Source organism: Pseudobutyrivibrio sp. C4 (genome assembly GCF_900111635.1).
Lineage (GTDB): Bacteria > Bacillota > Clostridia > Lachnospirales > Lachnospiraceae > Pseudobutyrivibrio > Pseudobutyrivibrio ruminis.
Window position 1 is genome coordinate 634387 of sequence record NZ_FOHF01000001.1, and the last position, 57671, is coordinate 692057.

Genomic DNA, 57671 nt, shown 5'->3' on the forward strand with positions numbered 1-57671 from the left:
TATTTTGATGGCTCAACATATGAAATGTTCTCCTGCTTGATATCAGCAAGTGCTTCAACATCAATTTCCGCAAATACGATAGCAGCCTTCTTATCAATTTTCTTTGAAACAAGTGGATGAGCAACACCCATCTCACCAATTACTACATCATCAAGAACTAAGCTGTAAAGGTTCTTTGGATGCTCATATGAATGAGTAGCCTCAAGCTTCTTGTATGTAAGAGACTTATGTCTAACATCAGCAATTGTCTCAGCAATCATATCGCGAAGCTCAAAGTAAAGTGTCTCAAGTGACTTTGTCTTTGAGAATAATGTGATGCAAAGCTTCTTGTGTTCATCGCAAAGGCCATCCTCTTTTAAGCCTTCAACTACACGACCAACCTCGAAAATGCCAAAGTCAGTAGCATAACCAGTGTTGTAGTTTACCTGGCAAAGCTGTGTAGGAATGATTGAGCGACGAAGTGTTTCGATATTAGGGTTTGTAGAGTTAGCAAGCTTAATGTTCTCCTCTACTTCCATACCAAGCTTCTTGTACTCATCAGCATACTGCCATACATATGAATGAACCTCGTGAAGCTGGAATCTCTTAACAAGGATATCCTTAATTCTATCTTCTACATTTTTGTCCTCTGCCATGCGTACTGGGTAAAGAGGTGCATTTGTTGTAGAAAGTTCAAAGTTATCATATCCGTAGATACGTGTGATTTCTTCGATAATATCTGCCTTAAGGCTAATGTCCTTTGTTGCACGATATGAAGGAACCTCAACATGGAAGTTTGCACCATTCTGTGTAATACCAAATCCAAGAGATGTAAGTGTATCCACAATATGCTCATCACTAATCTCAATTCCTGTGTACTTATCCACAAAATCCTTGTCAAAATCAAGGGAAACCTGTGGATAATGGAATGCATATTCGTCTGTAAGTGCAGATACAACCTTTACGCCATCATCAATATCAGAAAGAAGCTTCATGAAACGAGCAATAGCTACTGTAGTCATCTCTGGATCAAGGCTCTTTTCATAACGAGCTGAAGCATCTGTTCTGTGAGAAAGACGAACTGCACTCTTTCTAATAGAAGCTGCATTGAATGTAGCTGATTCAAGAGTAAGTGTAGTTGTATCTTCAACAATTTCAGAATCAAGACCACCCATGATACCAGCAATAGCAACAGGTGTGTTGTCGTTGCAAATCATAAGAGTGTTCTCGTCGATATTTCTTTCAATGCCATCAAGAGTTGTGAAAGTGAAAGGCTTATCAAATCTCTTGATACGAATCTTTTCAACCTTACGTGAATCAAATGCATGCATAGGCTGTCCCATTTCAAGCATGATGTAGTTTGTAAGGTCTGCAAGAAGGTTGATTGCTCTCATGCCACAGTAGAAAAGTCTGATTCGCATGTTAACAGGAGCAACATTTGTATTAATATTCTCTACCTTTAATGATGAATATCTCTGGCAGAGCTCATCTTCGATTTTTAAATCAATCTTTTCAAGATTGTCATATTTGCTAAGGTCAAGTGTAGGAAGCTCCTTGAGAGGACGCTTTGCAATTGTAGCAAACTCTCTTGCAATTCCGTAGTGACCCCAAAGGTCAGGACGGTTTGTAAGTGACTTGTTATCAACCTCAAAAATAATATCATCGATTTCATATAAATCCTTGATATCTGTTCCGTTTGGAGCATCATCAAGAATATCCATGATACCGTCATTGTTATCAGAAATGCCAATTTCCTTTTCAGAACAGCACATTCCGAATGAATCATAACCAGCAAGTGGTCTTGGAGCGATTGTGATGTCGCCAATCTGTGCTCCCACCTTAGCAAAAGCTGTCTTCATACCAACGCGTACATTAGGTGCACCGCAGACAACATCTGTAAGCTTGCCATCTCCAGCATCTACCTTAAGAAGGTGAAGCTTCTTAGACTCTGGATGCTCCTCTACTGATTTGATTTCAGCAACAACAACTCCAGATAAATCCTCGCCTTTATGGAAAATATCATTTTCAACCTCTGCTGTTGCAAGAGAGAACTTTGAAATAAGCTCCATCTTGTCGAGACCTTCAAGGTCAACGAAATCAGAGATCCAATTCATTGAAATAAACATGGTTATAGTCCTCCCTTACTGCTCATCATCAGTGAACTGAGCTAAGCTTGAAAGATTTCCGCTGTTCAGATCACGAATGTCTTTAATTCCGTATTTCATCATTGCAAGTCTTGTAAGACCAAGTCCAAAGGCAAAGCCAGTGTACTTGTCAGGATCGATACCCCCCTCTTCAAGAACCTTTGGATGAACCATACCACATGGGCAAAGCTCAAGCCATCCAGAGTGCTTACATGATGGGCAGCCCTTACCGCCACAGTTAAGGCAGTTGATATCAAGCTCGAAACCAGGCTCCACAAATGGGAAGAATCCTGGACGAAGACGAACCTTTATATCACGTCTAAATACTTCTGAAAGCATTGTCTTCATGAAGTAAATAAGGTTTGAAATAGAGATATCCTTTCCAACCATAACACCTTCCATCTGGAAGAATGTGTTTTCATGGCAAGCATCTGTAGCCTCGTTTCTAAAGCAACGTCCTGGGAAGATAGCCTTGATAGGTGTGCCATCCTCGATAAGCTGCTTACGATACTTTTTATAGATAGCGTTCTGTGCAGCTGTTGTCTGAGACTTAAGAAGCTGTCCATTTTCAAGATAATATGTATCTTGCATATCACGAGCTGGGTGATACTTTGGAATATTTACAGATTCGAAACACTCATAATCAGTAACTACCTCGCTATAATCCTCAACAGTAAAGCCCATAGACTTAAAGATAGTTTCGCACTGACGCTGTACAAGTGTGATTGGATGATAACTTCCCTGTTCAAAATGCTCTGGAAGTGAAATATCAAACTCAGGAACCTTGTCAATTTCCTTTTGAAGTTCAAGTGCTGCGATTTCTTCTTTCTTTTCAGCAATCTTGTCAGCAACAGTATTTTTTAATACGTTAATCTTCTGGCCAAACTCTTTCTTTTCTTCAACAGAAAGCTTGCCCATTTCCTTCATTGCAGCTGTAACACTACCTTTTTTACCTAAGTATGAAACACGTATATTTTCAAGTTCTTCAGAATTTTTGATGTTCTGAAGCTCTTCTTCAAACTTTGTGCTCAATTCAGATATGATATCTATCATGGCTTCCTCCGTAAACTAAATTTTGGCCTGTGGCCAATACTACTAAATCAAAATTTTAGCTTTTATTTCTCTTGAATTCAAGGAAAATGCGCTTAATTATTTAGATAAATCTGTAATTAACATCGCATCTCCAAAAGAGAAAAATCTGTATTTTTCCTGAACTGCTTCTTCGTATGCTTTAAGCACATGCTCTCTGCCTGCTAAAGCCGAAACAAGCATGATAAGTGTCGACTGTGGAAGATGGAAATTAGTGATAAGTCCATCTATTACCTTAAACTCGTATCCAGGATAAATGAAAATCTGAGTCCAACCGCTCTTTGGTGTAAGAGGCTTTCCTGCCTCAGCTGCAGACTCAAGGGTACGTGTACTTGTTGTTCCAACAGAAATAATTCTGCCTCCGTTAGCCTTTGTTTCATTAATAATATCGCAGGCTTCCTGATTGAGCTCATAGTACTCAGAATGCATATGATGCTCAAGAACTTCCTCCTCTTTTACAGGACGGAATGTACCGAGACCTACATGAAGAGTAACCTCAGCAATCTTAACCCCCATAGCTCTCACTTCATCAAGAAGCTCTGGTGTAAAATGAAGGCCTGCTGTAGGAGCAGCTGCCGAGCCATCGTACTTAGCATAGACAGTCTGATATCTGTCTCTATCCTGAAGCTTGTGAGTAATGTATGGTGGAAGTGGCATCTCTCCTAATTTGTCGAGAATCTCCTCAAATATTCCCTCATATGAAAACTCAATAATACGATTACCCTCATCAACGATATCGATAATCTTACCCATCAAAAGGCCATCGCCAAATGAAATTTCCATTCCTGGACGAGCCTTTTTGCCTGGCTTTACAAGACACTCCCACTGATTGTCGCTAATGCGCTTCAAAAGGAGAATCTCAACTTTTCCGCCAGAACCAACTCTGGCACCATATAATCTTGCTGGGATAACTTTTGTGTTATTGATAACCAGGCAATCACCTGGCTTTAAATAATCTTTGATGTCATAGAAATGACGATGAAATGTTTCTCCAGTATTTTTATCCAAGACCATAAGCCTTGAATTACTTCTTTTTTCAAGTGGATCCTGAGCGATAAGCTCCTCAGGAAGATCGTAATCAAAATCCTTAACTTTCATGATAAATCCTTAAAACTAAATCTTATTTTTCCAATAGATAATAGCATAAATACACCTTATAAGCAAAAATCTATTATAAAAAAATTCTATTACAAAAAGCGTTATGTTTTGCACAATATAATTTATTTCTATTTTGTTTTGTGCTATAATTCCGAATTGTTTACTGTTTTTAGGAGGAATATAAAATGAAAAAGTCAACAAAAAGGTTTTCCTTTGTTCATTCAATGGTTTTTAAAATGGTTCTAACTATTATCACTGCTCTTACGGTTATTTTGAGCGTGATTGGAATCCTCACTCTTAACAACTCAAGGTCTACTCTAACAAATACCTACGATAACTACACACAAAACCTTGCAGAGGTGGCAGCCATTGCAATTAACACTACAATGGAAACTACAGCTCACAACACTACTATTGAAGGTTATAGCGATTTAAATGGTATCGTAGTTGAAAAATATCTTATTTCTCAGCTAAAATCTTACCCTACTGAAAAGAAGCAATCTATGTTCGATACTCTTGATGTGGCATTAGGCACAGTCAACATCACCGGCGTAGATGGTTCCTATGCCTACTATGTATCAAACGAAGGAACAATGCTCTATCACCCAACCTTAGATAAGATTGGTAACCCAGTAGATAACACAGCAATCGATAATTTAGTAGCGCGAATTCAGGCTGGTGAGACTCCAGAAGAAATTGGAAGTGGTTCTCTCAAATATAATTATGAAGGAACTAAGCATTATGCAGGCTACGCTTTTACTGCCGCAGGAAATATTGTTGTTGTAACTGGTGACTATGATTTAATTATGGCTCCAGTTAACAAGCTTATTTCTGCTATGTCATTACTACTTATTATTGTAATTATCGCGTCTGCAGTATTGTTCTTTATCCTTATCAGAACAATGCTTAGCCCACTTGCAACTATTACTGACATTATCGACCATACAGCCCATCTTGATTTCAGAAAGACAGGTAATGCCGATGCGCTTATGAAACGAAAGGACGAAATAGGTGAAATCACTCGTTCAGTTAGCCTTATGCGCAATTCCCTTAGAGATATGGTTGTAAACATCACTGATACAGAAAGTCGTATTAACGATAATGTAGACGGACTCACATCAACAGCCAATAATGTTAACACAATGTGCTCCGACAACTCTGCTACTACACAAGAAATCGCAGCATCTATGGAAGAAACTTCTGCTGCTACAGATGAAATTAATCAGAATGTAATTACTATTAAAGATGAAGCTGCAAGCATTGATTCTATGGCTCAGTACGGCGCTAACCTTTCACAGGATATTATGTCTAGAGCCCAGCAGTTACAAGCTTCCACAATTCAAGCTTCAAACAAGACAAAAGAAACTTACAACAATGTTAGACAGCAAACTAACACAGCTATGGAAAATGCAAAGGCTGTAGAAAAGATAAACGAGCTTACAAGCACAATCATGCAGATTTCGTCTCAGACTTCTCTTCTAGCACTTAACGCTTCCATTGAAGCTGCCCGTGCCGGTGATGCAGGACGCGGTTTTTCTGTTGTAGCTACAGAAATCGGAAATCTTGCAAATCAAACCAGCGATGCCGTATCAAACATCGATAACATTGTATCCGCAGTAAATAATGCTGTAGCAGACATGTCAAACTGCCTCGAAGAAACTACTACTTTCCTTGAGGAAAACGTATTGGTTGATTACGAAGGATTCAGTAAGGTATCCGAACAGTACTACGCTGACGCAGAAGTATTCCACTCTAGCATGAGCTCAATCAGTGAAGGCGTTGAACAGCTTACAGGCTCTATTGCTCACATATCAGAAACAATCGAGCACATCAATGCTACTGTAAACGAATCTGCAAACGGCGTATACGATATTGCAGAGAAAACAACTAATATTGTAAATGGTACAGTGGATGTAAACGACAAGGTCGGCGACACAAAGCAGGCTATCGACGCTTTAACAAACATTGTAAATCAATTCCAAATGGACGAATAAAAAGAAAGGGACAGTGATTAATCACTGTCCTTCTTTTATAAAGATCCTTCTTTTATTTTTCTTTTAAAATTATCCCACGCCAGTCCAAATGCTTCTTTAAAAAATACATTTGCTTCCGCCGCCATCAGCATGAAATACATACAAAAATACAGCCAAAACATAAACATCATCATAGTTGCAAAGGCGCCATACATAGAGAAGTTATTAAATATCTTAACCCATATAGCAAGCAACATACTGAATACATACCAACTAGCGGCACAAATGATACCTCCTGGCAGCTGACTAAAGAATGTAAGGTTTTTATTTGGTAACACAGTAAATAAAAACGTAAATACGATAACCAAAAAGATAAATACAAATATCCCTCTGAATAACGGACGAATACCAACTACATATGCAAGGAAACCATAATAGTTTTTAGCATAGTACTGAAGCTTTTGTGTAAATACAAGCATAAGCATGATTACAACAATAACAAACAACAAAACAAGAGTATAAAAAATAGCTCTTAATCTTCTTCCGAACCAATTTCTAGTCTCTTCTATTTTGTTCACCTGATTAAGGCCTACCATAAGATTCTGAAAGGCTTTTCCTGATGACCAGATTGCCATCACCGCAGAAATAGAAATAGCACCAACTGACGCCTGTGTAACAAGCCTGATAACCCTTTCCATATATGGCAGAAATGTTTCTGGAAGCACATCAAAAATAAGCTCATTCATGTACTCATTTATCGAAGGCACATAACCTGCAATCCATACCAAAAGCATCATAAAAGGAATAGCCGACATAATCATAAAATACGCCGTCTGCGCCGCATACGCCCCAATATTATCCCTTCCGCATTTATCTAAATATGTTTTTCCATAACCTAAAAATGTCCACATATAAATCTCCTCTTAATCCATGATTTTACTATAACCGTAAGGCATTTTAAAGAGGTTAGATTTTTTATTGCAAATTACAAAATATAAAAACACCTTGTAGCTATCAAGCTCTGTACTTACTCAAGCGAAACATGTGTTGAGCGGAGTAAATACATGCTTGTAAGCGTAACAAGGTGTACATAGTCTTTATAAAATTTGCAAAAAAAATCTAACCCAAAATGCCGGGCCTATCAATTGACTCCTAGCTCTAGCTAGGTGGATCGCCGCAACTAATCTTTTGTCTTCCTCTGCGCAATGAAGGCCTGACAGCCAATTAGAAATATAGGCATTCCGTTTAAAGTAAATGTAGGTTCAAAAAGGATAAGTTAAATCGTACATCCCAGGTTAGAAATAAAGTCGGTATATTTACTACCTGCAATTATATTACAACAGATTTGTGATAAAATAAAGAACTGATTTTTCACAAAAACAGGTCCAGAGTGTTTTTTAACTCTGGACCTTTGTTTGTTAAATATAGATTATATTCTATAACTGTGGACCTGCAGAAACAAGTGCCTTACCAGCTTCGTTTGTCTCATACTTCTTGAAGTTCTTCTGGAAACGTGCAGCTAAGTCCTTAGCCTTCTCTTCCCACTCAGAAGCATTTGCATATGTATCTCTAGGATCAAGGATTGCTGGATCAACTCCTGGAAGCTCTGTTGGTACCTCGAAATCGAAGAATGGAATCTTCTTTGTAGGTGCCTTAAGAACATCGCCAGAAAGGATTGCATCGATGATACCTCTTGTATCCTTGATAGAGATTCTCTTGCCTGTTCCGTTCCAACCTGTGTTAACAAGGTAAGCCTTTGCACCAGACTTCTCCATCTTCTTAACAAGCTCCTCAGCGTACTTTGTAGGATGTAACTCAAGGAATGCCTGTCCGAAGCAAGCTGAGAATGTAGGTGTTGGCTCTGTGATACCACGCTCTGTACCAGCAAGCTTAGCTGTAAATCCTGAAAGGAAGTAATACTTAGTCTGCTCTGGTGTAAGAATAGATACTGGAGGAAGTACTCCGAATGCATCTGCTGAAAGGAAGATAACATTGTCAGCATCTGGACCAGAAGAAACCTTGTTTACCTTCTGTGCAATCTTGTCGATGAACTCGATTGGGTAAGATACACGAGTGTTTTCTGTAACGCTCTTGTCTTCAAAATCAATCTTGCCATCATCAGCAACTGTAACGTTCTCAAGAAGAGCATTTCTCTTGATTGCGTTGTAGATATCTGGCTCAGACTCTTTGTCAAGTCCGATAACCTTTGCATAGCATCCACCCTCAAGGTTGAATACACCGTTGTCATCCCAACCGTGCTCATCATCACCAATAAGGAGACGCTTTGGATCTGTAGAAAGTGTAGTCTTACCTGTACCAGAAAGACCAAAGAAAATAGCTGTGTGCTTTCCATCCATATCTGTGTTAGCTGAGCAGTGCATTGAAGCCATACCCTTAAGTGGAAGGAAGTAGTTCTGCATAGAGAAGAGACCCTTCTTCATCTCTCCACCATACCATGTATTAAGAATAACCTGCTCTTTGCTTGTTACGTTGAAAAGAACTGCTGTCTCAGAGTTAAGTCCAAGCTCCTTGAAGTTCTCAACCTTAGCCTTTGATGCATTGTAAACGATGAAATCTGGCTCAAAGTTTGCAAGCTCTTCCTCTGTAGGACGGATGAACATGTTCTTTACAAAGTGTGCCTGCCAAGCAACTTCCATAATAAATCTAACTGCAAGACGTGTGTCCTTGTTAGCTCCGCAGAAACCATCTACAACGTAGAGTTTCTTGTTAGAAAGTTCCTTAACTGCAAGTTCCTTACATGCCTTCCAAGCTTCCTCTGAAGCTGGGTGGTTGTCGTTAGGATATTCTGGAGTTGTCCACCATACTGTATCCTTTGATGTCTCATCCATTACGATAAATTTGTCTTTAGGTGAACGACCTGTATAAATACCTGTCATAACATTTACAGCGCCAAGCTCTGTAACCTTACCTACTTCATAGCCTGTAAGATCTGATTTTGTCTCGTCTTCAAACAACTGCTCGTATGAAGGGTTATAAACAACTTCCGTTGCCCCTGTGATACCATACTTTGTCAAATCAACATTAGCCATCTGTCTTACCTCACTTTTCTAATTTATTTAATTAGCCTCCCTTTATTGGGATAAAAACTAATTTTCGCTGATTATCATTTTAAATTTTCGTTAAAATAAAGTCAATCTTTTTGAGCAAAAATTGTTTTCAAATCTATACAATTTTCTGAGATAATTTTTAGCAGATTGCCATGTATTAATTTTTTCTTAAATATGCCCATATTTTCTTGAAATCTTGTTGAAAAAAATGTCACAATAAACCTTGAGTTATAAAAGACAGTTTAGTAAACTAAAGTGTGAAACTGAACCCGATAAAAACAAGGAGGAAAATGTTTATGGCAATTGATAATTTCAGCGAGATTACTCCAGAGCTTGAAAAGCTTGCGGAGCTTTCAAAAAAATCCTCATATATAGATCCTGATTTATATACGACCTACGATGTCAAAAGAGGTCTTCGTGATCTTAATGGTAAAGGTGTACTTGTAGGTATTACAGAAATATCTGAGGTTAACTCAAAGAAATTTGTAGACGGAAAAGAAGTTCCTTGTGATGGTCAGCTTTTTTATAGAGGCTACAATGTTCAAGATTTAGTTAAAAATCTTCCATTAGAGCAGCACTTCGGATTCGAAGAGTGCACATACTTATTATTGTTTGGCACTCTCCCTACCAAAGAACAATTAGAAGAATTCAAAGCTCTTCTTGCAAGCTATCGCTCTCTTCCACCAAACTTCGTTAGAGATATGATTATGAAGAGTCCATCCAAAGACATGATGAACTCACTTGCAAGATCAGTACTTGCTTTATATTCAAATGATGAGAAGGCAGACGATACATCTGAACCAAACGTTCTTAGACAATGTTTGCAGTTGATTGCCAGCTTCCCATTGTTATCAGTATACAGCTATGCTGCCTACGACTATTACTACAACGACGCATCATTAATCATTCATCAGCCAAAGCCAGAATACTCTACAGCAGAGAATATTCTTCATTGTCTGAGACCTGATAGCAAGTTTACTCCACTTGAGGCAAAACTTCTTGATGTTGCTCTTATTCTTCATATGGAGCACGGTGGTGGTAACAACTCTACATTCACCACTCACTTGGTATCATCATCTGGTACAGACACATACGCTGCTATTGCAGCTGCATTAGGTTCTCTTAAGGGACCAAAGCATGGTGGTGCCAACATCAAAGTTGTCCGCATGTTTGAAGATATGAAAGCTCATCTTAATAATTGGGAAGACGAAGAAGAAGTTAGCACATACTTGCGTGCCTTACTTCACGGTGAAGCCTTTGACAACGCCGGTCTTATCTATGGTATGGGTCATGCTATTTACTCAGTATCTGATCCTCGTGCCATCACCTTCCACTCTTTCGTAGAAAAGCTTGCCGTTGAAAAAGGCATGGAAAAGGAATACAACCTCTACGAAACAGTCGCTCGTCTTGCTCCAAAGATAATCGCCGAGGAGCGCAAGATTTACAAAGGTGTTTCACCAAACGTGGATTTCTACTCAGGCTTCGTTTATCAGATGCTTGGCATTCCAGGAGAGCTCTTCACTCCTATTTTCGCCATTGCTCGTATCGCTGGTTGGAGTGCTCACCGCATGGAAGAAGTTTGCCACAAGGGCAAAATCATGCGTCCTGCATACATGACAGTATGCCCACACAAAAAATACATTCCAATCGAAGACCGTAAAGTAGATTAATCAATCCATTCTATAGACATTAAATAAGCCAACTAGTAGGCTTTTAGCCGTAACTAGTTGGCTTTTATTATTCTTCCACGAATGGATTGATTATTATGAGGTTATAAAGGTTTAGCAACATGTTTATTTTGCTAAATTTTTATATGGTGCTCTATACGTAAAGCTATCTCCAGTATAAAGAGAGGATAATATCGATAGATATCTATTTCTATCAGACTCTGTTACTCGACCAACAACATGTCCATGTATATATTGCGGACCATATCCATGCATGTTTACAAATCCCAATTCGCTTATGTCTTGTCCGACTAGAATTTTAAATTCACCGTCATTCATTTGTTCATACTCATCAGCATTATCTCTATCATATATTGTCATTACTATATCTGGCTCGGACATCTCCTTCAACACTTGCTTATGAGCCGAAGACTTCATATATTCATCTTTTGATATAGAATTTAAATATTCCAAATACTGCTTTTCATACTCATCCTCAGTGAATTCAAAACCAAATATTTGTCCATTCATTTCAATAAAGAAGTCCGCATCCTCATCATATTCATCCTCTTCGTTGTCGCCATATTTGAATTCAATTTTCATATCCTTCGAATGATCCACATCGTCAGAGATGTGAGTGCACACTGATGCATTACCATTAGGGTCTTGTATAACATTTAGTGGCTCAAACTCTAAATGGAAATACTTTGCCAAAAGAAGCTTCTCATCATCATTAATTCCATTCAATGCAAAGGAACTTTGAACATTAGCTTCAGTTAGGAAGTATCCAAGTAAACTGTCCTCTGAGGATAAATCAAGCTCAATTAGAGGACCTGCCAGCTTCATTTCAAAACATGGTATATCATAACCTTTATGCTTCTCTAACTGCTTACCTACAGCCACAAAACTAGTAGTAACATTTGGATCTGCAACATTAATAAACTCACAAAGTGTTAAATCTACGCCAAGATTAAAACCAAGAGTGACACTTGTATTATCAACATCCGCATCAATACAATCTGTATTAGCTAGTTTGCATTTAACAGCATTTTCGTTGCAGGATTTTGCTGTTCCAGATGGGTCACTGTGAGACGAAATGCACACTGGCTGTTCTGCGCCAAATCCAAGTGATACGCCTAAATCAGCTGATATAGCAATTTGGGGATCAATATCTGCGGATAACACGCCAATGCCCAATGGTATATTAGGCAAATCAATTTCAGCTTCAGCTTCTATTCCATCTATCATTACGGCTGGTTCAAAGGATATTTCAAAGGAAACATCCTCATCATCTTTAACGTAAGCGTAAATCTGAAGATTCTTCAATGTAATCTCAAAGTTTCCTCCTGCAGAAACCTCTTTACTTATTTCAGATTCCTTCTTTTCATCTTTATCTTCTTTTTTATTGTCATCTACTTCTTTTGAATCTTCATTATCTTGAGATTCACCTTCTTCATCTTCTTCGGCGTCCTCTTCTTCCTCGTCATCGTCGGCTTCATATATAGAAACGCCACCTAAAGTGACAGAATCCACACTAATACCATCAGTGCCGCCTGAACCGCTGATAACCATATCAGTAGTTGTTGATTCCTGGGAACCTTCACCTGTGGCACACATGCTTATTGTAGGATTAAATGCCGATTCGTTACTACTCATAGCAGTAACTATAGACCAATCCACATAGCCTGACACAGTATAGGTATCCACTAAATCCTCTTGTGTCTCTACCGGCTTAGTCAAAATATCATACTTATTTCCATCTCGAGATTCCACAGAAATTACCTGTCCGCCATGCATAATTCCATACTGGTCCAAATAAACAATCCTATCATCAACCTGAGGCTCATAATTCCCAGTAGATGCTATCACTTCATCTTTTTGCTCTATTGTGGTGGATGGATTTTCCTCATCTGTTGATTCTACTTCTTCCTCAATATGCTTGTAGTAATCTACCTGCCATTCTTTTCCATCAATTACTCCATCTGCCAATACTACATCATTCTTTTCAACGTGATAATCCTCGGAAACTTGCAAGGCCTTTAGATTATTTATTAAAGCTTTGGCCTGTTCCTCGCCAATATACGATGTAAGGTAATCCTCTTCTATAAGCTTCTTTTCCTTGGCTATAGCATCAGTTGTTTCTGAGCTGCATTCATTGCCATCAAGGTAATAATCAAGGCAGGCTCCACCTAACTTTTTCATGCCAGAAAATACAGCCTCACTACCTGTTATCTTTTCGTCGCTGTACTCAGTATAATCTGTATATTGAAGAGCTTCATTCAAAAGGGCCATCCATTCCTTTTCAGATAAGGCTTCATCCTCAGAAACAGGTACAAACATTATCTCTTCTACCTCTGGCTTAGTTTCTTTTTCTTCAATAACTTCATTATCATTCTTATGTTGTTTATAAAATCTATATCCGAAAAATCCGCCAACGCCTACTGCTACAGTAACAGCAATAGCTATTATTATCTTTACGTACTTTTTCATACTAGCTTTTCTCCTGAAAACTGATATTTATATCCAAAAAAGCTGCACAAAACCGCTTTGTCATTGATTTTGCACAGCTTAATACAATCTAGCTATTCTATAAATCTAAAATTGTCATTTCAGTATAGAGACTGAAATCATAGTCACTACTCCTAAGATATTTCCATGTAGTAAAAACTTCTTTAATTTCATTTATATCTTCAAAAAAGCCAGCAACACATTCCATCTTTGAACCTTTTTCAAGTGGATTAGTAATATAGTAATCCCCCTTATAGTATGCGTTTCCTTTTAAACAAACTACACAATAATTTGGAATCACATTATGACTTTTAAATTCAACTTCGGATGGATTAGAATTATTATTTTTGTATATCATATAAATTCTTAATTTATTATATTTATCATAGTTATAGCCAATATTAGTTAAACTATAATCACTAGAATTAACGCCTTCATAGTAACTTAAAAATTTGTCTTTTTTAGAATCCGCTTTTGATTTTAAATCATCAAGTAATTCATCAGTAACTTCATCATAGCTTTCAACAATAGATGGCGCACCTTCAACTGTATATGTGAATGTACGATCAAATTCAGGAAGGTTATTTTCTGTTCTAAATGCTTCAAATTCTGACTCAGACTTTCCAATCTGAATTGTAACAACATCTCCGTTTTTCAAGCCTTCCTTCTGACTATATTTGAACTTAGGCCAATTTTTTAAAGTATTTTTTTCTGCCTTAATTTCAATATTAGGTGAATATCCTTCAGTCTTAAAACTTACATAATCCTTAATATCAAAATCTGCAGGATCTTTTAATCCTTTTACTTTTGTATTTATGCTATTACACTTTATTTTTATACCGGTATTAGACTCAAATTTTTCTGCTGTAGATTCAGAAATTTCACTAGATATCTTAATTTTATCCCCGTTTGATAAATTTGAAGACTCTTCTATTGATGCATTTTCAAGCGCCTCTTCCAACAAAATCACACTAGCCTCTTTTACAGCAGTTTCGTCAGAAACATCAATTTTTGCATTTTTTCCAGCTAATTTAACCACGCTCTTGTAAAAATCATCACTGTTTATCCCGTCAACTTTTACTTCACCATATCCATCGTAGCCTTCATATTTTAAAGTCACATATTCATTCACGTTTAACTGTTCTTTGCCACAGCCTGTGAGACCTAGCAAAATGCCTGTTGAAATTAGCATTAATAGTCCAAATTTCTTTTTCATATTCTTTTCCTCTCAACTACCTAAATATACTCTCTGCAAATTTTTTTAATAATGCGCTAATAATTATATATATATATATATTTAGTCAATAGGCGATTTTTATAACATTTATACATACAAAAAAACCCTAGGAACCGAAATTCCTAGGGATGATATAAATCAAAATGATTTTTGATTTAAGTTATATTTTAGTATGCAATACCCTGTGCCATCATTGCCTCAGCAACCTTTTCGAAGCCTGCGATGTTTGCGCCTGCAACGAAGTTGCCTTCCATACCGTACTTCTTAGAAGCATCATCACATGCATGGAAGATTCCTTCCATGATTCCCTTAAGCTTAGAATCAACTTCTTCGAATGTCCAGTGAAGTCTCTCAGAGTTCTGTGACATCTCAAGAGCTGATGTAGCAACACCACCTGCATTTGCAGCCTTAGCTGGTCCAAAGAGAACGCCAGCTGCCTGGAATGCTGCAACAGCTTCTGGAGTTGAAGGCATGTTAGCACCCTCTGCTACTGCTGTAACGCCGTTAGCGATAAGCATCTTTGCATCTTCTTCGTTAAGCTCGTTCTGTGTAGCACATGGAAGAGCGATGTCTACCTTGTACTGCCATACACCGTGCTCGCCGTTCTTCTTCTCGTGGTACTCAGCTGATGGTCTAGCAGCAGCGTACTCAGAAAGACGTGCTCTCTTAACTTCCTTGATTTCCTTAAGAAGGTCAAGGTCGATTCCCTCTGGATCATAAATCCAACCTGTAGAATCTGAACATGTAACTGGCTTAGCGCCAAGCTGATATGCCTTTTCGATAGCGTAGATAGCAACGTTACCAGCACCTGAAACTGCTACTGTCTTGCCCTCAAATGACTCGCCCTTTGTAGACTTAAGCATTTCCTGTGTGAAGTAGCATACGCCGTAACCTGTTGCCTGTGTACGAGCAAGTGATCCGCCGTAAGAAAGGCCCTTACCTGTAAGAACGCCTGTGAACTCGTTACGAAGTCTCTTGTACTGACCATACATATAACCGATTTCACGAGCACCTACACCGATATCACCAGCTGGAACGTCTGTATCAGCACCGATGTGCTTTGCAAGCTCTGTCATGAATGACTGACAGAATCTCATGATTTCCATATCTGACTTGCCCTTAGGATTGAAGTCAGAACCACCTTTACCACCACCGATTGGAAGTGTTGTAAGTGAATTCTTGAAAATCTGCTCGAAGCCTAAGAACTTAATAACTGATAAGTTTACTGAAGGGTGAAGTCTAAGACCTCCCTTGTATGGTCCGATGGCTGAATTAAACTGAACTCTGTATCCACGGTTTACCTGAACCTTGCCCTGATCATCAACCCAAGATACTCTGAACTGGATAATACGCTCTGGCTCAACGATACGCTCAATAACGCCAAGCTCCTCAAGCTTTGGATTTGCAGCTACAACTGGCTCTAAAGACTCTAACACCTCGCTAACTGCCTGAAGGAATTCCTTCTGCTCTGCGTTTCTAGACTCAAGTCCGTCATAGACACGCTGTAAATAACTACTCTTAAAATTCATTACAAAATCTCCTTTCAGAATATGTCGTTCAGAAAATGCCGACTCTTGCCACCCGACACAATCTAGAAAAGATTTTACTGCATTCAGCACTTTAATGCAATAAAGTTTTTTATAAATTTCTACTTAAATGGAGTCTTTTTCTTTGTCAGCTAAAAACCGGTCAAATTCTAGTTTTAAAAGAGCTGCTACAGGTACTGCAACAAGCATTCCAACAAATCCTCCCAAAGCACTTCCACCTATTAATGCAGCAACCACAAGCAGTGGATGGATTTTAATATTTGAGCTAAGAAGACGTGGATTAATTACATTTCCATCAATAATCATAATTACAACAAGTGCTATTATTCCAGAGATAAGTTCCGTAAATGCCTGTTGTGGCAAACATATCAATAAAAGAGATGCATAGCCTACAATTGGTCCCACATAAGGAATGAGATTTCCTATGCCTACCAGTAATGCAATTAATAAAGCATCAGGGATGCCTAGAATTAAAAATACAACTCCAGTGATTACTGAAACCAACAATGCATCAATAAACTGGCCTCGCAGATATCCTGAAAAGATTCTATCTGCATCACTCCAAAATCTTTCAAATCGCTCTTCTTCTTTTTTGCTTGTGATAATTCTAAATGCTCTCTTCCAATATCTATTGATTCTAGCTCCATCAATCATGAAATAAACAGAAAAAATGCATCCAAAGAACAAGGTTGTAATTACATTTTTCACGCCACTTAAAAAGCCTGTCACATATCCACCAAGCTGATTCATGGAAATGCCTATATTTTTAAGCTGCTCCTCTATGGTTGATATCAAGCTTTGCACATCACTCTGAACTAAATCTGCAATAGATAAAAGAGATTCAAAGTTAATAGCTGAAATGTTCTTGTAAATAGTCAGAATAAGAATCACCAAAATAAACGCAATAACAGCAAGTACAATAATAAAGCTTAGTAAAATAGCCAGCGGTCTATCCCACTTGTGGCTTTTTCTTCTGCTAAATAATCCTTCGATTCTATCCACAATTGGTGAAAGCAGAAAGCTTATTATTCCACCCACAACCAACGGTTTTAATACTGCAGTAAATATAGTCCATAGTCTTGACCAAAAACCTGTGGTCCAGTACAAAAGACATACCACTATCAGCGTTACTATTACAGTTACACTTGCATATAAACATATCTTTGCATACTTCTTATCCAGTGATGACCAGAACCTCTTCAGCATACCCATCCTCCTTATGTAAACTATAACTTTTAAAATCAGTATACAAAAAATGGTTTCCAGAATCATCTGAAAACCATTTTCTTTACATAATTTTAATAATTATAATCTGTTGTTTATTCATCGTCTGTTGTAGTATCCTCATCTGTCTCTTCCACTTCCTTGCCCTTATTTAAAATAGAGCTTGTGATTTCCTCACGAAGTGAAGACATTGATGTTCTGCTGCAAAGACCAACAGTCTTGCCATCCACAGCAACCACACATGAGTCGCCATCATACTGATAAAGAACCACATTGACCACAGTAGCATCTTCATCGTTAAGAGTGATAGCAAATGCCAGCTCTTCTGTTCCCTTGCTGTAATCATCTCCAACTTCCGTCAAAGATAAACTGTCGATAAGTGATGTTGCGGTAACAAAATCTACTGTCTCATCATCAACTGTATAAGTATTTCCATCCTTCTCGTCATACTCAACATTTACAATGTAGGCTTCATCATCAATATCTACTGAGAGCTGTGCTACATTTGTCCAATCGATAGAAACAACTTCTGATGGACGAAGTGTTGAATAGCTAACATCGGCTATATCATCATAATCATCTGCTGTTATTGCATATACGATAGTAGAGCCTTCAAAGTAAAGATATGCTGTATCAGCATCATCTGCCTTGGCAAAATAAATCGTCTGAGTCTGTGACTCTACTGCTGCATCATCAGAATCTTCCTCAGAATCATCTGCAGGAATCTCCCCAGTGATTGTTACTGTAAGTGTTGGATTATCTAATCCATATTCTGCCAAGTCATCCTCAGTTGCCTTATAAGTTTCATACTCTGTTAAATCCATAGATGAAAGCTTCTCTACAAATGATGTAACCTTTGACTCTGATACAGGGCTATAGTCATCTCCATCAACATAATAGAAATCATAATCATCTGTATATGTGTATTCACCATCAGGGTCATATACAACATTTGCTTCCCCATCACCTGATACAACAACTGATGTTATCTGTGAGTAGTCGTTGATTTCATCTCTATCAAGGAAATCGTCCTGACTAGCAGATACATATTGAAGGATATCATCATCTATCAGATATACGCTCTTTTTATCAACGCAGATATATCTCTTTTCATCGATTGTAGAGAAATCACCGAATGTGATAACGCTATCTCCATCTGCTGTAGTAAATGTGATAGTAGCCTCAGGACTATCAAGTCCATACTGAGCGTAATTCTCTACGTCATCGATAATAAAGCTTGCGTGTACCGATTCAAAATAAGAAAGCATATCAGCTACGTAATCCTGATCTACAGGAAAATCGGTATCATCTGAAATCTGCCACTGAGAATCATTTTGAACAAGTGTCACACTATCATCGTTATACTCTATCGCTACCTGTGTCAGATCATCCTCATTAATTGTAAATACTTCTTCATCTATCGTATTTACGGTGTCGATATGTTGCTTTACTGCCTTTTCCACTACAATGGCCACAATTGCAATAACAAGAATGGCGCATAGAATCAGCAGTGTTTTTCCTCTTTTCATTTGATAATCCTCCCTATTCCAGGCTAACCTTTCTTCGTCTTACAACTTCATCGATTCCATATAGTAAGTATCCTACTGGAAGCACACCAATCATAATTACCTTAAGAAGTGTAGCTGCTGACGCACTGATTGTCAGATAGTTGTAATCCAGTGACTTTGATCTGATAGAAAGTGATTCTGTATCAGTCATCTTCCATGACATAGCGTTCATGAAGAAGTCCTCATTTGCACCTGATGAATAAGAATTGTACTGGTCCTCTAACAAGTAGTCAGAAGCAATCCATACAAGTGAACCATCGTTGCTGTTCTCTGCTGCAATTGCAAGCGAGAATGGTCCATCAACATCCCCATCTTCTTTCTCATATGTGCTGATATCGTAGCCTGCAGCCTTTGAGTATGCCGAAGAAGATGTATCAAGAAGTGATGTTACTGTATACGAACCTGCTGTATTCTCAATAGTTAATCCTGCAGAAATTGGCATAATAACTTTGCTGTTCTCATCAATAAGAGCATCTGTAATATCAGAAGACTCAATTGTTGGAAGAAGGAAATATGGATAATCAAATGCATAGTTATCTCTATTTGTATCTATTACAATACCGTCAGTCATAGATACACCTACATAAGCTAACAAAGCTTCAAAGTTTGTAAGCTCACCCTCCTGCTGTGTACCAGAAAGTACTACAATATGACCACCATTATCAATATATTCCTCAAGGATTGTTACCTCTTCTTCAGATAAATCGCTTGAAGGAGAGTTGATTAAGATTACATCAGCATCCTCTGGTATTTCATCCTCATTAAGCAATGAGAACTCTGTCGTCTCCATGTTGCCACTTTCAAGAGCAGATTCCATAGTTGTAGACATATCTGCCTCGCCGTGTCCTGTAAGGACATATACCTGTGGAAGCTCATCAGATACAACATAATCAATTGCTGTTGTAATCAAGCTTTCACCATCAAATGACTGTGACACAGAACCTGTTGTGTAGTAAGAGCTACTGTCTACCTCATACATTGATTCATAGCTTATATATCTACTCTTATCTCCTGAAACTACAATCAAAGAGTTATTTGTAACAGTTTCTGATGTATAGTTAGACGCAAATGTTGGATAAGTATCTGGGTCTTTCTTTTCTACTGTAAGTTTATCTGAAAGGGAATCGTAAACATCCAAAAGCTTTTCTATAACTGTCGACTCCTGGCCAGACTGACATATCCAGTAGATAGTAACGTCGTCCTCCAAGTTACCAACTACCGCCTTACTTGAAGATGTAAGGGAATATAGCTGTGCGGCTGATATATCAAACTGAGTAACTGTGGCTGGAAGTAATGACATAAACACATTTATAGCAATTACAATAGCAAGAACTATAACGGAAATAACAAAACTGTAACCACCGATTTTGGCAGACTTAGTATTTAATTGCTGTTTATTTTTATCTATAAACTTTTTAAAATCAGGTTTCTTAATCTTCATTATCCGTTATACCTCCTCTTCTCTAATGATTGCACACATAAGAACAAGAAGAAGGCTATGATACTTATGTAATAAACTATTGCAGTCAAATCGAACACGCCATTGTAAAACATTGTAAATCTTTCAAATAATGAGATTTGATTCATTACCTTAGGAAGTAAATCTTCAAGTATCTCTGGCTTTGCAAAGAAAAGAATGATTGCAACTAAGCATGTAATAAATGAGAAACCATATCCCATCACATCAGACTTTGTCATGTATCTGATTATTAGTCCGAGGATTATCATTATTACTACTATCGTAAATACGGAACCAACTGCAGATGATGATACTGCGTCAGCAAGCGTTGTACAGTAATAGTTAAATAGCATTACAACAACGCAGATACCTGCTGCCATTCCCTGGGACTCTGTCAAAGATGATATAAACATTCCTATGCTGATAAGGGAAAGGCCTAAAAATATAAAAGCAAATATTGTGCCGTAGCTTGTTGGCAAATATACCTCTCCATACATAGAAAAAATTAATGGATAGGCGCAGATAAAAATCATAGGCACTACAAAAACTACAAGAAGTGCCATAAACTTACCTACCACAATTTCTGTTGTGCTAATAGGTAATGAATATAGAAGCTGGTCTGTTTTCTGCTTCTTCTCATCTGCTATTATCCTCATAGTAAGTATTGGAACAATGATAATAAATACTATTTGGATAAAGCTTAATACGTACTCAAAATTCGCCACCGATGCATTGATGTTATATATAAGTGCTCCTATTCCTGTAAAGGCAAGTAGGAAGGCACCAAAAACATAGCCTGTAAGGCTGTGATAATACAATGACAATTCGTGCTTTAATACTGCCACCATCTTACTCTTCCTCCTCTTCTTCATATTCTTCGTATTCCGAATCCAACTCTTCTAACTCACTCTCCTGTTCAGAAGAAGTCAGTTCAATAAAGATGTCCTCAAGTGATGTCTGAACTGGATTGAGCTTTACAAGAGGAACTGAATTGGCAACAAAAGCTCTAAATACAAGCTCACATACCTCGTATGGATTCTCCATTGCTGTAGAAAGTTTGTAACAATGATACTTTTCAAAATCCTCAACATGCTCAAAGCTAGAGATAGCATCAATGTGATTAATCACCTCTGATACCTTTTCTTCTGTAGCTTCTGTCATAATCTCAATCTCGTTTTCTGATGACAATGACTTACCGAGATTTGTTATGTCATCGTATACAACAAGCTTTCCCTTGTAGATAATAAGTACCTTTTCACATATTGCCTGTATCTCAGAAAGAATATGTGAACTTAGAATAACTGTATGCTTCTTTCCTAGCTCTGATATAAGGTCCCTTATCTCGATAATCTGCATTGGATCAAGGCCCACAGTTGGCTCATCTAGAATAATTACAGAAGGATTTCCAAGGAGTGCCTGGGCTATACCTACTCTTTGTCTATATCCTTTAGATAGATGCTTTATAAGTCTGTTTTGCATCTCTTCGATATGGGTTTCTTGTATTACTCTGTCTATTTCTGACTCCAGCTCTGCTTTTGCTATCCCCTTTGCTTCTGCAACAAATTTAAGATATTCTCTTGGAGTCTGTTCTACATAAAGAGGTGGAATTTCAGGAAGGTAGCCGATAAGCTTTTTTGCCTCTTTCTCCTCCTCATAAATATCATGTCCATCAATTTTTATATCACCACTAGTTGCAGCGAGACAGCCAGTTATAATATTTAGTGTAGTAGATTTACCTGCACCGTTTGGTCCAAGGAAACCATAAATATGACCATCTTCGATGGTAAATGACAAATCATCTACGGCAAGTACATCACCATAGCGTTTCGATAGATGTTCTACAGTTATCATTTCGCATATTCTCCTTTATTTTTAGTCTATAGTACTGTAGAACATGAATATTACGTCTATCTGACATCTATGTGAAATGTAAGTGAAAAAAAGAGCCCACATTTCTGTGAGCTCTAATAATTATATCGTTTATACGTTAATCTCAGCTTTTACACCAAGTACTTCTTTGTTTGCCTCAAGAATAGGATTGATAACATCACGAAGGTAAACCTCAACCTGACGTGGGCCACGTCCAACGTATCTTGCAGGCTCCATAGTAGCCTCAAGTTCCTCAAGTCCCATTGGGAATTCATCATCAGCAGCAATAAGTTCAAGAAGGTTATTGTCCTTACCCTCTACCTTAACGTTCTTGCCTGCCTCCATAGAAAGTGTACGAATCTTCTCGTGAAGCTCCTGTCTATTTCCACCAAGCTTAACAGCATCCATCATAATGTTTTCTGTAGCCATGAATGGAAGCTCAGACATAAGGCGCTTTGTAATAACCTTGTCATATACTACAAGACCATCTACAACATTTAAGCAAAGGTCAAGGACACCGTCTGTTGCAAGGAATCCCTCAGCAATAGAAAGACGCTTGTTTGCTGAATCATCAAGTGTACGCTCAAACCACTGAGTAGCTGATGTAATCGCTGGGTTAAGTGCATCAATCATAACATAACGAGAAAGTGATGCAATACGCTCTGAACGCATTGGGTTGCGCTTGTAAGCCATAGCTGATGAACCAATCTGGCTCTTCTCAAATGGCTCCTCTACTTCCTTAAGATGCTGAAGTAAACGAATATCGTTTGACATCTTATGAGCAGATGCTGCTATACCTGCAAGGATATTGCAAACTCTAGTATCTACCTTTCTAGAATATGTCTGGCCTGATACTGGGTAGCATGCCTTAAATCCCATCTTCTCAGCTATCATTGGATCAATCTTGTCAATTGTTTCATTGTCGCCGTTGAAGAGCTCAAGGAAGCTGGCCTGTGTACCAGTTGTACCCTTTGAGCCAAGAAGCTTAAGAGTAGAAAGTACATAATCAAGATCCTCAAGATCCATTACAAACTCATTAAGCCAAAGTGTTGCACGCTTACCAACTGTTGTTGGCTGTGCAGGCTGAAAATGTGTAAATGCAAGTGTAGGCTGTGCCTTGTACTTGTCAGCGAATGCTGCAAGCTCAGCAATAACATTCACAAGCTTTGTACGAATAAGCTGTAAAGCATCTCTCATAATGATGATATCAGTGTTGTCACCAACATAGCAGCTTGTAGCGCCAAGGTGAATAATACCTGCTGCCTTTGGGCACTGCTGTCCGTATGCATATACATGACTCATTACATCATGTCTAACTTCTTTCTCACGAGCCTTTGCAACATCATAATTGATATCCTCAATGTGCTGCTTCATCTCATCAATCATATCCTGAGTAATAACTGGCTTTCCATCCTGTGAAAGACCTAATTCCATCTCAGTTTCTGCAAGGGCAATCCAAAGTCTTCTCCAGGTTGAAAACTTCTTATCCTGTGAAAAGATGTACTGCATCTCCTTGCTTGCATATCTCTCGCTAAGTGGGCTTGTATATCTATCTGTACTCATATTCTCTCCTTATATCGTGTAATCTATCCGAATATCAATCGGGAAGTTACTTTTCATAATCCCCACGGATATCTTCAGTTGGTGGCTCCATAGGGTAGTTACCATCAAAGCAACCATGACATATCTCAAGGCCATCTACCATCTGTGGAAGTCTCTCAAAGTTGAGATATGCCAAAGAATCAGCACCAATGATTGCGCAAATCTCGTCTACAGAATGCTTGTAGGCGATAAGCTGCTCGCGACATGGCACATCAGTACCAAAGTAGCAAGGCCACAAAAATGGTGGTGATGAAATACGAACATGTACTTCTGTAGCCCCGGCATCACGAAGCATCTTTACAATACGATCTGATGTAGTGCCTCGTACAATTGAATCATCAATCATGATAATTCGTTTACCCTTAACTACTTCTTTAAGAGCATTAAGTTTTACCTGTACTGAGGACTGTCTGCTTGCCTGCTTAGGCTTGATGAAAGTACGTCCTACATAGCTGTTCTTGATAAATGCTGTTCCGTATGGAATACCTGATTCTAATGAATATCCCTGTGCAGCTGCATTTCCAGATTCTGGAACACCAACTACAAGGTCAGCTTCAACTGGTGAATCCTGTGCCAAGAATCGACCAGCTCTGATACGAGCATCATATACAGACTGCCCATCAATAATACTATCTGGTCTGGCAAAATAGATATATTCGAAAATGCATCTACCATGATTGCTCTTATCAATACATCTGCTCTTATCAGATTTGATACCAAACTCAGGTGAAATAGTTACGATTTCTCCTGGCTCTACATCTCTGATGTATTCAGCACCGATTGTATCAAGAGCACATGTCTCTGATGCAATTACATATGCATTATCACGTTTTCCAATGCAAAGTGGTCGGAATCCCTGAGGATCACGGGCAGCAATAAGCTTTCTAGGTGACATAACAACAAGTGAGTATGCTCCTTTGATTTTGTCACAAGCTCTCGCAACTGCTTCCTCAACTGTTGCACTTTTTAAACGCTCTCTTGCAATAAGATATGCGATTGTTTCTGAATCGATTGTTGTTTGGAAAATGGCACCTGTCATAGAAAGCTCATCTCTAAGTTCCTCTGCATTGATTAGGTTACCATTGTGGGCCATTCCAAGAATACCCTTTATATAAGATAAAACAAGTGGCTGTGCGTTCTCTCTTGTAGAAGAGCCTGCTGTAGAATAACGAGTATGTCCTACACCAATATCTCCGTGCATGCCCTCAAGTATTTCCTGATTGAATACTTCGTTTACTAATCCCATATCTTTGTGAAGGGCAAAATTGCGTTTTGGACCATTAGTGTCAGATACTGCAATACCACAACTCTCCTGTCCTCTGTGCTGTAACGCAAAAAGGCCATAATAAATCGAGGAGGCAACATCTCCACCGTCAAAATCGTACATGGCAAAGACGCCGCACTCCTCGTGCAAATCGTCCCATGGCATGTCCTTTACTTTCAAATCTGTCATAAAATCTCCTAATACATAATCTACGCTATAAGGTATTTTACACTTCAAGTGCTTTGCCAGTTAATAGCTTGTAAGCTTCAAGATATTTGTCGATTGTCTTATCGATAACATCCTGTGGAAGAAGGTAATCTGAATCTGGATTAGCCTTAAGCCAATCACGTACGAACTGCTTATCAAATGATGGCTGTCCATGTCCTGCTTCATAACCCTCAAGTGGCCAGAAACGTGAGCTATCTGGAGTAAGCATCTCATCTGCTAAAACAATGTTACCATCCTCATCAAGACCGAACTCAAACTTTGTATCAGCAATAATAATGCCCTTAGTAAGTGCATAATCTGCACACTTCTTATAAAGAGCGATTGTGTTATCACGAAGTGCAGTTGCGTATTCTAAGCCATGACCAGGGAATTCCTTTTCAAGAACTTCTATGGAACGCTCGAAAGAGATATTTTCATCATGATCACCAATTTCAGCTTTAGTAGAAGGAGTATAGATAGGTTCAGGAAGTTTATCTGATTCCTTTAACCCTTCTGGAAGTTTAATGCCACAAACAGTACCGTTCTCTTTGTAGCTGGCCCATCCAGAGCCTGTGATGTAACCACGTACGATGCACTCGATTGGAAGCATTGTAAGCTTCTTGCACATCATTGACTTGCCCTTGTACTCATCGTTCTGGAAGAACTCTGGCATGTCTTTTACATCAGTTGAAAGCATGTGATTTGGAACAATGTCCTTTGTAAGTTCAAACCAGAACTTAGACATCTGTGTAAGCACTGCACCCTTGTTGACAATTTTGTTTTTGAGAATTACATCGAATGCAGATATACGATCTGTTGCTACCATAATAATGCTATCGCCATTATCGTATACTTCTCTTACTTTTCCTTCTTTAATTGGTTTCATAATCAAATCCTCTCTCTTTTTATTCTATTTTATTTATAATCATGTCGCCCCCCCCTAAGGGGGCTAATGACTACTTTCTAACTAAAAGTGACTTTCCAGTCATCTCCTTTGGCTGCTCAAGACCCATGATCTCGATAAGTGTAGGAGCGATATCACAAAGAGCACCGCCCTCGCGGAGTGTATAGTCACTATCGTAGTTAACTAAGATAAATGGAACAGGATTTGTTGTGTGAGCTGTGTGTGGCTCTCCTGTCTCATAATCAATCATCTTTTCTGCATTACCGTGGTCAGCACAGATGAATAATGCTCCATCCATCTCCTTAACTGCCTCTACGGCTTCACCTACAAGTGAGTCAACACGCTCTACAGCTGCAACAGCTGCCTCTATGACGCCAGTATGACCAACCATGTCTGGGTTAGCAAAGTTGATAACAATAACATCGTACTTGTTAGACTTAATAGCATCTACAAGCTTTGCTCCAACCTCTGGTGCCGACATTTCAGGCTTAAGGTCATATGTAGCTACATCCTTTGGAGAGTTTACAAGGATTCTTTCCTCGTCCTTGTTAGGCTCCTCAACACCACCGTTGAAGAAGAATGTAACGTGTGCGTATTTTTCTGTCTCAGCAAGTCTAAGCTGCTTTAAACCATTGTTAGCTAAGAACTCACCGAATGTATTAGAAATGCTCTCCTTTTCGAAAGCAATGTGCTTGTTAGGGATTGTCTCATCGTAATCCTTGAAGCAAGCATAATAGAGATTTAAGAACTCTCTATCGAAGCCTGTGAACTTGTCATCACAGAATGCTCTAGTAATTTCACGAGCACGGTCTGGACGGAAGTTAAAGAATACAACTGAATCGCCATTCTTAACAACTGAAAGAGGCTTTCCATCAGCATCTGTGATAACTGTAGGAAGAACGAACTCATCAGTTACACCATCATCGTAAGATGCCTGCATAGCATCAGGTACTGAAGTAGCCTGAACGCCTTCACCCTTAACAAGTGAATTGTAAGCCTTCTCAACACGATCCCAGTTGTTATCACGGTCCATTGCGTAGTAACGACCAGAAAGTGATGCAATCTTACCAACTCCGATTTCGTCCATCTTTGACTGAAGTGCTGCTAAGAAATCCTTACCAGAAGCAGGTGGAGTATCACGTCCATCAAGGAATGCGTGAACGAATACATTTGTAAGGCCGTTCTTCTTGCACATCTCAAGCATACCGTAAAGGTGCTCGATGTGGCTATGTACACCACCGTCTGAAAGAAGACCCCAAAGATGAATGTCTCCGCCAGTCTTTTTAGCATTGTCGATAGCTTCAAGTAAAACCTTGTTCTCGAAGAACTCGCCATCATTGATAGCTTTTGTAATACGTGTTAAATCCTGGTAAATAATGCGGCCTGCGCCGATGTTCATATGTCCAACTTCTGAGTTACCCATCTGTCCGTCTGGAAGTCCAACAAACATTCCAGATGCTTGACCTGCTACGAATGGACATTCAGCCATAAGTTTGTCCATAACAGGTGTCTTTGCCATTGCAATGGCATTTCCCTTTGGATTGTCATTAAGACCATATCCGTCGAGAACCATAAGTACTACAGGTTTCTTACTCATAGTAAATCCTCCTTATATCTGGCAAACGCCAGAAAAAAATATTTATTTTTTACTAATACGTCCGTCCTTATCAATCTTTGCTGATGATGATAAGGAATTCAGACCATCTATGATATTGCTGTAAGCCATATCTTCTGAACCAAGCAGGCTTGTAACTCCTGCGTTAAAATTACATGGAATAAAGTATGAATCTACGCTTCCATCTTGTTTTATACGAATCTGTGCTAATCCTGTATCGTATGATGTTGGCATGTTGCTGGTTGTAGAGAACCAATAGTTGCCCAAGCTGTAGTAGATAGGCACATCATCCATATACTCAATTGTTTGAAGGCAATGTGTATGCCCTCCTATTATTACATCTGCACCAGCCTCAACAAATGCTCGAGCAAGTGCCATCTGATCACCGCCATAATTGGCAGTGCCTTCTGTACCCCAATGAGGAAAAACAATAACAAAATCTGCATTTGCTTTTGCCTCTGATATAGTTTCACAAAAAGCTTCCGGGTGCAAGCATTTCATAACACCTGGCGTAACGCCTGTAGCTTCCTTTGTGTAATTAAGAGTTCTTTCTATTTGAGTAGCTGCCACAATGGCTATCTTTCTGCCACCGACAATAAAGTATATCGGCTTTTTAGCTTCCTCAAGATTGACTCCTGCCCCTACATAAGGAATGCCTTGTAAATTTAGGGTATTTAATGTATCTAAAAATCCAATTTCATCATAGTCATAGACATGATTGTTGGCCACACTAACTGCGTCAACTCCAAGCTCTTCGAGCAAAGCAACTCGACTTGGATCTGCTTTAAATGTATATGCCTTTCCAGCAAGAGGATTCCCTCTGTTTGTATAGGCAAACTCATTATTAACAAGAAGAATATCAGCTTCTCGCATTTCTTCTAACAAATCTGCCGAAAAGCAATCTTCTATTCCATTAATTTGGCTGTCCATAAACTCTGTTGTGGCTATTCCTTCTGCAAATGACAAATCGCCGGTAAAATCAAGAACTATGTCTCCATAGACTGGCTTATCTATTACGTATGTTTTGTCATAGGAATAACTCTGCAAGCCTGTATCCATACAGTACTCGTACCAAAGTACATGAATACTCTTGCCAGTAAGTTGATACCAAATTTCTGGCGTTTGGAAATTTGCATAACTTGCAATTTCCTCTATTACATCCTCACCATATTCAGATGTAATCATCGCGAGAAAAGACTCGTCTATAGGATGACCTCCTATAAACTCAATTGTACTATTGTTTAAAATCGTATCCCACGCGTCCGTTAAATCCGCAATTTCAATGATTTCCGGCTCGCTAGCTTCAAGATTTACGGTATCAACCTCAATTGTTTTGTGTCCGCATCCTGTTAGTAAAGAGATAACAACCGTAACTATCGCTATGCAAAAGTTACATTTCTTCATTAATCTGTGCCTTTACTCGGACAACAGCCTCCATAGCGCCTTCATAACCCGAATCAGCCGCCATTTCATAATACGACAAAGCTGTTTCCAAATTCCTCTCAACCCCGTACCCGTTTTCATAAAGAAAACCTAAATTAACCTGAGCAATTGCATAACCCTGCAATGCTGCAAGCTTTTGGTAATAAACTGCCGATGCAAAATCTACATCTACACCAAATCCATTGTAATACATGTAACCAATCTGGTTAAGTGCTGGTGCGTAGTCTGCATCTGCTGCGATAAGATAATACTCCATCGCTTTTTCATAATCTCTATCTACATCTAAGCCATTTTCATAAATCTGGCCTAGGTAATAGCTAGCCTTAGCGTAGCCGTTGTCAGAAGCAGCTGTAAAATACTCGATAGCCTTTTCTGTATCTGCTTCTACTCCATTGCCTTCTACGTAAAGAAGACCAACTGCTGTATTCGCAAGATTGATAGCATATTGATCTGCTAAATCTGTGCTTTCTGATTTGGTAACTCTTGAATAGTAATCAAAAGCCTTTTTGTAATCCTGAGCAATGCCAATACCATGCTCATATGCATAACCTAGATAGTATGTACCATCTATATCTCCGGCAATCTGTGCCTTGTATATGTAATCGTAAGCTTCTTCTGCTTTTTCTTCGTCTTCTGTGGATATTTCTACTTCTTCTGATTCTTCTGTATCAGTGATATCGACATCCTCATCAGATTCATCAGCAAAAAATGCTTCTGGTAATGATGCCATTATAACTCTGGCTTTGCCAACGTAAGCATTATCTGAGCCACCCTCAATGGCAGCATCAAAAAGCTCATCTGCTTTTTCTAAATCCTGCTCAACACCTGTGCCTGTTAAATAGAAATAACCAAGTGCACATGTACCGTCAACATTTCCTGAATCAGATGCCATTTGATACCAGGAAATCGCCTCAGCAAAATCCTGCTTAACATCCTCTGTGCCGTACTCTAGCATACGACCAAGCATAACCTGTGCGTCAGTGTCGTCCTCATATGCAAGAACTTCAAGCTCACTATATGAAAGAACTGTATAATCCTCAACTTCCACGTCGTCAAATGCGACCTGTTCAGTAGTATCTACTGTATCCTCTACTTCCTCTTCCTCTTTCTTGCCACAGGCAATAAGTGAAAGTGAGCAAAGGCCTAACATAAAGTATAAACGAAATTTTCGTTTCATAAATTCCTCCAAGGACAAAACGTCCATCAGCGCAAATTATATCATAAAATGAACTTATTTAAAACAAAAATAGCGCACCAGAAACTGGTGCGCATGTAAAACTTTAGGAGTTTTTACTACTTATAATTGACAATTTCAACAAAGTCTTTCCTAAAACCCAATTTTATTAAGCATTAACGATTTTACCGAAGTCTGGCTTAAGTGAAGCACCGCCGATAAGACCACCATCAATGTTTGGCTTGCTAAGAAGCTCAGCTGCGTTAGAAGCATTCATAGATCCGCCGTACTGAATACGAACAGCCTCTGCTGTAGCACCATCATAAAGCTTAGCAATAAGCTCACGGATGAATGCACAAACTTCTTCTGCCTGATCAGCTGTAGCTGTCTCACCTGTACCGATAGCCCAGATTGGCTCGTAAGCGATAACAAGGTTCTTTACCTGGTCAGCTGTAACACCTGAAAGATCCCAAGTAATCTGACGCTCGATCCACTCCTTGTATGTGCCAGCCTTGCGAAGTGCAAGTGACTCACCACAGCAAAGGATTGGTGTAAGACCAGCAGCAAATGCCTTCTTAACCTTAGCATTGATAAGAATATCATTCTCACCAAAGATGTCACGTCTCTCAGAGTGACCCATGATAACGTACTTAACACCAGCGTCTACAAGCATAGGAGCTGAAATCTCGCCTGTGAAAGCACCCTTATCCTCGATGTAGAAGTTCTCAGCACCAACGTTTACGTTTGTGCCCTTTACAGCCTCTACTACAGGAACGATATCGATTGCAGGTACGCAATATACTACGTCTACATCATCGTTCTTTACTAAATCCTTAAGCTCAGCAACAAGCTTTACAGCCTCAGAAGGTGTCATGTTCATCTTCCAGTTGCCGGCAATAATTCTTCTTCTTGCCATTTTTTCTCTCCTTTACGAGAATAGAACTTCGCCAGTTACGCCTACAAGCCTTAGTATCTTTTCGCTCGACTAGAATGTCTCGCGCAAAAGATCTAAGAGCTTGTTGTCTACTAGCTTGTTCAATTCTCTTAATCTACATAAATAAGATTTATTTACCTTTACGATTTATTTGTCGTCTGCTGCGTAAACGCCAGGAAGCTCCTTACCCTCAAGGAACTCAAGTGATGCTCCACCACCTGTAGAGATGTGGCTCATCTTGTCAGCGAATCCCATCTGGTTAACAGCTGCAGCTGAATCACCACCACCGATGATTGTTGTAGCATCTGTCTCAGCAAGTGCCTTAGCAACTGCTTCTGTACCTACAGCAAGTGCTGGGTTCTCGAAAAGACCCATTGGTCCGTTCCAAAGAACTGTCTTAGCTGTCTTAACCTTCTCAGAGAAAAGAGCAACTGTCTTAGGTCCGATATCGCAACCCTCTCTGTCAGCTGGCATGTTCTCTGTATCATATGTCTCGCACTCTACTGGAGCATCGATTGGATCTGGGAAGCCTGCGATTGTAACAGCATCAAGTGGAAGGAGAATTTCCTTACCCATGCTCTTAGCCTTCTCAAGCATTTCCTTACAGTAATCAAGCTTTGTATCGTCGCAAAGTGACTTACCGATTTCGTAACCCATAGCCTTCTGGAATGTGTAAGACATACCACCACCGATGATAAGTGTGTCACACTTCTCAAGAAGGTTGTTGATAACGTTAAGCTTATCAGCTACCTTTGCACCACCAAGAATTGCTACGAATGGACGTACAGGATTCTCAACAGCGTTGCCAAGGAAGTCGATTTCCTTCTGCATAAGGTATCCAACTACGTTTGAACCACCCTTAGCTGTGATGAACTTTGTAACACCAGCTACAGAAGCGTGAGCTCTGTGTGATGAACCGAAAGCATCGCATACATAATCATCTGCAAGATCAGCAAGCTCCTTAGAGAATGCCTCACCGTTCTTTGTCTCTTCCTCGCCACGGAAACGAGTATTCTGAAGAAGAACTACATCTCCTTCCTTCATAGCCTCAACTGCCTTTGTAGCAGCTTCGCCTGTTACGTTGTAATCAGAAACGAATGTTACTTCCTTACCAAGCTTCTCTGAAAGACGCTTTGCAACTGGAGCAAGTGACTCGCCCTCGTTAGGACCATTCTTTACCTTTCCAAGATGTGAGCAAAGAATAACCTTTCCACCATCAGCAATAAGCTTGTTGATTGTAGGAAGAGCTGCCTTGATACGTGTATCATCTGTGATTTCGCCACCCTTAAGAGGTACGTTGAAATCGCAACGAACAAGTACGCGACGACCCTTAACATTAATGTCATCTACTGTCTTCTTATTTAATGCCATAATTATATCCTCCATATAAAATAAAAAAGGGCTCGGTCCAATAGGACCGGACCCTTTAAAAGTCGTATTTCGTAAAAACGAATTAAGCTAACTCTGAGAAGTACTTGATTGTACGAACCATCTGTGATGTGTAGCTGTTCTCGTTATCATACCAAGAAACAACCTGTACCTCGTACTGATCATCAGAAACCTTAGAAACCATTGTCTGTGTAGCATCGAAGAGAGAACCAAATCTCATACCTACGATATCTGAAGAAACGATTTCATCCTCGTTGTAACCGAATGACTCGTTAGCTGCTGCCTTCATAGCTGCGTTGATACCCTCAACTGTAACGTCCTTCTTGTTTACAACTGCTGTAAGGATTGTTGTAGAACCTGTTGGTGTAGGAACACGCTGAGCAGATCCGATAAGCTTTCCGTTAAGCTCTGGGATAACAAGACCGATAGCCTTTGCTGCACCTGTTGAGTTAGGAACGATGTTAACTGCTGCTGCACGTGAACGACGAAGATCACCCTTTCTCTGTGGGCCATCAAGTGTCATCTGATCACCTGTGTAAGCGTGGATTGTTACCATGATACCAGACTGGATTGGAGCGTACTTGTTAAGTGCGTCAGCCATTGGTGCTAAGCAGTTTGTTGTACATGAAGCTGCTGAAATGATTGTATCAGAAGCCTTAAGTGTCTCATGGTTTGTATTGTAAACGATTGTAGGAAGATCGTTTCCTGCTGGTGCAGAGATAACAACCTTTCTAGCACCTGCATTGATATGAGCCTGTGCCTTTTCCTTTGATGTGTAGAATCCTGAGCACTCAAGAACTACGTCAACCTTAAGGTCACCCCATGGGCAATTGTTTGCATCTGGGAATGCATAGATCTTGATTTCCTTACCGCAAACGATGATTGAATCATCTGTGCAAGAAACCTCATCTGCATGCTCATACTTTCCCTGTGATGAATCATACTTTAAAAGATGTGCTAACATCTTTGGGCTAGTTAAGTCGTTGATTGCTACTACTTCGTAACCTTCTGCTCCGAACATCTGACGGAATGCAAGACGTCCGATACGGCCAAAACCGTTGATTGCTACTCTTACTGCCATTTTTAAATCCTCCTAAAGATTCTTTTAAAATTTTCTTTGAAGCTCTCAAAGAGCCCCGTATGCACTTTATTTTATACAACATCAATCTATAATTCAACCCCAAATTGAAATATTGTTAAAATTTTCTCAATGTACTTATATTATTTGTATTTTCAAACAATATTTCTTGCGCCTGCCAGTATCATCAATTAATATTTAGTTACTTATACAAAGGAGGCTACAACAATGTTTTGGGACAATCACATGCACTGTAATTTTTCAGGAGACTCCGACGCTTCTCCTATTGATATGATAAACTCTGCAAAAGCAAAAGGCCTGCTAGGTATTACTTTTACAGACCACTTGGATATCGACTATCCTAAGCAGTTTGGATTCTTCGATTTAGATTTAGAGAACTACTATCCTACCTTGCACAAACTTGCAAAGCAGGAATCAACTGATAAATTTACCATATTGAATGGACTAGAGGTTGGCATTCAGCCACATGTTGCTGATAAATGCAATGAAGCTGTTAATGCTCATCCATATGACTTCATAATAGGAAGTACTCACCTTGTGGATAAATGGGACCCATACTTCGACAGTTTTTGGGAACGTGATACAGAAAGCGCTTTGCTAAACCGATATTACGAATCCATTCTTGAAAACATTACCGTATTTACGAATTTTGATACAGTTGGTCATTTGGATTACGCATTTAGATATGCACGTAACCAGGAGGCAAAGCACAACACACATCAACCATATGCAGAAATCATTGATGCCATCCTTCAGCAAATTATAAAGCTAGATAAGGCATTGGAGGTAAACACTGCCGCATTCAGAAAAGGAATGGGTGCTCCCAATCCTGCTCCATCTATTATCAAAAGATACAAAGAATTGGGCGGTAAAATGATTACACTAGGTGCCGACGCACATACTCCCGAGGATGTTGCTGCAGATTTTGATAAGCTACCTGACTTATTAAATGATTGTGGCTTCCATGAATATTATGTATTTAAAAACAGAAAGCCTGAAGCTTATCCATTGAGATAGGCCTCAGGCTTTTTCTTAATCGTTATCTAATTTTAAAAGAGAATTAACAAGTTCCTCGCAAATTTCCAACTCTGACTTACCATCAGTTTCAATTATGATATCAGCTGCAGCAACATATTTCTCTCTTCTTTTAAGCATCAACTCTTCTATAAATTCAACACTCTTATTATTTTCGATAAGAGGTCTATCATGGCTATCCTTTACTCTCTCAAGGATTGTCTCTGGCTTTGCGGTTAAAAGAACAACACGTCCATTCTTCTTCATCTCCTGGACGTTTACATCACGCATTGGTGTACCACCCCCACATGAAATTACAACATTACGCTTTGACTGCATTTCCTTCAATAGGTTTGTCTCGGCATTTCTGAAGTGCTCTTCTCCATATACCTCAAAAATATCAGAAATAGACATGCCCTCTCTATCAGAAATAACCTGATCCATCTCTACCACTTCCATGGCAAAGCATGTGCTCAAATAATCAGAGATTGTAGTTTTACCTGCTCCCATAAATCCAATAAGTACAATATTGTAATTGAACAAGTGTCTAGCTTGAATACGCTTGGCATTTTTAACTATCGAACTATATATGTCCTTTACTTCCTTGCCGTGACGTTTCCCTTCCAAGCTCTTGTCTAACCAGCGGTCTCTTTTTTCATCCTGTTCTGGCTGTAAAATCTGTAAACCATTCTCTTCTTTGTATGCCATAATTTCCTCAACAATGGCATTTCTCATAAGCAGTGCATTAAGAATAATTTCGTCGTTCTGAGCAAGATGCTCTCTTAACATTTTGAGCTGTTCCATGTCTTATTCCCCTTTGATACCTTGTTTTGAATAGTATCATACTAAAAAATCAGACAGAAAGAAACAACTTTTTCCTTCTGTCTGATAAATAAATTTTAGATTAAATTAATAAGGAAGTTAAATCTTAAAGAAAATCATGTCTCTCAAGAACCTTGATAATATCACGACCTTCTTCTGTACCTTCGATAATACGACGAGCACGCTTAGAATCACCAATATTGTAAATCTCAACATTTGTGTCTTCAAATGCAGTATTTAACTCATCGATGATAGGTGTGTTAGAGCGCATACCAAGGCAGATGAATCCTAAATCAAAGTCAATGTTTTCGATTTCGCCTTCTGGATTCTTAACGATAAACTTGTCGTTGCATACTTCCTGAAGTGCTGTATTTGTCATCTGACGAACATTGTACTTAGCCATCTTTGCAGCTGTATCGCACTTTGTGATTGGATCAAGTCCGTTACCAATGATAGGTAACATCTCGATGATAGTAACTTCAGCACCTCTTTCTGTGAAGTATTCCATAACATCAAGACCTACGGCACCGCCACCAACAACAGCAACCTTCTTACCTGTCATATCCTCTGGATATGTATCAAGACGCTCAATCATCTTAATAACTGTAGCTACATTTGAATCATCCTTATCAACAAGGTCTAATAATCCCTTGATAGGTGGTAATGTAGGGTTTGAACCTGTAGCATTTACGATGATATCTGGGTTCAAGCTCTTAATCTGATCAACTGTAGTATCGTTGTTCTTAAATATGAAGAGATTTCTTAATTTGCTAGCACGGTTAATCATGTACTTAGGGAAATCAGCAAGTCTCTTCTTGTCAGGAATCTTTGAAATCTGAACAGAAAGACCGCCAAGCTCTGCCTTCTTCTCAAGAAGGAATGTTGTACATCCAACCTCTGCAGCTGTACAAGCAGCTTCAAGACCTGCTGTACCACCACCGATAACTACAACGTTGCAAGGCTTATTAACCTTTCTCTTGTAGTATTCGTCATTAGCGTTAACAGCTGGGTTTACTGTACAACGAATTGGAAGGTTAAGGCCAATTCTGTGACCTGCACAACCTACGTTACATGAAATACACTTACGAAGCTCATCCTCACGGTTGAACTCTACCTTATTTACCCAATTAGGATCTGCGATAAGACCACGGCCCATACCGATGATATCAGCATCTCCTCTTTCAAGAATTTCCTCAGCGACCTTAGGATCACGAATATTTCCCATTGTTACACATGGCTTGCCATATTTTTCCTTAACAGCCTTTGCCATGTATGAACGCCATCCATCTGGAAGATAGTTTGCATCAATCTGGAACTGAATAGAACTATTAAGACCAGCAGAAACGTCAAATACGTCTACCTCTTCCTGGAAGTACTGTAAATACTCAATTGCGTCCTCTAGTGTGTTACCTCCCTCAACAAACTCATCAGCACTAATACGGACAAAAATTGGGAAGAATGGTCCTACCTGCTTTCTTACTTCTTCTACAACAAGCTTTGTAAATCTAGCGCGATTCTCTGGTGATCCGCCAAACTCATCTGTACGCTTGTTAGTAGTAGGTGAAAGGAACTGGCTCAAAAGATATGAGTGACCAGCATGAATTTCAACACAGTCAAAACCGGCTGTCTGTGCACGCTTTGCTGCCTCACCATACTTCTTTACAATATTGTAGATTTCTTCCTTCTCAAGTGGACGTGGAATCTCTCCGCCTGCCTTTGAAGGGATATCTGATGCAGAAACTGGCTGCTCTCCTGTACGAGCAGAAACAGCTGACGCACCAGCGTGGTTAATCTGAATACCTACACAAGCGCCATGCTTATGCATTCTCTCTGTAAAGTAATATAAACGTGGAATGAAATTGTCATGATCAATTCGAAGCTGGGTTGTACCATTAGAACCCTGTGGTGAAAAGACACTAGCATTTTCAACCATTAATAATCCTGTACCACCCTTAGCTCTCTGCTCATAGTAATCAATATGAACAAATGTCATCTCACCATTCTGATCACCGTAGTTAGTTCCCATTGGTGTCATCATGATACGATTCTTAAGTGTCATACGACGAATTGTAAGTGGTTCAAAAATGTGTGGATACTTATTTCTCATTATAGAATGCTCCTATTTACAAACAAAATTTACGTGATAAGAGCTGTCAAGATGAAAAGCGGGCATGCTTTCCTTTTTTATAAGAAAAGTATAATCCCGCTTTAATATCAAAATCCAATTCATTTTTTGTAATTAATTAGTGCATAGAATGTACCAATATGAAGTCAATCATACGTTTTACGGCAGGCATCTGATATCGCCCCTTCATGTACGCCATATAAACAGTGTGTGAAAGACTATATTCTGTGGAAAGCTTCTTTATTATAACGTCATTTCTGTGAATACTATCTACATCCGCAACAAGGGCTATTCCAAAGTCAGCTGCAACAAGGGCTGCTATACCATTTTCGTCAGGTGATTCACAGATAAAGTTAGGCTCAACCTTATTCTGTAGAAAGAAGTCCCTGGTCAAACGACCTAAGCCTGATTTGCGTGTGTATCCCAAAACAGGGTATTTTTCAAAAATTGATGCATCTAAGGTATCGTTTTCTTCCAGAGGATGTCCCTTAGGAATAATAACCACCAGTTCCTGTTGTAATATAGGAATAAACTTAATATTTGGCTCATCCTTCACAAAGGAACCAAATATAATATCGTAGTTGCCTGACTTTAAACCTTCTATATTTTTAGAAGTGATATCCTGATGGAAATTGAATGTTACTTCGCTATTTCTATCTTCTAATAGGAAAGCTCTACAAACATTCGGAATAAACGAACCAGCAAGAGGAGCCACATATGCTAAATCAATATGCCCTCCTGAACCTGTCAATTGATGCATTTTTCGATCAGCCAAATTGATTTCATTTAGAATTCTATCAACGTGCTCGTAAAAAATATCTCCTGTTTTGGTCAAAACTACGTTGCGTCCAGTTCTTTCAAATAAGACTACTCCCAGCTCTGATTCAAGGGCATTTATTGAGCGGCTAAGGGATGGTTCTGATATATGAAGCTTTTCTGCAGCCTGATTGAAATGCTGTAATCTAGCGGCCTCATAAAAATACATCATTTGATTTAGAGTCATAGTTCTCCTCTCTCTGTTTTGCACAATATAATTGTTGTATTTTCATTACTTATTATCAATTTTACCACAATTGATAGCTAAAAGCTATTAATAATATGCAATAGAAGTATTGGAATTATACAGTAATACACATTAAAATATATGTATAAAGACTGTTAAGATTTTAACAAAGGGCATGCAAAATCTTAAAGAATTTATGGAGGAATTAAAATTATGGCAGAAAGAATTACAGGACACACAGAGCTTATCGGACTTATGGCTTATCCAATCAGACACTCAAGCTCACCAGCTATGCACAATGAAGCATTTGCATATCTTGGTCTCGATTATGCTTATCTCGCATTTGAGGTAGATAATAGCACACTCGAGGATGCTGTAAAAGGTATCAGAGCACTTAAGCTTGTAGGCTCAAACGTTTCTATGCCTAACAAGACTGTAGTAGGTAAGTATCTTGATAAGTTATCTCCTGCTGCTGAGCTTTGCGGAGCTGTAAACACAATCGTAAATGAGAACGGTGTTCTTACAGGTCACATCACAGACGGTATCGGTTACATGCAGTCACTTAAGGACTACGATATCGATGTTATCGGAAAGAAAATGACAATCGTTGGTTGTGGCGGTGCTGGTACTGCTATCCAGATTCAGGCCGCACTTGATGGCGTTAAAGAAATGTCTATCTTCAACGTAAAGGATGCTTTCTGGGATAACGCTCAGGAAACAGTTAACAAGATCAACGAGAGAACAAACTGCAAGGCTACACTTTATGACTTAGCAGACCTTGACGCTCTTAGAAGAGAAATCGCTGATTCTTACCTTCTTGCAAATGCAACAGGTATGGGTATGAAGCCACTTGAGGGCCAGACATGGTTACCAGATACTTCATATCTTCGTCCAGACCTTATCGTAACTGATACAGTTTACGCACCAGCAAAGACAAAGTTCCTTGAGATGGCTGAGGAAGTTGGATGTAAGAGAATGAACGGTTTTGGAATGATGTTATTCCAGGGCGCTGCAGCATTCAAGCTTTGGACAGGCAAAGAAATGCCAATCGAACACATGAAAGAAGTACTTGGTATTAAGTACGAGTAAATTTAAGGAGAAAAATATGAACAAGAAATATTTTCCAGCAGCTTTAATTCTTTATTTGAATTACTTTATTCACGGAGTTGGTTGCTCAATCTTAGGACAATCAGTTATTAAGGAAGCTCTTGCTACTAGCTGGGGCGTAGAGGTAATGTCAATCACTGCTATTTCAGCAGCACTTGGTCTTGGTAGACTTATCGCTCTTCCATTCGCAGGCCCTCTTTCAGATAAGTTAGGCCGTCGTATTTCAGTTATGATCGGTGGAGCTTCATATGCTATCTACCTCATCGGTCTTGCTATGGCATTCAACGCTGGTGTTAACGGTGGATACCAGATCGCATACATTTGCGCTATCGTTGGTGGTATTGCAAACTCTTTCCTTGATACTGGTATTTACCCAGCTGTTGCTGAGATTATCAGCGATGCTCCTGGTGTAGCTACAATGGGAATTAAGTTCTTTATCGCTATTTCACAGATGTTACTTCCATTCTTCCTTGGAATGACAGTTGCAACAAACGCAGCAGGTCTTGTTTCTTACAACAGACTCTTCTATGTTTGTGGCGTTGCTTACATCGTATTACTTGTACTTATCCTTATCCTTCCACTTCCAGATTCAGATGCAGCTGCAGCTGAAAAGAAGGAAGGTCTTATCGATAGCTTAAAGCACACTCACTTCTCTATCGAGTCAGTTGCTATGATTCTTATCGGTTTCACATGTACAGGTACATTCCAGTTATGGCTTAACTGTGCACAGAACTTTGCTAAGACAAATGTTGGTTGGGAAGATCCTTCAATCATGCAGACATATTACTCAATGGGTACAATCCTTGCTCTTATCGTTACTGCTCTTCTTACACGTAAGATTAAGGACGTTCGTTTCATCGTTGCATACCCAGTTATCTGTCTTGTAACATTGATTTTAGTTCTTTCAGCTCCTTCAGTTGGATTATGTAAGGTTGCAGCATTCGTTATCGGTTGGGCTGGTGCCGGCGGACTTCTTCAGATTGCTACATCAGTATGTAACATGCTCTTCCCTAAAATTAAGGGTACAGTTACAGCACTTGTAATGATTGCTTCATCACTTTGCAACTACACTATCCTTACAGCTGCTTCACAGATGACACCATCTGGCGTTATGGTTATGAACATCGTACTTACAGCTGTTGGTGTATTACTTGGATTATTTGTAAATCTTAGATACACTAAGATGGTAGAGGCAAATTCATAAAACAGAGGAAAATAATATGAATACAGTAAAAGTTAGAAATGTTGTTATTGGCGAAGGTGTACCAAAGATTTGCGTGCCTATCGTTGGAAAAACAAAAGAAGACATCCTCGCAGCAGCTGCTTCATTCAACGGCGTTGCACATGATGTAGTTGAATGGCGTGTTGACTGGTTTGATGATGTATTTGATTTTTCAAAGGTTGAGGACGTTCTTAAGGATTTAAGAGCTGCTCTTGGCGACACACCTCTCCTCTTCACTTTCAGAACAAGCAAAGAAGGTGGAGAAAAATCTATCGAGAAAGATGCTTACGCTACACTTAATAAGAATGCAGCTGCAACTGGTATGGTAGATTTAGTTGATGTAGAAGTTTTCACAGGTGATGATATTGTTAAGGATATCGTTGCTAGCGCTCATGCAAATGGAGTTAAGGTTGTAGCTTCTAACCACGACTTCGACAAGACTCCTGACAAGGACGATATCGTATCTCGTCTTCGTAAAATGCAGGAACTTGGCGCAGATATTCCAAAGATTGCTGTTATGCCTACTTGCAAAAAGGATGTAGTTACACTCCTTGCTGCAACAGAAGAAATGGCAAGCAATTATGCAGATCGTCCAATCATCACAATGTCTATGGCAGGCACAGGACTTGTTAGCCGTCTTTGCGGCGAAGCATTCGGTTCTGCTCTCACATTTGGTGCTGTTGGAAAAGCTTCTGCACCAGGCCAGATGAACGCATCAGACCTTTCTACAATACTTAATCTTATACATGGTTCAATGTAATTATTAAGTCTTATAAGGGCGGTTTGTGCTTAGCACAAATTGCCCTTTAATTTTAAGAATTTAGTGTAAATATTCTGAATTATTTTAACTTTACTTTGCTAAAGTATTTCATAATGTTTATACTTATATCATACAAACTAGCCAAAGGGGTACCATTATATGACGGGAATCAAACGTATTTTTTTCTTTGTAGACGAATACCTTGAAGAATTCATCATGGTCGTTCTTCTTATTGCAATGAGTGTCATTATGGGCATTCAGATTTTCTGCCGCTACATTCTAGGCGCTTCTCTCTCTTGGTCAGAAGAAATCACTAGATATCTATTTATCTGGTCAGCATTTTTCAGTGTAAGCTTATGCACCAAAAAATGTATTTCAATTAAAATCGACCAGTTCATCCGAAATCTCAAGCCAAGAAAAAAGGCATCCGTTAAAGTATTAAATCTTACAGTAGAATTTGTTTTCTTTGTATATTTAATACCTTTTGCATACAGGTACCTTATGGCAACTATAGAAAGCGGTCAGGTTTCTCCTGCCTGCGGAATTCCTATGTATTACGTACAGTCAGCTCCACTTGTGTGCTTTACACTTTGCGCTATCCGCATCTTAGAAAGATGGTTTTTAGAGTGGCATAATGTCATCCATCAGGAAGAGCTCAAGGATTGGCCATCTCACTTGGCAGAGCTTGAAAGACGTGCAAATCTCAAGAATTCTATGAGTAATCTCCTTTCACAGGAAAACTTTAATAAAGAAATACTCGAACAGGACAATACCAGCAACAAGGAAGGAGGAAATTAAGCATGAGCGCAATCACTGTACTTATTCTTTTTGTAATTTGCTTAATTATAGCCATTCCTGTATCAATCTCACTTGGTATAGTTGCTGTACTTCCAGGAGCATTTGATCCTTCATTTACTGCAAGTGCCAGCTATGTAATCCGTTCCATGGTGGGCGGTATCGACAGCTTCCCTCTTCTTGCAGTTCCAATGTTTGTTTTATCAGGAATCATTATGGCTCACGGTCAGATTTCCAAAAAGTTATTTGACGTGTTCTCATATTTTATTGGTAAGAAAACTGCAGGCGTTCCATGTGCTGTAATCATCACATGCCTTTTCTATGGTGCCATTTCCGGTTCAGCTCCAGCAACAGTTGCTGCCGTTGGCTCCATGACTATCCCTCTTCTACTGAATATGGGATATGATAAAAAGTTTTCTACAGCAATTGTCGCTGTAGCCGGTGGACTTGGTGTTATCATTCCACCTAGTATTCCTTTTATTATGTATGCAATGGCCTCCGGCGAATCAGTAGGCAACCTGTTTATTGCAGGTATCATTCCTGGAATCCTTATAAGCGTGCTTTTAATGCTTTACGCTTACATTCACTGCAAATGCTGCGGGGAAGATAAAGAAAAGATTAACGCTGAAATCGACGCACTTCATGCAAAGGGATTTGGAAAAATCTTCAAAGACAGCTTCTTTGCAATACTTAGCCCAATCATCGTACTTGGTTGTATTTATGCCGGCATAGCATCACCTACAGAAGCTGCCGTTATCTCAGTATTTTATGCATTAGTTGTCAGCTTATTTGTTTACAAGACAATTCGCATTTCCGATATATGGAATATTTTTGTGGAAGCAATGAAAACTTACGCACCAATCCTTTTCATTCTTGCTGCATCCACAGCATTCTCACGAGTGCTTACTTTAATGCAGGTGCCACAGCTTGTCAGCGGATATATTCTGGATAATTTTACCAACAAGATTATCCTTTTACTTGTAATCAACCTATTCCTTCTCATCGTAGGAATGGTTATGGATACAACTCCTGCCATCCTCATTTTATCTCCTATCCTGCTTCCTATTGTTCAGGCTGTAGGCATGGATGGCATTCACTTCGGTATTATGATGGTTGTTAACCTTGCAATCGGATTTGTAACACCTCCAATTGGTGTAAATCTTTTCGTTGCAAGCTCACTTACAGATGTGCCTGTTATGGATATTGCTAAGAAGGCAATGCCTATGATTTTAATGTTCTTAGTTGCTTTGTTACTTATCACATTCATTCCAGCCATCAGCTTAGTTCTTTTATAAACCGTATCAGGAGAAACAATATGAGATTTAAACAACTACTAGCTTTATCAACATCATTAATGATTGTTTTATCATTTACATCTTGCGGAACATCCACAGCTGTATCTGAAACCCAGACTTACGCTTGGCCTCTTGGCACATCAAGCCCAGAGGATACAGTCACTCAGATATATGCCGAAAAATTTGCTGAAGAAGTATACGAGCTTAGCGATGGCCAAATGGTTATCCAGGTATATCCTAACAGCGTTTTAGGCGGCGATAGGGAGTTGCTGGAATCCTGCAAAGATGGCGATATTCCTTTTATCGTACAAAACACAGCACCTCAGGTTACATTCCTTCCTGATGTTGCTATATTCGATATGCCATGTCTTTTCAGCACAATCGATGATGTCCGAGAAAAGGTAGATAATCCTGAATTTATGGATAAGATATCAGAAGTTTATGTAGAAGGCGGTTATCAATTACTTGGATACGCTGATCAGGGCTTCAGAGTCATGACTACAAACTCTCCTGTATATTCCCTCTCAGACTTCAAGGGACAGAAAATCAGAACAATGGAAAACTCATATCACCTTGCATTTTGGAAGTGCCTTTCAGCCTCTCCTACTCCAATGACTTTCTCCGAGGTATACATTGGATTACAGCAAGGCACAATTGATGCCCAGGAAAATCCATATGAAGTTATTGTTTCAAACAGATTATATGAGCAGCAGGATTATGTTGTTGAAACCAATCACCTGCCTCATTTAATCTCCCTTGTAGCCAGTGATGAGTTTATGAACACTCTGACACCTGAGCAGCAAGAAATAATCAATCAGGCTGCTACAATCGCTACAGAATATGCTCGTCAGCAGTCTGATGACCGTATTGCATCAAGAATCGCTACTATCGAGGAAAGCGGCACAGAAATCATTCCACTTTCCGATGATATAAGAGAACAGATTCGCGAAGCAGCCACTCCTGTTTATGACAGCATAAAAGAAAATGTAGACCCCGAACTATACGAGATCTACACCAAAGGAATCTTATAAATCCAATATGTTACGACTACAAGCCTGAAGTTACTCTGTTCAAAGATATTTCACTTGAGTAACCTCAGAGCTTGATGTCTACATATTGGATTATTTTATTAACTCTTTTGCTTTTGACTTTATTCTAGTAAGTGTATTATCCACGGACTTCTCCGTTTTTCCCAATCTTGCAGCTATTTCTCTATAGTCATAATCCTGCATATATAACTCAAAGACTTGCTTTTCCATAGGAGACAAGGCTTTTTTCAGTCTGTCTATAAGGTCAAGATTCTCCTCAGCCTCGATAACAATCTCAGCAGGATCATCGGTAGTAAATGCAGGCTCTTCTCTCTCCGAGCCATCCTCATCATAAAGTGAAACGTAAGCATTTAATGGCGAATGCTTTTTACGATTGCTGGCCTCGATAGCCTTAATCATCTGGCGATCAATACACATCTGCGCAAAATGGAAGAATGTAACATCCGAGGAAATATCATAGTCGCCAATAGCGCTGAAAAGCCCTATCATTCCCTCTTGAATAAGATCCTCGTTTTCTCCGCCAACCAAAAAGTACTTTTTAGAATTCTTTAAAACAAGAGGCTTATACTTTTCACATATAAAATTCAGGATGGCTTGATCGCCATCCCGATATTTTATGATTAACTCTTCGTCCGATAAATTACTGTATTCTTTGTCTAACGATTTCATAAGCTAAAACTCCACAAGCAACTGATGCATTAAGTGAATCGATATCACCAAACATAGGAATTGATGCAATCATGTCACAGTTCTTTTTAACTAAGTCAGAAACCCCATGTCCTTCATTTCCAATTACAAGGCCGATTGAACCTGTAAGATTAAGGTCGTACATTGTTGTGCCACCCATATCGGCGCATACAAACCACATTCCCTGCTCCTTCAGCTCTTCCATTGTCTTGCTGATGTTTGTAACCTTTGCTACTGGTGTGTAGTTGATAGCACCAGCTGAAGCCTTCGCTACTGTTGCAGTAAGCCCAACTGCTCTGTGCTTAGGAATAACAACACCATGAGCACCAACCTGGTTTGCAGTACGAATGATTGCTCCAAGATTGTGTGGATCCTCGATGTTATCAAGGATGATAAGGAATGGCGCCTCGCCTTTTGCCTTTGCGCGTTCCATGATTTCATCAAGCTCAACATAGTCATAGCTAGCAGCATATGCAAGAACACCCTGATGCTTGCCAGTCTCTGAAAGCTGATCCAAGCGCTCCTTCTTAACAAAGCTGATTACTGTGTCTTTGCTTTTCTTTGCTTCTCTAAGTATTGTCTGGATTGGGCCATCCTTGCAGCCTTCCAAAACAAACAACTTATCGATAGTTTTTCCAGATCTAAAGGCCTCTAATACTGCATTACGGCCTTCTACAATTCTACTTTCTTCCATATCTAAAACCTACGCTAGTTACGCTTGCTGTCTACTAGCTTACTCTTTCTAATAACTATAATTATAGGATATCCAATTCCACGGCTTCCACACCGCGTGTCACAAGCTCACATATACGGTCCATGTCTCCGGTTAGGTAAAGGTATCCAAGCACTGCTTCAAAACCTGTAGCCTCCAGGTAGTCCATTGTGGATGCATTCTTTGCCTTTGTGTGAGGCTTGGAATTGCGGCCACGGCGATACCAATCAGATTCTGCTTCTGTAAGCTGGTCCATAAGGGCCAAAACCATAGCAGCCTGGGTCTGCGCCTTGACTACCTGACTTGCCCTTTGGTGAAGCTTGTTAACGGGCGTATTGCCCTTATTTACAAGGATAGAACGAATGATGATATCAAACACTGCATCACCAATGTACGCAAGGGTAAGAGGCGAATATGTGCGAATATCCTTTTGCTCTATGCCAAACTGTTCATTAAAATAGCTGTTTAAATCAACTGCCATACTACTCCCTCACGAGTATCCTTAATCTCTACACCTTTTTCTAAAAGCTCTGCTCTGATTGCATCTGCTGTAGCAAAATCCTTTGCTTTCTTTGCTTCTGCACGGCGAGCAATTGCATCATTGATGAATGCTTCAAGCTCTGCATCAACAGATGTTGCATCATCTGCTAAAGCCTTCGCATGTCCAATCAAATCAAGTGATAATACCTTATCAAAGCTCTCTACAAGAGCAAGCTTTGTCGCATCGTTTGTATCTGCCTTGAGAGCATCATAAAGAACTGTGATAGCCATTGATGTATTTAAGTCGTTTGATACTGCCTCAAGGAACTTAGCCTCGTATTCAGACTTAACAGCCTCATCAACTGCTCCATCATTCTTGAGCTCTGAAACACGCTTTACAAGCTTGTTGTAAGCCTGAACTGTGTTGTCCAAATTCTCCCAAGAGAATACAAGTGGCTTACGATAGTGTGACTGTAAGCAGAATAATCTGTATACAAGTGGGTCATATCCCTTTTCCTGAAGAACAGAAACTGTAAGGATTGCGCCCTTTGACTTTGACATCTTACCTGACTGGTCATTAAGGTGATTGCTGTGGAACCAGTAATTGCACCACTTGTGACCAAGATATGCCTCTGACTGAGCAATTTCATTTGTATGATGTGGGAAGATATTATCAACACCACCACAGTGGATATCAATATATTCACCAAGGTGCTTCATTGAAATGCATGAGCACTCAATGTGCCATCCTGGGTAACCAACGCCCCATGGGCTGTCCCACTTAAGAGCCTGATCCTCGAACTTAGACTTTGTAAACCAAAGAACGAAGTCAGTCTTGTTTTTCTTATTAACATCCTCTTCTACGTCGTCACGAACGCCAACCTCAAGGGCTTCCTTTTCAACTGATGAAGAGAATACGTAATAATCCTGAAGCTTGCTAGTATCAAAGTAAACATTTCCACCAGCTACATATGCATAGCCCTTTTCAAGAAGCACCTCTACCATGTGGATGAACTCTGGAATGCAGTTTGTTGCAGGCTCGATAACATCTGGACGCTTATTTCCAACTGCATCAAAATCCTTGAAGAAAGCATCTGTGTAGAACTTTGCAATCTCCATAACTGTCTTGTGCTCACGCTTTGCGCCAGCTACCATCTTGTCCTCACCTGTATCTGCATCAGATGAAAGATGTCCAACATCAGTGATGTTCATAACACGGCGAACATCGTATCCTGCGTACTCTAATGACTTAATAAGAGCATCCTGCATGATGTATGTACGGATATTTCCGATATGTGCGAAATGATAAACTGTAGGGCCGCATGTGTACATGCTAACCTTGCCCTCTTCGTTTGACTTAAACTCCTCAACCTGTCTATCTAAAGTATTGTAAAATGTAAATTTTCCTGCCATTACTATTCTCCTCTTTTGCATCCTGCGCATCCTTCGCAGCTACGTCCTGTGTCCATCACTACATTGCTTCCATCATAAAATTCGTAGAGTAAACAGACTGCCTGAGCGCTGATGCCTTCTTCTCTTCCTGTGAAGCCTAAATGCTCCTCTGTAGTAGCTTTGATATTAACCTGGGAAACATCTATACCAAGACACCTGGCTACATTTTCTTCCATCTGCTCAATGAATGGTCGAAGCTTTGGTGCCTGCGCAATAACTGTGGCATCCACATTTCCAACTACATAGCCTTCGTCCATAACAAGCTCACGAACCTCTTCCAAAAGCTTCTGGGAATCAGCTCCCTTGTATTTAGGATCAGTATCTGGGAAATGTGCCCCTATATCCTTAAGCCCTGCTGCGCCAAGAACAGCATCTGATATTGCATGTAAAAGTACATCTGCATCGGAGTGACCTAAAAGACCAAGTGTGTGCTCGATTTTAACACCACCTATGATTAAATCGCGGCCCTCCACAAGCTTATGTACATCATAACCTGTACCTATTCTCATGTTGCCTCCTAATAATATAAAGAAATCTGCACTAGTGGCAGAATATCACCTATCAAACTACTGTATTATAACAAAAAAAGAGGACTATTGATAGTCCTCTTCCATTAATGTATCCATTTTAGCTTTGGTCTGTCTTCTTATCCTTCTTCTTGAAAGAAAACCCCTTTCCTTTCTTTTTTCTAACAAAGAATATAATACATAAAATAATTGCAATAAGAATAAGATAAGGCAATAGATAGATAATAGCTATCACGAAAGCCTGAATAAAAGCTACAAATCCTGCAAATGAGCTACTAAAAGCCTCCACAAAACGATTCCAAGCAGTATCTGCTTTTACTTCGCTATAAGTGGCAACTTCAGTGATGTCGATAGAAACTGTGCTGTAATCTATCTGGTCATCATAAGCTTTCTTTTGAGCTGTGTAGCTTTCAATCTGATACTGAACCTCATTGATGCGATCTTCGATTTCCAGTAAATCCTCCAGATTCTCAGCCTGCTCCTCAAGCTCCTGCAAGCGTTCTAACTTTGTATTTAAGCTTTTTAGTCTAGCCTGTACATCCACATAGCTTGATGTGATATCATCAACACTTTCGCTCTTAGATGCAAGCGAGCCTACTTCTCCTACACTGTTCATAAAAGCATCGTATTTGTCTGATGGAATACGGGCTGTAAAACTAGCGCTCCTGCTGCCATATTCCTCATTACCATATGATGAAGTGCTTTCGAAATAGCCTCCGTTAGATGTAACAAGGTCCTTGATAGCAGCCACATCATCATCAAATGTCTTTGACTCAAGACTGATATAAGATGTGTATATCAGCTTGCGGCTGGTATCATATTCCTCCAAATCTACATCTACTTCACTATCACTCTCGTTGGAGTAGCCAGTCTCTTCATAAGCCTCGTAATCCCCACTGTCGGTTAAGCCAAAGCTATCATATCCAGATGACTTTGATTCGGTAGCTGCAAATTCAGTTGTACCACTTGAATCTGCTCCCCCGCAGGCTGCAGCAAACAGCATCATACTTACAACTACTAGTGCTAATAATCTTTTTCGCATAACCCCCTCCTTATTTAGCTATTAAAAATCAAATCCGTACTGTTCCTCATTATCCCAATAACCTACATTGTTATCGTCATAGAAATGCTCACCAAGTGTAAAGCCTGAATCTGTGACTTCCTCTATGTAAAGTGTCGTATCCATATGTCCTTTGGCTTCGATTCCATTTGAAACTTCATACAAATCTACGCTGATTCCATCATTTACAAGAAGAACGAAATTACCTTCATCATTGTGAATAAAATATCCTGTAATCCAGCTTCCATTGCCGGACTCCTCTTTCAGCTCTTCATCATCTACTCTTAAAATATAGTAGTTCTTGTCAGATTCTTCATCCCAAGTGTTGACTACACTGATGTTTTCAAGCTCACCATCGCCATCAAAATCAACACTGCTATTAAGTCCTGCATTAGAAAGACTAATTACATATGACGCACCTTCAAGGGGAGTATATCTGTCGGCAATTTCATCGTACTCAGAATAAGGAACAGTAAATGAAATCATACCTGCAGCATATGGAGCAAGATCATACTGCTGGAAAATAAATGTAATTCCTAATGTGTCCAAATAAAACTCTGGCTGATATCCATTTGAAAACTGTTCTTCGATTACTTCTTTATAATCAATTACATCATCTTCATATAGGTTTGCTCTAGCCTCTTCTGAAGATGTAGCTATTGCGTTTAATATGTATTCCTTTGATGTTTCTCTGATAGAATCAGCATCTCCCAAATCATCTAATGTGATTTGCTGGCCTGTTCCTACATCAAAGCTAACCCCAGTAAAGGAGCCGCCGCCATGTGCTCCGCCCATATATGTGTAATCATTAAGAATGAAGCTAAGAACCTTATTATCAAGTCGCTTTAAATCTATTGTTATATTATCAGAATACTTCATTTCGTATCCTTCGTCACCCATTTCTTCATTCTGCTGTTTAGCATCTTCGTTCATGCTATCAATGCCAGCATTAAAGTTTGATACTACGCCTGAGAAATAATCATCGATAGCTGCCTTAAGCTCTGGATGATCGTTATCTGTAATCTCAAGGCACTGTACCTGGCCTTCGAAATAATCATAACCCTCAGCCTTGACAGATGTATATGCAATTTCTGGTGCTGAAGCACTAGAATACTCTTTTTCTGTATTCTCTTCCTCCTGTGTCTGCTCTGTAACCTCTGATGTATCTATATTCTGTGAACCTGTATCTTTTGCACAAGCCAACATGGATGTAGCTGTAACCATACAGATTGTAAGCATAGCTATTCTCTTTTTCATTAATCGTTCCTCCGTAATACCTAAAACTCTAAAACTATGTTTAAGTTCAGTATACACATTCTCTGTATTATATCAAGTAGTACAGTAAAGATTTTAGAATTCTTTACATTTACTTTAGAAATACAAAAATAGGATCCCCAAAGCACCCTTAGGGGATCCCATCTTGAAAGGAGGATTTATTGTAATAAAAGAAATAGTAAACTATTTAACTACCAGCCTCTTTGCGCCCTCTGCAGCAAGTGGACTACGAACAGTTTCACTTTCTTCGAAAGTGATTTGAGCACATAGTGTTGAGCCCTTCATTCTTTCTGCCGCAAATGTAAGACCGTTGTTCTTTCTGTCAAGCTTTGGAGAATCAATCTGATCAGGGTCACCAAGAAGAACTACCTTTGAGCCCTTGCCTGCTCTTGTGATGATTTCCAAAATCTGACCAATTGTACAGTTTTGAGCTTCGTCCACGATAATATATGAATTAACCAGTGAACGTCCTCTCATATAAGCCAATGAACAAATCTCAAGGATACCTGTTTCAAACATATCCTCAATTTGAATCTTAATCTGCTCTTTCTCCTCGTTTTGGCCCTTCAAAAGAACCTGCAGGTTATCCATAAATGGAGCAATCAAAGGAGTCATTTTTTCTTCCAAATCACCAGGGAGGAAACCTAAATCATTGTCAGAAAGGGTGTTACTTCTGGTAATCATGATTCGATCGTATCCGTTATGATAATACCCCTGAAGACCTGCTGCCAGCGCAAGGAATGTCTTAGCAGTACCTGCACTACCCTTTAATATAACAAGTGGAAGTACATCTGGGCTTGCTAATAGCGCATACAATGCAAATCGCTGACCTACGTTTCTTGGCTGACAATAAGGTGTATAAAAATCTCTGTCCTTCAGTAAATGCCATCCATCTGTCTTAAATGTATAAAGAGCAGAATTGCTTCCATCCTTGCAAATCCCAAATTCATTTTCTATAAAGCCCTTATTAAAAGGACTTTCGATATCTTCTGGAGTGATATCCCTTCTACCTGTGTAATTCTCATTATCAAGAATCATTTCGTTGTGATAGCCCTGTACAACGCAGCCACACATTGTAGCATTGATTCTCATGGAAATATCATTTGTAACCAGGATTGTCTCTAGCTCAGATTGCTTTGCAATTCCCAGTACACAGTTGATTATTCTATTATCAGGCCTATCAAGAGAAAACTCAGCTGGAATCAGCTTTTCAAATTCAGATTCTTTGGCGATGATAAAAGTACCGCCATTTGGCATCGTAACCCCCTTTGCATAATCGCCTTCAACAGATTCGATGTTTCGAATGCTCTCTCTGGCGCCATAGCCCACTTCCGCAAAAGCAGTTTTCTTTGAATCAAGCTCTTGCAACGTTGTTGTAGTGATGAGAACATTGTTGTCATCAAAACCAAAAAGTGCTGTAGGGCAGTGAATCAAGATGTTTGTGTCTAGTACGTAGTTTTTCTTCATAGGGTCACGCTCCTTTATTAATTTGTATAATCTAATTTTATACCAATTAAGCACTAAGTTCTACAACATTTTGTGCTAAAGTATGTAAACTTTGTGAAAATAGACACCACATCTAGAACTGTCCCAAATAAAAAAACTGGCACTCGAAAGCACCAGTTTTATCATTACATATTGAATAATTCTACCTCTGACATAAATGGAATTGACTGTGCGGCTCCCTGTTTTTTAACTGCAAGAGCAGCTGCCTTAGATGCATTCACAAGCACATCTCTCATAGGCTGTTTTTTAAGAATTCCAGCAATCAAATATCCTGTAAAGGTATCCCCTGCAGCTGTAGTATCCACTGTATCCACATCAAAAGCTGCTTGATACAATTCCTCATCTCCGTGGTGGAAAATAGAACCGCCCTTTCCAAGGGTCAGAACGATTTTTGCATTAGCAAAGCTTGCTTCCATTGCAGCAACTATTGTGCTAGGTGTTGTCTGACCTGTCAGCTGCTGGCCCTCTGTCTCGTTCAAAACAAATATGGAAACCTTTCCCAAATCGCATTCATCTATTATTTCATTCATAGGTGATGGATTTAAAACAATGGTCATTCCTTTCGCAAAGGCCTGATCAATTATATATGGGAGCTCATTTACCTCATTTTGAAGAAGAAGTATGTCACCTGTTTCAAAGTTCTTTAGAACTTCATCCACGTATTCTTTTGTGTTCTTTTGATTTGCACCGCCAAATAAAACTATGCTGTTTTGGCCCGCATCATCCACCTGAATGATGGTGTGGCCACATCTGCCGGTTACAGTTTTGATATAGTCTGTTTTGATGCCGCATTCCTGGCATGCGTCATAAAAATCCAGACCTTCCTCTCCTACCAAACCTGCATGGTAAACAGGCACTCCTGCTCTGGCTAACGCCACAGATTGGTTGAAGCCCTTTCCTCCTAAATGCATCTGCACATCGTTAGAAGAAATAGTCTCTCCTTCCCTGACAATGTGTGGAACCTGATAGGTATAATCTAAATTAAGTGAGCCGAAATTTAATACCTTCATAAGCACCCCCGTAGACAATTAAATATGTCCAACTAATAATAATCCAGCTAAACCATAATATGTAACAACAGCAACCAAATCGTTTACTGTTGTGATAAGTGGACCTGAAGCAACGGCTGGATCCACCTTAATCTTGTGGAAGAAAATTGGAATGATAGTTCCGATAAAGCTTGATACTATCATAGCAATAAAAAGTGAAAATCCAACGATACTTGATATTCTAAAGGCAGCAAACCAAATATAGCCTTTAAATACATGTAAATATAAGGCTATAAAGAATAATGCCAATACACCAAGGATTAATCCGTTTGTACCACCAACTCGCATTTCCTTAAGGACAAATTTGGCCTTTTCAAGACCTGAAATCTCCTCATCCATAAGCACACGAATAGTAACAGCCAGTGACTGTGTTCCAACGTTTCCTGCCATATCAAGAATCAATGACTGGAACACAACAACGATTGCAACTGATGCAACTACTTTATCAAAAATACCGATAACTGAGCTTGTTACAAGACCAAGGCCAAGTAAAAGCAACAACCATGGAATACGCTTTTTTATACTCTCTGGCAAGCTCTCATTTAAATCTTCCTCTGCAGTCAAACCAGCCAACTTAGCGTAGTCTTCACCCATCTCATCATCTACGGCCTCGATGATATCCTGAGATGTGATAACACCAATGATTTCATCATTTGGATTAAGAACTGGAATAGAATCCTCAGCGTAATCCTTCAAATCTTCGATTGTATCAGCAATCATTGCGTCAGCCTTTACGCTTGGATAGCTATGACTGATGATATCGTCCAATGGGGTGTAATCGCGAGCTAAAATAAGATCACGAAGCTCGATAGCACCGTAATATTTCTTGTCCTCGTCCTCAACATAAATAGTGTTGATGTTGTCGTTGTCCTTTGACTGAGAAATCAGCGAACGCATTGCCTGCTTAACAGTGAAGTTCTTTGCGATAACGATGAAGTTGGTAGTCATCATGCTACCGATTTCATCCTCATCGTAAGAATTAATCAGTCGTACATCGGCAGATGCATCCTTATCCATGAGGGCGATAAGCTTTTCTCTCTCTTCCTCATCCTCGATATCTTCCAAAGCATCAACCGCATCATCGGCATCCATGTTTTCCAGGACGTCAGCAGCCTGCTCTGGTGTAATCTCTGCTAAATATTCACCTACATCTTCAATATAAGGGAAAATCTCTGATAGACGTTCAGCTCCCAAGATATCGAACAGCCTTCTACGGTCCTCTGGCTCCAGCGCCTCATACGCTTCAGCGATATCATTTTCATGATAATCGTCCAGAGCCTCCATGAGCTCCTCCGCGCTGATATTAGAACGTAGCAGGTCGATGATTTCTTGTAACTTGATGTCCTCTAATAAATCCTTTGTTTCCATGTTACTTTCTCCGCTATAAAAAAAGAATGTCATGTCTGATTTAGATGACGATGACATTCCTTACTTACATGAAAACAAAGCTCTTTTGATATTAACAAAAAGAACAGCTAATCATATGTATAAAAAATGTCTCGTCGCAGCATAATCGCCCATGACTGTCTGATTTATCCATAGCTGTTCTCCTTTCTTTAATTTGAATATATTGTTTGAATTTTACATAAAAAACATAACATAAAAAACAAGACTTTGTAAACCCCATTTAACAAAGTTTTTCAACCATTTCTCTATTAAATACCACTGATTTTACACCATCAACTTCTATCTGATATAAAGCGTTTGCTGCAAGGTGCTCTGCGGCCTGTTCTACGTTTCTGATTCCTGTCGAAATTACAAACTTTTCCATAACAGCATCAAGTCCGTCTTCTGTTACCTGACACTCTTCCGGGCTCATTCCAATTCGCTTTAAAACCTTTGGCAATGAGAATCTGCGGAAGATTTCTTTCTTCTCCTCCACTGTATAATCTGGAATATCGATTACTGCAAATCTGGACATAAGTGGTGCTGAAATATCAGCCTTTACGTTTGCTGTAGCGATTGGATAAACACCCATAGTTGGAATCATACATTCCATATAATTGTCAGTGAATCCCAAATTATCAAGAAGAGTTAATAACACATCAGCTGGATTGCCGTTGCCCTTGCCGGAATTTGCTTTGTCCAACTCATTGATGATAAACACCAGATTGCTTGTGCCTGAATTTGCAAAGGCTTCCATAATAATACCAGGCTTAGCATTTGAATAGATACGAGAGCTACCAGTAAGCTGCTCAGGGTCATTGATTGAACTCATATCAAGAGTTGTCCATGGCAATTTCAGAATACGAGCTACCGCATATGCGATTTGGGATTTACCAACTCCCGCCGGGCCGCACAAAAGCAAGCCATAGCTTGGCAAGGTATGAGTACGATTAACCTGAATTACAGTCTCCATAATTCGCTGCTTCACTGATTCAAGACCGTACAATTCCTCATCAAGAATTCGTCTTGCCTCAACCGGATCAATGGCCTCAAAATAATCACTCTTCCACTGGATACTTGTCATGATTGAAAGAGCTCTTTGAGCATGACGCCTCTCCTCAATTGTAACCTCAGCAGATTTTGCTACAGCCAGATTTCTTCTAGCCCAAAGGCGAATATTATCAGGAAATGTTCTGCCAGCGCAGGTGATAAAATCGGTGATAGACTGAATGCTGGTAAGCTTCATATCATCTCCGTCTTCTGCATCCTCCTCATCCAGCTCTTCCTCTGAAGGTGGATTAGACGCAAAAAGACGTTCCATCATAAACTGTAGGAAGCCATCCTCTGATGATAGTTTTCCGTTTCCTGTTGATGTCTCACGAATTTTATAAACTGCATAGCCGTCCTCAGTGTTTGCACCGGAAAGTCTAACTGGAATGTGATTCTCTCCAAGCCATCCAATCAAGCTGACAAAACGAGAATCCACCCGCAATATATCCTTTGAAATAACCCCATCTGCAAGCTCAGCTTCAAAGCTGCTTCTAGCAATAGGATTTGTAAACACACCATTTACATGATGGCTCAGCTTGCCATCCTTATCTTCTATTATAATAATAGGCTTTTCTGGACTAGCCTGAGGCTCATCAGATTGAAAAGTAGTGTATGTCTTTACTGCCTCGCTGTTGTCTTTTTCTTCCTGTGCAAAATCAAATACTGGCATTTTTCTCTCCTTAAACTCCATTTTTATCTTTTTGATTGTAGCAAAACTCTTTAGCATGGTAAAGAGTTCTCAGAAAGAATCTTGCAAGTATACTTGCATTCTATTTTTGATTTAGAGGCCATATTTTGCTATTGCATAAAAAATGTGGATAACTCTCCAAAATTTATCGTAAAATTTAATGAGTTATCCACATGTTATCTTTCAACAATATGAAATTAATTATTTGATAATAATCAGATGATTATAAATATTTCTTTTGCTCTGTAAAGCCTCGTCCTTTAACTTCTGAAACACGACTTACAATAATAAATGCTTCTGGATCTATTTCATGAACAAGCTGCTCAGTCTTGGCAAGCTCTCTTGCTGTTACAATTGAAAGAGTGATTTCAGTATCCTTACCAAGGTAGCCTGTACGACCATACATCACCGTAACACCACGGTCGATATCCTGAAGAATTGCTCTACGAATATCGTCGCTTTTCTTACTGACAACCTTAATCTGAGTTCTTGCCTTTCCAAGGATAAGCATTCTATCAAGAGTGTTTGTATATATAATTACAAGGA

The 57671-nt window shown here is 39.4% G+C and carries 46 protein-coding genes and 1 other RNA gene (2 of these 47 only partly in view); 9 read left to right on the plus strand and 38 right to left on the minus strand.

Annotation, left to right across the window (positions count from 1 at the left end; all coding sequences use genetic code 11):
* The 3 genes from pheT to queA all read right to left on the minus strand — a co-directional run.
* Positions 1–2105: the 5' portion of a phenylalanine--tRNA ligase subunit beta gene (gene pheT / locus BMY66_RS03030; protein WP_090394081.1), read on the minus strand. 256 nt of this gene lie to the left of the window's left edge; only the first 2105 of its 2361 coding nucleotides appear in the window; it begins with the start codon at positions 2103–2105; its stop codon lies beyond the left edge, outside the window.
* A 15-nt stretch (positions 2106–2120) separates the two neighbouring features.
* Positions 2121–3176 carry a phenylalanine--tRNA ligase subunit alpha gene (locus tag BMY66_RS03035; protein WP_090394082.1) on the minus strand — a complete coding sequence of 352 codons (1056 nt, stop codon included), beginning with the start codon at positions 3174–3176 and terminating at the stop codon, positions 2121–2123.
* A gap of 96 nt (positions 3177–3272) precedes the next feature.
* Positions 3273–4310, minus strand: a complete 1038-nt coding sequence (gene queA, locus BMY66_RS03040) for a tRNA preQ1(34) S-adenosylmethionine ribosyltransferase-isomerase QueA (RefSeq protein ID WP_044933954.1) — start codon at positions 4308–4310, stop codon at positions 3273–3275.
* A gap of 185 nt (positions 4311–4495) precedes the next feature.
* On the opposite strand from queA, the gene BMY66_RS13885 reads away from it, so the two are divergent.
* Entirely contained in the window at positions 4496–6304 is a 1809-nt protein-coding gene (locus tag BMY66_RS13885; protein ID WP_090394084.1) for a methyl-accepting chemotaxis protein, read from the plus strand.
* A gap of 35 nt (positions 6305–6339) precedes the next feature.
* Here BMY66_RS13885 and BMY66_RS03055 read toward each other — a convergent pair whose 3' ends face one another.
* The 3 genes from BMY66_RS03055 to pckA form a co-directional block, all read right to left on the minus strand.
* A complete protein-coding gene (locus BMY66_RS03055; RefSeq protein WP_044933949.1) occupies positions 6340–7194 on the minus strand; it encodes a YihY/virulence factor BrkB family protein in 855 nt (284 codons plus the stop codon).
* A gap of 206 nt (positions 7195–7400) precedes the next feature.
* Positions 7401–7583, minus strand: a non-coding RNA gene (gene ssrS / locus BMY66_RS03060) — 6S RNA.
* A gap of 136 nt (positions 7584–7719) precedes the next feature.
* Complete coding sequence (gene pckA / locus BMY66_RS03065) at positions 7720–9333, minus strand: phosphoenolpyruvate carboxykinase (ATP) (RefSeq protein WP_090394085.1); 1614 nt, start codon at positions 9331–9333, stop codon at positions 7720–7722.
* A 314-nt stretch (positions 9334–9647) separates the two neighbouring features.
* On the opposite strand from pckA, the gene BMY66_RS03070 reads away from it, so the two are divergent.
* A complete protein-coding gene (locus tag BMY66_RS03070) occupies positions 9648–11021 on the plus strand; it encodes a citrate/2-methylcitrate synthase (RefSeq protein ID WP_044933941.1) in 1374 nt (457 codons plus the stop codon).
* Positions 11022–11144: 123 nt separating this feature from the next.
* Here the strand turns inward: BMY66_RS03070 and BMY66_RS03075 are convergent, their stop codons facing one another.
* The 17 genes from BMY66_RS03075 to gap form a co-directional block, all read right to left on the minus strand.
* On the minus strand, positions 11145–13508 hold the full coding sequence (locus BMY66_RS03075; RefSeq protein ID WP_090394086.1) for a hypothetical protein: 2364 nt from the start codon (positions 13506–13508) through the stop codon (positions 11145–11147).
* 97 nt (positions 13509–13605) lie between these two features.
* Positions 13606–14742: a hypothetical protein gene (locus tag BMY66_RS03080; protein ID WP_090394087.1), complete on the minus strand. Its 1137-nt coding sequence runs from the start codon at positions 14740–14742 to the stop codon at positions 13606–13608.
* Positions 14743–14930: 188 nt separating this feature from the next.
* On the minus strand, positions 14931–16292 hold the full coding sequence (gdhA, locus tag BMY66_RS03085) for an NADP-specific glutamate dehydrogenase (RefSeq protein WP_090394088.1): 1362 nt from the start codon (positions 16290–16292) through the stop codon (positions 14931–14933).
* A 123-nt stretch (positions 16293–16415) separates the two neighbouring features.
* On the minus strand, positions 16416–17516 hold the full coding sequence (locus BMY66_RS03090; protein WP_177175565.1) for an AI-2E family transporter: 1101 nt from the start codon (positions 17514–17516) through the stop codon (positions 16416–16418).
* A gap of 113 nt (positions 17517–17629) precedes the next feature.
* A complete protein-coding gene (locus BMY66_RS03095; protein ID WP_090394090.1) occupies positions 17630–19063 on the minus strand; it encodes a DUF4340 domain-containing protein in 1434 nt (477 codons plus the stop codon).
* A gap of 13 nt (positions 19064–19076) precedes the next feature.
* Positions 19077–20543 carry a GldG family protein gene (locus tag BMY66_RS03100; RefSeq protein WP_090394091.1) on the minus strand — a complete coding sequence of 489 codons (1467 nt, stop codon included), beginning with the start codon at positions 20541–20543 and terminating at the stop codon, positions 19077–19079.
* A complete protein-coding gene (locus BMY66_RS03105) occupies positions 20543–21409 on the minus strand; it encodes an ABC transporter permease (RefSeq protein WP_090394092.1) in 867 nt (288 codons plus the stop codon). The genes BMY66_RS03100 and BMY66_RS03105 overlap by 1 nt, the downstream gene beginning before the upstream one ends.
* A gap of 1 nt (position 21410) precedes the next feature.
* Complete coding sequence (locus tag BMY66_RS03110) at positions 21411–22412, minus strand: ABC transporter ATP-binding protein (RefSeq protein ID WP_090394093.1); 1002 nt, start codon at positions 22410–22412, stop codon at positions 21411–21413.
* Between the two features lie 129 nt (positions 22413–22541).
* Positions 22542–23993, minus strand: coding sequence for an adenylosuccinate lyase (purB, locus tag BMY66_RS03115; protein WP_090394094.1), 1452 nt, complete (start codon positions 23991–23993; stop codon positions 22542–22544).
* Positions 23994–24039: 46 nt separating this feature from the next.
* Positions 24040–25485, minus strand: coding sequence for an amidophosphoribosyltransferase (gene purF, locus BMY66_RS03120; protein ID WP_090394095.1), 1446 nt, complete (start codon positions 25483–25485; stop codon positions 24040–24042).
* A 37-nt stretch (positions 25486–25522) separates the two neighbouring features.
* Positions 25523–26389 (minus strand): phosphoribosylaminoimidazolesuccinocarboxamide synthase, encoded by an 867-nt coding sequence (locus tag BMY66_RS03125; RefSeq protein WP_033153895.1) that lies wholly within the window; start codon positions 26387–26389, stop codon positions 25523–25525.
* 70 nt (positions 26390–26459) lie between these two features.
* The gene (gpmI, locus tag BMY66_RS03130) at positions 26460–28004 is read right to left on the minus strand and encodes a 2,3-bisphosphoglycerate-independent phosphoglycerate mutase (RefSeq protein WP_044933925.1); all 1545 of its coding nucleotides are present in this window, start codon (positions 28002–28004) and stop codon (positions 26460–26462) included.
* 42 nt (positions 28005–28046) lie between these two features.
* Positions 28047–29426, minus strand: a complete 1380-nt coding sequence (locus BMY66_RS03135; RefSeq protein WP_049960230.1) for a CapA family protein — start codon at positions 29424–29426, stop codon at positions 28047–28049.
* Positions 29413–30642: an SEL1-like repeat protein gene (locus BMY66_RS03140; RefSeq protein ID WP_177175566.1), complete on the minus strand. Its 1230-nt coding sequence runs from the start codon at positions 30640–30642 to the stop codon at positions 29413–29415. The genes BMY66_RS03135 and BMY66_RS03140 overlap by 14 nt, the downstream gene beginning before the upstream one ends.
* Positions 30643–30808: 166 nt before the next feature.
* The gene (tpiA, locus tag BMY66_RS03145; protein ID WP_074790640.1) at positions 30809–31555 is read right to left on the minus strand and encodes a triose-phosphate isomerase; all 747 of its coding nucleotides are present in this window, start codon (positions 31553–31555) and stop codon (positions 30809–30811) included.
* Between the two features lie 165 nt (positions 31556–31720).
* Positions 31721–32944: a phosphoglycerate kinase gene (locus BMY66_RS03150; RefSeq protein ID WP_090394097.1), complete on the minus strand. Its 1224-nt coding sequence runs from the start codon at positions 32942–32944 to the stop codon at positions 31721–31723.
* An 82-nt stretch (positions 32945–33026) separates the two neighbouring features.
* A complete protein-coding gene (gap, locus tag BMY66_RS03155; protein ID WP_015549339.1) occupies positions 33027–34043 on the minus strand; it encodes a type I glyceraldehyde-3-phosphate dehydrogenase in 1017 nt (338 codons plus the stop codon).
* 225 nt (positions 34044–34268) lie between these two features.
* Between gap and BMY66_RS03160 the strand changes: the two genes are divergently transcribed.
* Positions 34269–35078, plus strand: a complete 810-nt coding sequence (locus BMY66_RS03160) for a histidinol-phosphatase HisJ family protein (RefSeq protein WP_090394098.1) — start codon at positions 34269–34271, stop codon at positions 35076–35078.
* A 15-nt stretch (positions 35079–35093) separates the two neighbouring features.
* Here BMY66_RS03160 and BMY66_RS03165 read toward each other — a convergent pair whose 3' ends face one another.
* The 3 genes from BMY66_RS03165 to BMY66_RS03175 form a co-directional block, all read right to left on the minus strand.
* A complete protein-coding gene (locus BMY66_RS03165) occupies positions 35094–35879 on the minus strand; it encodes a shikimate kinase (protein WP_044933915.1) in 786 nt (261 codons plus the stop codon).
* 124 nt (positions 35880–36003) lie between these two features.
* Positions 36004–38004, minus strand: a complete 2001-nt coding sequence (locus BMY66_RS03170) for an oxidoreductase (RefSeq protein WP_090394099.1) — start codon at positions 38002–38004, stop codon at positions 36004–36006.
* A 136-nt stretch (positions 38005–38140) separates the two neighbouring features.
* Positions 38141–39025 (minus strand): LysR family transcriptional regulator, encoded by an 885-nt coding sequence (locus BMY66_RS03175; RefSeq protein WP_090394100.1) that lies wholly within the window; start codon positions 39023–39025, stop codon positions 38141–38143.
* Positions 39026–39238: 213 nt separating this feature from the next.
* Here BMY66_RS03175 and BMY66_RS03180 point away from each other — a divergent pair, with 213 nt between their 5' ends.
* From BMY66_RS03180 to BMY66_RS03205, 6 genes are all read left to right on the plus strand, one after another.
* Complete coding sequence (locus tag BMY66_RS03180; RefSeq protein ID WP_044933910.1) at positions 39239–40114, plus strand: shikimate dehydrogenase; 876 nt, start codon at positions 39239–39241, stop codon at positions 40112–40114.
* A gap of 16 nt (positions 40115–40130) precedes the next feature.
* Positions 40131–41336, plus strand: coding sequence for an MFS transporter (locus tag BMY66_RS03185; RefSeq protein ID WP_074790652.1), 1206 nt, complete (start codon positions 40131–40133; stop codon positions 41334–41336).
* A gap of 16 nt (positions 41337–41352) precedes the next feature.
* Positions 41353–42114, plus strand: coding sequence for a type I 3-dehydroquinate dehydratase (gene aroD / locus BMY66_RS03190; RefSeq protein WP_090394101.1), 762 nt, complete (start codon positions 41353–41355; stop codon positions 42112–42114).
* A gap of 159 nt (positions 42115–42273) precedes the next feature.
* Positions 42274–42912: a TRAP transporter small permease gene (locus BMY66_RS03195; RefSeq protein WP_330387041.1), complete on the plus strand. Its 639-nt coding sequence runs from the start codon at positions 42274–42276 to the stop codon at positions 42910–42912.
* 2 nt (positions 42913–42914) lie between these two features.
* On the plus strand, positions 42915–44204 hold the full coding sequence (locus tag BMY66_RS03200; protein ID WP_044933904.1) for a TRAP transporter large permease: 1290 nt from the start codon (positions 42915–42917) through the stop codon (positions 44202–44204).
* Between the two features lie 59 nt (positions 44205–44263).
* A complete protein-coding gene (locus BMY66_RS03205) occupies positions 44264–45235 on the plus strand; it encodes a TRAP transporter substrate-binding protein (protein ID WP_081821950.1) in 972 nt (323 codons plus the stop codon).
* 90 nt (positions 45236–45325) lie between these two features.
* On the opposite strand, the gene BMY66_RS03210 is transcribed toward BMY66_RS03205, so the two are convergent.
* The 12 genes from BMY66_RS03210 to BMY66_RS03265 all read right to left on the minus strand — a co-directional run.
* A complete protein-coding gene (locus tag BMY66_RS03210; protein ID WP_044933900.1) occupies positions 45326–45922 on the minus strand; it encodes a sigma-70 family RNA polymerase sigma factor in 597 nt (198 codons plus the stop codon).
* Positions 45894–46634: a 23S rRNA (guanosine(2251)-2'-O)-methyltransferase RlmB gene (gene rlmB / locus BMY66_RS03215; protein WP_033153880.1), complete on the minus strand. Its 741-nt coding sequence runs from the start codon at positions 46632–46634 to the stop codon at positions 45894–45896. Before rlmB ends, BMY66_RS03210 begins: the two co-directional genes overlap by 29 nt.
* A gap of 61 nt (positions 46635–46695) precedes the next feature.
* Positions 46696–47133 (minus strand): Mini-ribonuclease 3, encoded by a 438-nt coding sequence (locus BMY66_RS03220; RefSeq protein ID WP_044933898.1) that lies wholly within the window; start codon positions 47131–47133, stop codon positions 46696–46698.
* The gene (gene cysS / locus BMY66_RS03225; protein WP_090394102.1) at positions 47118–48545 is read right to left on the minus strand and encodes a cysteine--tRNA ligase; all 1428 of its coding nucleotides are present in this window, start codon (positions 48543–48545) and stop codon (positions 47118–47120) included. Before cysS ends, BMY66_RS03220 begins: the two co-directional genes overlap by 16 nt.
* Positions 48546–48547: 2 nt before the next feature.
* On the minus strand, positions 48548–49093 hold the full coding sequence (ispF, locus tag BMY66_RS03230; protein ID WP_044933894.1) for a 2-C-methyl-D-erythritol 2,4-cyclodiphosphate synthase: 546 nt from the start codon (positions 49091–49093) through the stop codon (positions 48548–48550).
* A gap of 118 nt (positions 49094–49211) precedes the next feature.
* A complete protein-coding gene (locus BMY66_RS03235) occupies positions 49212–50153 on the minus strand; it encodes a DUF4349 domain-containing protein (RefSeq protein ID WP_049960229.1) in 942 nt (313 codons plus the stop codon).
* A 21-nt stretch (positions 50154–50174) separates the two neighbouring features.
* On the minus strand, positions 50175–51428 hold the full coding sequence (locus tag BMY66_RS03240) for a DUF3298 and DUF4163 domain-containing protein (RefSeq protein ID WP_044933892.1): 1254 nt from the start codon (positions 51426–51428) through the stop codon (positions 50175–50177).
* Positions 51429–51629: 201 nt separating this feature from the next.
* Positions 51630–52913, minus strand: coding sequence for a PhoH family protein (locus BMY66_RS03245; protein ID WP_044933890.1), 1284 nt, complete (start codon positions 52911–52913; stop codon positions 51630–51632).
* A 164-nt stretch (positions 52914–53077) separates the two neighbouring features.
* Positions 53078–53962 (minus strand): ribokinase, encoded by an 885-nt coding sequence (locus BMY66_RS03250; protein ID WP_044933888.1) that lies wholly within the window; start codon positions 53960–53962, stop codon positions 53078–53080.
* Positions 53963–53980: 18 nt separating this feature from the next.
* Positions 53981–55369: a magnesium transporter gene (gene mgtE, locus BMY66_RS03255; protein WP_044933886.1), complete on the minus strand. Its 1389-nt coding sequence runs from the start codon at positions 55367–55369 to the stop codon at positions 53981–53983.
* A 259-nt stretch (positions 55370–55628) separates the two neighbouring features.
* A complete protein-coding gene (locus BMY66_RS03260) occupies positions 55629–57107 on the minus strand; it encodes an AAA family ATPase (protein WP_090394103.1) in 1479 nt (492 codons plus the stop codon).
* A gap of 241 nt (positions 57108–57348) precedes the next feature.
* Positions 57349–57671, minus strand: partial view of a YitT family protein gene (locus BMY66_RS03265; RefSeq protein WP_044933882.1) — the final stretch only. Its footprint extends 529 nt past the window's final position; 323 of the gene's 852 nt are visible here — the last part of the coding sequence; the start codon falls outside the window, past its right edge — the gene reads right to left on this strand; it ends in the stop codon at positions 57349–57351.

Coding starts and splice junctions, on each gene's coding strand:
- aroD (WP_090394101.1), top strand. CDS start 41,353: ATGAATACAGTAAAAGTTAGAAATGTTGTTATTGGCGAAGGTGTACCA.
- BMY66_RS03080 (WP_090394087.1), bottom strand. CDS start 14,742: ATGAAAAAGAAATTTGGACTATTAATGCTAATTTCAACAGGCATTTTG.
- BMY66_RS03170 (WP_090394099.1), bottom strand. CDS start 38,004: ATGAGAAATAAGTATCCACACATTTTTGAACCACTTACAATTCGTCGT.
- gpmI (WP_044933925.1), bottom strand. CDS start 28,004: ATGAGTAAGAAACCTGTAGTACTTATGGTTCTCGACGGATATGGTCTT.
- BMY66_RS03185 (WP_074790652.1), top strand. CDS start 40,131: ATGAACAAGAAATATTTTCCAGCAGCTTTAATTCTTTATTTGAATTAC.
- BMY66_RS03195 (WP_330387041.1), top strand. CDS start 42,274: ATGACGGGAATCAAACGTATTTTTTTCTTTGTAGACGAATACCTTGAA.
- BMY66_RS03150 (WP_090394097.1), bottom strand. CDS start 32,944: ATGGCATTAAATAAGAAGACAGTAGATGACATTAATGTTAAGGGTCGT.
- BMY66_RS03070 (WP_044933941.1), top strand. CDS start 9,648: ATGGCAATTGATAATTTCAGCGAGATTACTCCAGAGCTTGAAAAGCTT.
- BMY66_RS13885 (WP_090394084.1), top strand. CDS start 4,496: ATGAAAAAGTCAACAAAAAGGTTTTCCTTTGTTCATTCAATGGTTTTT.
- BMY66_RS03075 (WP_090394086.1), bottom strand. CDS start 13,508: ATGAAAAAGTACGTAAAGATAATAATAGCTATTGCTGTTACTGTAGCA.
- BMY66_RS03110 (WP_090394093.1), bottom strand. CDS start 22,412: ATGATAACTGTAGAACATCTATCGAAACGCTATGGTGATGTACTTGCC.
- BMY66_RS03055 (WP_044933949.1), bottom strand. CDS start 7,194: ATGTGGACATTTTTAGGTTATGGAAAAACATATTTAGATAAATGCGGA.
- rlmB (WP_033153880.1), bottom strand. CDS start 46,634: ATGGAAGAAAGTAGAATTGTAGAAGGCCGTAATGCAGTATTAGAGGCC.
- BMY66_RS03090 (WP_177175565.1), bottom strand. CDS start 17,516: ATGCTGAAGAGGTTCTGGTCATCACTGGATAAGAAGTATGCAAAGATA.
- BMY66_RS03240 (WP_044933892.1), bottom strand. CDS start 51,428: ATGAAAAAGAGAATAGCTATGCTTACAATCTGTATGGTTACAGCTACA.
- purB (WP_090394094.1), bottom strand. CDS start 23,993: ATGAGTACAGATAGATATACAAGCCCACTTAGCGAGAGATATGCAAGC.
- BMY66_RS03210 (WP_044933900.1), bottom strand. CDS start 45,922: ATGAAATCGTTAGACAAAGAATACAGTAATTTATCGGACGAAGAGTTA.
- BMY66_RS03165 (WP_044933915.1), bottom strand. CDS start 35,879: ATGGAACAGCTCAAAATGTTAAGAGAGCATCTTGCTCAGAACGACGAA.
- BMY66_RS03140 (WP_177175566.1), bottom strand. CDS start 30,642: ATGAAACGAAAATTTCGTTTATACTTTATGTTAGGCCTTTGCTCACTT.
- gap (WP_015549339.1), bottom strand. CDS start 34,043: ATGGCAGTAAGAGTAGCAATCAACGGTTTTGGCCGTATCGGACGTCTT.
- BMY66_RS03135 (WP_049960230.1), bottom strand. CDS start 29,426: ATGAAGAAATGTAACTTTTGCATAGCGATAGTTACGGTTGTTATCTCT.
- BMY66_RS03105 (WP_090394092.1), bottom strand. CDS start 21,409: ATGGTGGCAGTATTAAAGCACGAATTGTCATTGTATTATCACAGCCTT.
- queA (WP_044933954.1), bottom strand. CDS start 4,310: ATGAAAGTTAAGGATTTTGATTACGATCTTCCTGAGGAGCTTATCGCT.
- ispF (WP_044933894.1), bottom strand. CDS start 49,093: ATGAGAATAGGTACAGGTTATGATGTACATAAGCTTGTGGAGGGCCGC.
- BMY66_RS03125 (WP_033153895.1), bottom strand. CDS start 26,389: ATGAAACCAATTAAAGAAGGAAAAGTAAGAGAAGTATACGATAATGGC.
- BMY66_RS03245 (WP_044933890.1), bottom strand. CDS start 52,913: ATGAAGAAAAACTACGTACTAGACACAAACATCTTGATTCACTGCCCT.
- purF (WP_090394095.1), bottom strand. CDS start 25,485: ATGACAGATTTGAAAGTAAAGGACATGCCATGGGACGATTTGCACGAG.
- BMY66_RS03035 (WP_090394082.1), bottom strand. CDS start 3,176: ATGATAGATATCATATCTGAATTGAGCACAAAGTTTGAAGAAGAGCTT.
- tpiA (WP_074790640.1), bottom strand. CDS start 31,555: ATGGCAAGAAGAAGAATTATTGCCGGCAACTGGAAGATGAACATGACA.
- BMY66_RS03100 (WP_090394091.1), bottom strand. CDS start 20,543: ATGAAGATTAAGAAACCTGATTTTAAAAAGTTTATAGATAAAAATAAA.
- gdhA (WP_090394088.1), bottom strand. CDS start 16,292: ATGAATTTTAAGAGTAGTTATTTACAGCGTGTCTATGACGGACTTGAG.
- BMY66_RS03250 (WP_044933888.1), bottom strand. CDS start 53,962: ATGAAGGTATTAAATTTCGGCTCACTTAATTTAGATTATACCTATCAG.
- BMY66_RS03205 (WP_081821950.1), top strand. CDS start 44,264: ATGATTGTTTTATCATTTACATCTTGCGGAACATCCACAGCTGTATCT.
- BMY66_RS03095 (WP_090394090.1), bottom strand. CDS start 19,063: ATGAAAAGAGGAAAAACACTGCTGATTCTATGCGCCATTCTTGTTATT.
- mgtE (WP_044933886.1), bottom strand. CDS start 55,369: ATGGAAACAAAGGATTTATTAGAGGACATCAAGTTACAAGAAATCATC.
- BMY66_RS03160 (WP_090394098.1), top strand. CDS start 34,269: ATGTTTTGGGACAATCACATGCACTGTAATTTTTCAGGAGACTCCGAC.
- BMY66_RS03235 (WP_049960229.1), bottom strand. CDS start 50,153: ATGCGAAAAAGATTATTAGCACTAGTAGTTGTAAGTATGATGCTGTTT.
- BMY66_RS03200 (WP_044933904.1), top strand. CDS start 42,915: ATGAGCGCAATCACTGTACTTATTCTTTTTGTAATTTGCTTAATTATA.
- cysS (WP_090394102.1), bottom strand. CDS start 48,545: ATGGCAGGAAAATTTACATTTTACAATACTTTAGATAGACAGGTTGAG.
- pckA (WP_090394085.1), bottom strand. CDS start 9,333: ATGGCTAATGTTGATTTGACAAAGTATGGTATCACAGGGGCAACGGAA.
- BMY66_RS03175 (WP_090394100.1), bottom strand. CDS start 39,025: ATGACTCTAAATCAAATGATGTATTTTTATGAGGCCGCTAGATTACAG.
- BMY66_RS03180 (WP_044933910.1), top strand. CDS start 39,239: ATGGCAGAAAGAATTACAGGACACACAGAGCTTATCGGACTTATGGCT.
- BMY66_RS03220 (WP_044933898.1), bottom strand. CDS start 47,133: ATGGCAGTTGATTTAAACAGCTATTTTAATGAACAGTTTGGCATAGAG.
- BMY66_RS03260 (WP_090394103.1), bottom strand. CDS start 57,107: ATGCCAGTATTTGATTTTGCACAGGAAGAAAAAGACAACAGCGAGGCA.